Annotated in this window: 53 protein-coding genes and 1 pseudogene (1 of these 54 cut by a window edge); 25 read left to right on the forward strand and 29 right to left on the reverse strand. The window is 65.4% G+C overall.

The features are described 5' to 3' along the window. The coding region (locus tag ACE04A_RS19730) for a DUF1045 domain-containing protein (protein WP_485820431.1) at positions 1–380 on the forward strand (380 nt) is incomplete at its 5' end. Continuing rightward, complete coding sequence (phnN, locus tag ACE04A_RS19735) at positions 377–967, forward strand: phosphonate metabolism protein/1,5-bisphosphokinase (PRPP-forming) PhnN (RefSeq protein WP_448717713.1); 591 nt, start codon at positions 377–379, stop codon at positions 965–967. The genes ACE04A_RS19730 and phnN, both read left to right, overlap by 4 nt. 43 nt (positions 968–1,010) lie before the next feature. Here the strand turns inward: phnN and ACE04A_RS19740 are convergent, their stop codons facing one another. Next, on the reverse strand, positions 1,011–1,988 hold the full coding sequence (locus ACE04A_RS19740; RefSeq protein ID WP_259249456.1) for a LysR family transcriptional regulator: 978 nt from the start codon (positions 1,986–1,988) through the stop codon (positions 1,011–1,013). A 109-nt stretch (positions 1,989–2,097) separates the two neighbouring features. On the opposite strand from ACE04A_RS19740, the gene ACE04A_RS19745 reads away from it, so the two are divergent. From ACE04A_RS19745 to ACE04A_RS19755, 3 genes are all read left to right on the forward strand, one after another. Next, complete coding sequence (locus tag ACE04A_RS19745) at positions 2,098–3,933, forward strand: gamma-glutamyltransferase family protein (protein ID WP_448717712.1); 1,836 nt, start codon at positions 2,098–2,100, stop codon at positions 3,931–3,933. Positions 3,934–4,009: 76 nt separating this feature from the next. Then, entirely contained in the window at positions 4,010–4,984 is a 975-nt protein-coding gene (locus ACE04A_RS19750) for a Bug family tripartite tricarboxylate transporter substrate binding protein (protein WP_259249459.1), read from the forward strand. Continuing rightward, positions 4,981–5,493, forward strand: coding sequence for a GAF domain-containing protein (locus ACE04A_RS19755; RefSeq protein WP_448717711.1), 513 nt, complete (start codon positions 4,981–4,983; stop codon positions 5,491–5,493). The genes ACE04A_RS19750 and ACE04A_RS19755 overlap by 4 nt, the downstream gene beginning before the upstream one ends. Here the strand turns inward: ACE04A_RS19755 and phnE are convergent. The 3 genes from phnE to phnC all read right to left on the reverse strand — a co-directional run bounded on the left by phnE (position 5,490) and on the right by phnC (position 8,258). After that, complete coding sequence (phnE, locus tag ACE04A_RS19760) at positions 5,490–6,284, reverse strand: phosphonate ABC transporter, permease protein PhnE (protein ID WP_100854856.1); 795 nt, start codon at positions 6,282–6,284, stop codon at positions 5,490–5,492. The two genes, ACE04A_RS19755 and phnE, sit on opposite strands and share 4 nt — an antisense overlap. A gap of 81 nt (positions 6,285–6,365) precedes the next feature. Further along, entirely contained in the window at positions 6,366–7,349 is a 984-nt protein-coding gene (gene phnD, locus ACE04A_RS19765; protein WP_259249465.1) for a phosphonate ABC transporter substrate-binding protein, read from the reverse strand. Between the two features lie 57 nt (positions 7,350–7,406). Next, positions 7,407–8,258, reverse strand: coding sequence for a phosphonate ABC transporter ATP-binding protein (gene phnC / locus ACE04A_RS19770; protein ID WP_100857644.1), 852 nt, complete (start codon positions 8,256–8,258; stop codon positions 7,407–7,409). 269 nt (positions 8,259–8,527) lie between these two features. On the opposite strand from phnC, the gene ACE04A_RS19775 reads away from it, so the two are divergent. From ACE04A_RS19775 to ACE04A_RS19785, 3 genes are all read left to right on the forward strand, one after another. After that, on the forward strand, positions 8,528–8,959 hold the full coding sequence (locus tag ACE04A_RS19775) for a GFA family protein (RefSeq protein WP_259249469.1): 432 nt from the start codon (positions 8,528–8,530) through the stop codon (positions 8,957–8,959). Between the two features lie 644 nt (positions 8,960–9,603). Beyond that, positions 9,604–9,867, forward strand: a complete 264-nt coding sequence (gene infA, locus ACE04A_RS19780; RefSeq protein WP_006221179.1) for a translation initiation factor IF-1 — start codon at positions 9,604–9,606, stop codon at positions 9,865–9,867. A gap of 175 nt (positions 9,868–10,042) precedes the next feature. Then, on the forward strand, positions 10,043–10,330 hold the full coding sequence (locus ACE04A_RS19785) for a hypothetical protein (protein WP_100854852.1): 288 nt from the start codon (positions 10,043–10,045) through the stop codon (positions 10,328–10,330). Between the two features lie 42 nt (positions 10,331–10,372). On the opposite strand, the gene ACE04A_RS19790 is transcribed toward ACE04A_RS19785, so the two are convergent. From ACE04A_RS19790 to mog, 3 genes are all read right to left on the reverse strand, one after another. Beyond that, complete coding sequence (locus ACE04A_RS19790; RefSeq protein WP_485820590.1) at positions 10,373–11,242, reverse strand: M23 family metallopeptidase; 870 nt, start codon at positions 11,240–11,242, stop codon at positions 10,373–10,375. Between the two features lie 5 nt (positions 11,243–11,247). Then, a complete protein-coding gene (locus ACE04A_RS19795; protein WP_259249483.1) occupies positions 11,248–11,586 on the reverse strand; it encodes a hypothetical protein in 339 nt (112 codons plus the stop codon). A gap of 94 nt (positions 11,587–11,680) precedes the next feature. Further along, on the reverse strand, positions 11,681–12,313 hold the full coding sequence (gene mog, locus ACE04A_RS19800) for a molybdopterin adenylyltransferase (protein WP_259251473.1): 633 nt from the start codon (positions 12,311–12,313) through the stop codon (positions 11,681–11,683). 286 nt (positions 12,314–12,599) lie between these two features. Here mog and ACE04A_RS19805 point away from each other — a divergent pair, with 286 nt between their 5' ends. The 4 genes from ACE04A_RS19805 (at position 12,600) to ACE04A_RS19820 (ending at position 16,264) form a co-directional block, all read left to right on the forward strand. After that, positions 12,600–13,724, forward strand: a complete 1,125-nt coding sequence (locus ACE04A_RS19805) for a D-alanyl-lipoteichoic acid biosynthesis protein DltD (protein WP_485820432.1) — start codon at positions 12,600–12,602, stop codon at positions 13,722–13,724. 57 nt (positions 13,725–13,781) lie between these two features. Continuing rightward, positions 13,782–13,907: a hypothetical protein gene (locus tag ACE04A_RS19810; RefSeq protein WP_255696068.1), complete on the forward strand. Its 126-nt coding sequence runs from the start codon at positions 13,782–13,784 to the stop codon at positions 13,905–13,907. A 108-nt stretch (positions 13,908–14,015) separates the two neighbouring features. Further along, positions 14,016–15,491 (forward strand): inorganic phosphate transporter, encoded by a 1,476-nt coding sequence (locus ACE04A_RS19815; RefSeq protein WP_279995275.1) that lies wholly within the window; start codon positions 14,016–14,018, stop codon positions 15,489–15,491. A 98-nt stretch (positions 15,492–15,589) separates the two neighbouring features. Then, a complete protein-coding gene (locus ACE04A_RS19820; protein ID WP_279995274.1) occupies positions 15,590–16,264 on the forward strand; it encodes a DsbA family protein in 675 nt (224 codons plus the stop codon). A 4-nt stretch (positions 16,265–16,268) separates the two neighbouring features. Here ACE04A_RS19820 and ACE04A_RS19825 read toward each other — a convergent pair whose 3' ends face one another. From ACE04A_RS19825 to ACE04A_RS19835, 3 genes are all read right to left on the reverse strand, one after another. Beyond that, positions 16,269–16,883: a glutathione S-transferase family protein gene (locus tag ACE04A_RS19825; RefSeq protein WP_100854848.1), complete on the reverse strand. Its 615-nt coding sequence runs from the start codon at positions 16,881–16,883 to the stop codon at positions 16,269–16,271. A gap of 72 nt (positions 16,884–16,955) precedes the next feature. Continuing rightward, complete coding sequence (locus ACE04A_RS19830; RefSeq protein ID WP_259249494.1) at positions 16,956–17,273, reverse strand: chaperone modulator CbpM; 318 nt, start codon at positions 17,271–17,273, stop codon at positions 16,956–16,958. Between the two features lie 2 nt (positions 17,274–17,275). Next, entirely contained in the window at positions 17,276–18,235 is a 960-nt protein-coding gene (locus tag ACE04A_RS19835; protein WP_438858208.1) for a DnaJ C-terminal domain-containing protein, read from the reverse strand. Between the two features lie 218 nt (positions 18,236–18,453). Between ACE04A_RS19835 and ACE04A_RS19840 the strand changes: the two genes are divergently transcribed. The 6 genes from ACE04A_RS19840 (at position 18,454) to fabI (ending at position 25,232) form a co-directional block, all read left to right on the forward strand. After that, positions 18,454–18,783 carry a DHCW motif cupin fold protein gene (locus ACE04A_RS19840; protein ID WP_050448791.1) on the forward strand — a complete coding sequence of 110 codons (330 nt, stop codon included), beginning with the start codon at positions 18,454–18,456 and terminating at the stop codon, positions 18,781–18,783. A gap of 116 nt (positions 18,784–18,899) precedes the next feature. Then, on the forward strand, positions 18,900–19,535 hold the full coding sequence (gene yfcF, locus ACE04A_RS19845; protein WP_259249498.1) for a glutathione transferase: 636 nt from the start codon (positions 18,900–18,902) through the stop codon (positions 19,533–19,535). A gap of 194 nt (positions 19,536–19,729) precedes the next feature. After that, complete coding sequence (locus ACE04A_RS19850; protein WP_448717709.1) at positions 19,730–22,219, forward strand: DUF3141 domain-containing protein; 2,490 nt, start codon at positions 19,730–19,732, stop codon at positions 22,217–22,219. Beyond that, the gene (locus tag ACE04A_RS19855) at positions 22,216–23,160 is read left to right on the forward strand and encodes a phosphate acetyltransferase (RefSeq protein ID WP_259249502.1); all 945 of its coding nucleotides are present in this window, start codon (positions 22,216–22,218) and stop codon (positions 23,158–23,160) included. Before ACE04A_RS19850 ends, ACE04A_RS19855 begins: the two co-directional genes overlap by 4 nt. A 34-nt stretch (positions 23,161–23,194) precedes the next feature. Further along, positions 23,195–24,406, forward strand: coding sequence for an acetate/propionate family kinase (locus ACE04A_RS19860; RefSeq protein WP_259249504.1), 1,212 nt, complete (start codon positions 23,195–23,197; stop codon positions 24,404–24,406). A 37-nt stretch (positions 24,407–24,443) separates the two neighbouring features. After that, the gene (fabI, locus tag ACE04A_RS19865; protein WP_448717707.1) at positions 24,444–25,232 is read left to right on the forward strand and encodes an enoyl-ACP reductase FabI; all 789 of its coding nucleotides are present in this window, start codon (positions 24,444–24,446) and stop codon (positions 25,230–25,232) included. Positions 25,233–25,234: 2 nt separating this feature from the next. On the opposite strand, the gene ACE04A_RS19870 is transcribed toward fabI, so the two are convergent. After that, positions 25,235–26,923 (reverse strand): SulP family inorganic anion transporter, encoded by a 1,689-nt coding sequence (locus ACE04A_RS19870; RefSeq protein WP_447991005.1) that lies wholly within the window; start codon positions 26,921–26,923, stop codon positions 25,235–25,237. Positions 26,924–27,210: 287 nt separating this feature from the next. Here ACE04A_RS19870 and ACE04A_RS19875 point away from each other — a divergent pair, with 287 nt between their 5' ends. Next, entirely contained in the window at positions 27,211–28,194 is a 984-nt protein-coding gene (locus ACE04A_RS19875) for a Bug family tripartite tricarboxylate transporter substrate binding protein (RefSeq protein WP_259249508.1), read from the forward strand. Positions 28,195–28,437: 243 nt separating this feature from the next. On the opposite strand, the gene ACE04A_RS19880 is transcribed toward ACE04A_RS19875, so the two are convergent. The 3 genes from ACE04A_RS19880 to tkt form a co-directional block, all read right to left on the reverse strand. Further along, the gene (locus ACE04A_RS19880) at positions 28,438–29,631 is read right to left on the reverse strand and encodes a phosphoglycerate kinase (RefSeq protein WP_259249511.1); all 1,194 of its coding nucleotides are present in this window, start codon (positions 29,629–29,631) and stop codon (positions 28,438–28,440) included. Between the two features lie 93 nt (positions 29,632–29,724). Further along, positions 29,725–30,735 (reverse strand): type I glyceraldehyde-3-phosphate dehydrogenase, encoded by a 1,011-nt coding sequence (gene gap, locus ACE04A_RS19885; RefSeq protein ID WP_485820433.1) that lies wholly within the window; start codon positions 30,733–30,735, stop codon positions 29,725–29,727. 14 nt (positions 30,736–30,749) lie between these two features. Next, positions 30,750–32,786, reverse strand: a complete 2,037-nt coding sequence (tkt, locus tag ACE04A_RS19890; protein WP_485820434.1) for a transketolase — start codon at positions 32,784–32,786, stop codon at positions 30,750–30,752. 231 nt (positions 32,787–33,017) lie between these two features. Between tkt and ACE04A_RS19895 the strand changes: the two genes are divergently transcribed. Together ACE04A_RS19895 and ACE04A_RS19900 are read left to right on the forward strand one after the other, a co-directional pair. Continuing rightward, positions 33,018–33,479, forward strand: a complete 462-nt coding sequence (locus tag ACE04A_RS19895) for a hypothetical protein (protein ID WP_448717704.1) — start codon at positions 33,018–33,020, stop codon at positions 33,477–33,479. Between the two features lie 31 nt (positions 33,480–33,510). Beyond that, a complete protein-coding gene (locus ACE04A_RS19900; RefSeq protein ID WP_279995266.1) occupies positions 33,511–34,242 on the forward strand; it encodes a 16S rRNA (uracil(1498)-N(3))-methyltransferase in 732 nt (243 codons plus the stop codon). A gap of 130 nt (positions 34,243–34,372) precedes the next feature. Here ACE04A_RS19900 and ACE04A_RS19905 read toward each other — a convergent pair whose 3' ends face one another. The 4 genes from ACE04A_RS19905 to ACE04A_RS19920 all read right to left on the reverse strand — a co-directional run bounded on the left by ACE04A_RS19905 (position 34,373) and on the right by ACE04A_RS19920 (position 39,459). Beyond that, a complete protein-coding gene (locus tag ACE04A_RS19905) occupies positions 34,373–34,840 on the reverse strand; it encodes a barstar family protein (protein WP_259249523.1) in 468 nt (155 codons plus the stop codon). Continuing rightward, entirely contained in the window at positions 34,837–36,066 is a 1,230-nt protein-coding gene (locus tag ACE04A_RS19910) for a patatin-like phospholipase family protein (RefSeq protein ID WP_485820435.1), read from the reverse strand. The genes ACE04A_RS19905 and ACE04A_RS19910 overlap by 4 nt, the downstream gene beginning before the upstream one ends. Next, positions 36,047–38,335 (reverse strand): NADP-dependent malic enzyme, encoded by a 2,289-nt coding sequence (locus ACE04A_RS19915; protein ID WP_259249531.1) that lies wholly within the window; start codon positions 38,333–38,335, stop codon positions 36,047–36,049. Before ACE04A_RS19915 ends, ACE04A_RS19910 begins: the two co-directional genes overlap by 20 nt. A 134-nt stretch (positions 38,336–38,469) precedes the next feature. Next, complete coding sequence (locus tag ACE04A_RS19920) at positions 38,470–39,459, reverse strand: FAD-binding protein (RefSeq protein ID WP_485820436.1); 990 nt, start codon at positions 39,457–39,459, stop codon at positions 38,470–38,472. A gap of 44 nt (positions 39,460–39,503) precedes the next feature. On the opposite strand from ACE04A_RS19920, the gene ACE04A_RS19925 reads away from it, so the two are divergent. Continuing rightward, positions 39,504–40,664: a pyridoxal phosphate-dependent aminotransferase gene (locus ACE04A_RS19925; protein WP_259249534.1), complete on the forward strand. Its 1,161-nt coding sequence runs from the start codon at positions 39,504–39,506 to the stop codon at positions 40,662–40,664. A gap of 58 nt (positions 40,665–40,722) precedes the next feature. Here the strand turns inward: ACE04A_RS19925 and ACE04A_RS19930 are convergent, their stop codons facing one another. Further along, positions 40,723–41,541 carry a lytic transglycosylase domain-containing protein gene (locus ACE04A_RS19930; protein WP_259249535.1) on the reverse strand — a complete coding sequence of 273 codons (819 nt, stop codon included), beginning with the start codon at positions 41,539–41,541 and terminating at the stop codon, positions 40,723–40,725. Between the two features lie 83 nt (positions 41,542–41,624). On the opposite strand from ACE04A_RS19930, the gene ubiD reads away from it, so the two are divergent. Then, positions 41,625–43,169: a 4-hydroxy-3-polyprenylbenzoate decarboxylase gene (gene ubiD, locus ACE04A_RS19935; protein ID WP_259249537.1), complete on the forward strand. Its 1,545-nt coding sequence runs from the start codon at positions 41,625–41,627 to the stop codon at positions 43,167–43,169. An 83-nt stretch (positions 43,170–43,252) separates the two neighbouring features. Here the strand turns inward: ubiD and ACE04A_RS19940 are convergent, their stop codons facing one another. From ACE04A_RS19940 to ACE04A_RS19980, 9 genes and pseudogenes are all read right to left on the reverse strand, one after another. Further along, positions 43,253–43,603, reverse strand: coding sequence for a hypothetical protein (locus tag ACE04A_RS19940; RefSeq protein ID WP_100854828.1), 351 nt, complete (start codon positions 43,601–43,603; stop codon positions 43,253–43,255). A 2-nt stretch (positions 43,604–43,605) separates the two neighbouring features. After that, positions 43,606–44,019 (reverse strand): phage holin family protein, encoded by a 414-nt coding sequence (locus ACE04A_RS19945; RefSeq protein WP_259249541.1) that lies wholly within the window; start codon positions 44,017–44,019, stop codon positions 43,606–43,608. A 51-nt stretch (positions 44,020–44,070) separates the two neighbouring features. Next, positions 44,071–44,388, reverse strand: coding sequence for an ElaB/YgaM/YqjD family protein (locus ACE04A_RS19950; RefSeq protein WP_259249542.1), 318 nt, complete (start codon positions 44,386–44,388; stop codon positions 44,071–44,073). 84 nt (positions 44,389–44,472) lie between these two features. Further along, positions 44,473–45,198 (reverse strand): hypothetical protein, encoded by a 726-nt coding sequence (locus ACE04A_RS19955; RefSeq protein ID WP_172616197.1) that lies wholly within the window; start codon positions 45,196–45,198, stop codon positions 44,473–44,475. 62 nt (positions 45,199–45,260) lie between these two features. Next, on the reverse strand, positions 45,261–48,008 hold the full coding sequence (locus ACE04A_RS19960) for a nitrate reductase (protein WP_485820591.1): 2,748 nt from the start codon (positions 48,006–48,008) through the stop codon (positions 45,261–45,263). Beyond that, positions 47,942–49,283, reverse strand: a pseudogene (locus ACE04A_RS19965) (NAD(P)/FAD-dependent oxidoreductase); the annotation flags it as partial. The gene ACE04A_RS19960 and the pseudogene ACE04A_RS19965, both read right to left, overlap by 67 nt. 20 nt (positions 49,284–49,303) lie before the next feature. Next, positions 49,304–50,182: an ABC transporter ATP-binding protein gene (locus ACE04A_RS19970; RefSeq protein WP_259249545.1), complete on the reverse strand. Its 879-nt coding sequence runs from the start codon at positions 50,180–50,182 to the stop codon at positions 49,304–49,306. Positions 50,183–50,186: 4 nt separating this feature from the next. Then, on the reverse strand, positions 50,187–51,020 hold the full coding sequence (gene ntrB / locus ACE04A_RS19975) for a nitrate ABC transporter permease (RefSeq protein WP_259249547.1): 834 nt from the start codon (positions 51,018–51,020) through the stop codon (positions 50,187–50,189). Positions 51,021–51,045: 25 nt separating this feature from the next. Beyond that, positions 51,046–52,347: a CmpA/NrtA family ABC transporter substrate-binding protein gene (locus tag ACE04A_RS19980; protein WP_447991026.1), complete on the reverse strand. Its 1,302-nt coding sequence runs from the start codon at positions 52,345–52,347 to the stop codon at positions 51,046–51,048. A 393-nt stretch (positions 52,348–52,740) separates the two neighbouring features. Here ACE04A_RS19980 and ACE04A_RS19985 point away from each other — a divergent pair, with 393 nt between their 5' ends. Continuing rightward, positions 52,741–53,322: an ANTAR domain-containing response regulator gene (locus ACE04A_RS19985; RefSeq protein WP_438858822.1), complete on the forward strand. Its 582-nt coding sequence runs from the start codon at positions 52,741–52,743 to the stop codon at positions 53,320–53,322. A 122-nt stretch (positions 53,323–53,444) separates the two neighbouring features. Continuing rightward, positions 53,445–54,851, forward strand: coding sequence for a siroheme synthase CysG (gene cysG / locus ACE04A_RS19990; protein ID WP_100854819.1), 1,407 nt, complete (start codon positions 53,445–53,447; stop codon positions 54,849–54,851). A 9-nt stretch (positions 54,852–54,860) separates the two neighbouring features. Here the strand turns inward: cysG and upp are convergent, their stop codons facing one another. After that, positions 54,861–55,459 carry the 3' portion of a uracil phosphoribosyltransferase gene (gene upp / locus ACE04A_RS19995; RefSeq protein ID WP_100854818.1) on the reverse strand. Its footprint extends 40 nt past the window's final position, so 599 of the gene's 639 nt are visible here — the last part of the coding sequence; its start codon lies beyond the right edge, outside the window — the gene reads right to left on this strand; the stop codon is at positions 54,861–54,863.

A 55,459-nucleotide genomic window follows, 5' to 3' on the forward strand; every position in this document is an offset into this window, starting at 1 on the left:
CGGATGCCGCCGTGCAAACGCTGGACGTCTTTCGTGCCCCGCCCACGCCCGAGGAAATCGCGCGGCGCCAACCCCATGCCCTGACGCCCGAACAACAGGCGATGCTGGCGCGTTGGGGCTACCCGTATGTCTTCGACACCTACACCTTTCACATCACGCTGACCGGCAAGCTGGCGGGCGATGCGCTGGAGCAGGCGCAACGCAGCATCGCCGCCTTTGCCGACCCGCTGCGCGGCCAGGCGATGCCCGTGTCCAGCGTCAGCCTCTTCGTGCAGCCTGAACCCGGGGCCGATTTTGTGGCGGCGCGCCACTACCATTTCGACGGCACGCAGTTCGACGCCGTCGGCGCGCCTGCCCTGCAAGGCCCCGCCGCGCCATGACCACGCCCGCCCCACCCTTGCCGCCCGCCGACGGTGCGCGCCTGATCTACCTGATGGGTGCATCGGGCAGCGGCAAGGACACTTTGCTGCGCTGGCTGCGCGCGCATCTGCATGCAGAAGAACCCGTGTTGGTGGCGCACCGCTACATCACCCGCGATAGCGGCGGCACGGAAGACGCGCTGGCCTTGACGCCGGAAGAGTTTGCGCGGCGCGCGGCGCTGGGTTGCTTTGCCCTGCGTTGGGCCAGCCATGGCTTGCAATACGGCATCGGCATCGAGATCGATACCTGGCTGGCCTGCGGCGCGGCGGTGATCGTGAACGGTTCGCGCGAGCATCTGCAAGCGGCGCACCAGCGCTACCCGGCATTGACCGCCGTGGAAGTCACCGTGGACCCATCCGTGCTTGCGCAACGGCTGGCGGGCCGGGGCCGCGAAAGCGCGGCCCAGATCCAGGAGCGGCTGGCGCGCGCGGCACAGGCCTTTGCGATTCCGCCGCACTGCGCCTACACGCGGATCAGCAACGATGCCGCGCATGACGTCGCGGCGGCGGCCTTGCTGGGCGTTGCGCGCCGGGCGTTGGCGGGATGACGGGGTTGGCGCGGCTAGCCTAGCCAAAACCGCTATCCAGGATTCAAGCCGCCGCAGGCGCCCCGAAGCCCGCACCCTCGGGCAGCCCGGCGTCAACACACAGCGCCAGCAGGATTTCCGAAAAGCGTTCTTCCGCCGCCAGCACCTGTTCGCGCTTGCGGCGGATCAGGTTGATGGGCGGCAGTTCCCAACCGAAATCCCAAGGCAGCATGCCCAGCTTGCCGCGCTGGCAAAGCTCGCGCGCGATGTCTTCCGGCACCACTGAAATCAGCGCCTCGTTCATGGTCAGCATGCCTTCGATGACATCCGTGGAATAGGCCTCCAGCACGGGCGACGGCGGACGCAGACCCGCGCGGATAAAGTGTTCAACAATCAGTTGCCGCGTGGGTGTGTTGGCGGCCGGCAGCACCCAGTCCATGGCGGCCACCGCCGCCCAATCGGGCCGGCGCCGCGCCAGGCGTTGGGCCAGGCGGCTATGCGCAATCAAGCGCGGCCTCTGGCGGTACAGCACGCGGTGGATCAGGTCGTCCAGCGCCACCGTGGACGTGGCGCGGCTGATGATGCAGTCCAGCTCATGGCGGCGCAGCATGGGCACCAGATGGTCCGTGGTGGCGCGGTGCAGCGTCAGCGTGACGCCAAAACGCTGGTGCAAGCGGCTGATGGCCGTGGTCAGCAAGGCGCTGGACACATAGGGCACCACGCCCACGTTCAGATGCGCCGAATGGCCCGCGTGCAGGGCTTCGACTTCGCGCGCCCACAGGTCCAGGTCGCTCTGCATGTGCCGCGCGCGGACCAGGGCTAGGTTGCCCAGCGCCGTGGGCAGCAGCCCGCGCCCGCTGCGCAGGAACAAGGGCCCGCCGAAAATATCCTCAAGCTCGGCCAGCGCCTTGGTCACGGCGGGCTGGCTGATGCCGGTGGCCGCCGCCACGCGCGTCAGCGAACCGTGCTTGGCGATGTTGGTCAGCAAGACCAGGTGGCGGTGTTTCAGGCGGTTGGACAGACGGGCAGCATCCCAGCTCATGGTTTTCTCTATAACCAAACAGTTATTGGATTATGCCAACAAAGATGATTCCAGTTATTTCACAACCCTATACTTCTTCTCGTCCCTTACCCACAGCCGCCCCGCCACCATGAGCGCCTCTTTCACCACCCGTCCTGAAATACGCGGCACCTTCGGTGTCGTGTCGTCCACGCATTGGCTGGCATCGCAGGTGGCCATGGGGGTGCTGGAACGCGGCGGCAACGCCTATGACGCGGCCGTGGCCGGGGGCTTCACGCTACAGATCGTGGAGCCGCATCTGAACGGCCCGGGCGGCGAAGTGCCCATTCTGTTCTGGAGCGAAAACGAACAACGCATGCGCGCGCTGTGCGGCCAAGGCCCGGCGCCCGCGCTGGCCACGCCCGCCGCATTTCGCGCACTGGGCGTGGAAATGGTGCCCGGCATCGGCCTGTTGCCCGCCACGGTTCCCGGCGCGTTCGGCGCCTGGCTGACGCTGCTGCGCGACTACGGCACGTGGGAACTGGCCGACGTGCTGCGCCCCGCCATCGACTACGCCCGCCACGGCTTCCCGCTGGTGCCGCGCGTGTCGCAAGCGGTGCTGGCCGTGCAGTCGCTGTTTCGGGATGAATGGACCACGTCGCGCGACGTCTGGATGCCCGATGACCGCGTGCCGGCGCCCGATTCTCTGTTTCGCACGCCCGCCATCGCCGACACGTATACGCGCATCCTGAATGAAGCGCATGCCGCCAGCAGTGATCGGATCGGCCGCATCGACGCCGCCTTGAACTGCTGGTATCGCGGCTTCGTCGCCGACGCCATCGACACCTATTACACCGAAGCCGAAGTGCGCGACACCACCGGCCAGCGCAATCGCGGACTGCTGCGCAAGGCCGACATGGCCGACTGGCACGCCACCTACGATGAGCCCGTCACCACGCAGTACGGCCGCTATACCGTGGCCAAGTGCGGCGTATGGTCGCAAGGGCCGGTGCATTTGCAGCAATTGGCGATGCTGCGGCATCTGGGCATGGAAGGCCTGGACCCCACGTCGCCCGAATTCGTGCACCGCATTGCCGAAGCGGCCAAGCTGGCGTTCGCGGACCGCGCCGCCTGGTATGGCGACCCCGACTTCACGCCCGTGCCCTTGGCCGCGCTGCTCAGCGACGCCTATGCGCGCGAACGCGCTGCCCTCATCCAAGCCACCGCGTCCACCGTGCTCCGGCCTGGCAGCCCCGACGGGTTGGCCCCCCGCCTGCCCGACCTGGCCGCCGCCGACCGCACGCTGGCCGCTTCCGACACGCGCTTTGGCGTGGGTGAACCCACGTTCGCCGCCTTGCCGCCCGTGGCCGAGTGGGCCGCGCGCGAAATCTTCGTGGGCGACACCTGCCAGATCGACGTCATCGACCGCGACGGCAACATGGTGGCGGCCACGCCCTCGGGCGGCTGGCTGTCGTCCAGCCCCGTCGTGCCCGGCCTGGGCTTTCCGCTGACGACCCGCCTGCAAATGACCTGGCTGGACGACGGCGTGCCCGGCCAACTGCAAGCCGGCAAGCGCCCCTGCACCACCCTGTCGCCCGGCCTGGTGTTGCGCGACGGGCAACCCTATATGGCGTTCGGCACGCCGGGCGGCGACCAGCAGGACCAATGGACCGTGGCGTTCTTCCTGCGGCACGCCATGGGCATGAATCTGCAAGAAGCCATCGACGCGCCGTCGTGGCATATCGATCATTTCCCGGGCTCGTTCTGGCCACGCACGCAAACGCTGAACCGGCTGACGGTGGAGTCGCGCTTGCCCGAGGCCACCCTGGCCGCGCTGCGCGCCGCCGGCCATGACGTCAAGGTCGGACCGGCCTGGTCCGAAGGCCGCATCAGCGCCTGCACGCGCGAACCCATCGCGGGTGGAGGCCTGCTGCTGCGCGCGGGCGCCAATCCGCGCGGCATGCAGGGCTACGCCGTGGGGCGCTGAACCTCATCGACAGACCCACATCAACCATTTCCATCCAGCCGGCGTCCAGACCGGCACTTTCACAGGGGTAAACACCATGAAGCTGAATTTCCAACGATTGCTGCGCGTGTGCGCGCTGGGCCTGGCCCTGGCCACGCCCGCCTTGTCCCAGGCCGCCTGGCCTGAAAAACCCATCACGCTGATCGTGCCGTGGGCCGCGGGCGGGTCCACCGACATTCTGGCGCGCGTACTGTCCGAAGGGCTGACCCAATCACTCGGCCAGCCGGTCATCGTGGAAAACCGCTCGGGCGCATCCGGCAACATCGGCACCACCTTCGTGGCGCGCGCCAAGCCCGATGGCTACACGCTGCTGGTGGGCTCGATGAGCACGCACACGATGAACCAGGCGCTGTATTCCAATATGCCCTTCGATGGCGTCAAGGACTTCACGCCCATCGCCGAACTGGCCTTGGTGACGAACACGATGGTGGTACACCCCTCGGTGCCCGCCAAGAACGTGAAGGAATTCATCGCCTATGTGAAAGAGCGCCCCGACACCGTGGCCTATGCCTCGGCGGGACAAGGTTCGACCAACCACCTGAGCGCCGCGCTGTTTGAAAAAGCCGCGGGCGTGAAGATGATGCACATCCCCTACCGTGGTGGCGCGCCCGCCGTGCTGGACACGGTGGCCGGCCGCACGCAGGTGCTGTTCAGCGCCGGCACGCAGACCCTGCCGCACGTGCGCACCGGCAAGCTGACGCTGCTGGGCGTCACCGAAGAGAAGCGTTCGCCGCTCTTGCCCGAGGTGCCCACGGTGGGCGAAACGCTGCCGGGCTATGAATTGTCGGTCTGGTACGGCGCCTTCGGCCCCGCCGGCATGCCGCCCGAACTTACCGCCCGCCTGAACCGCGAGATCAACCTGATCTTGAAGCGTCCCGAAGTCATCAAGAAGATGGGCGACATGGGCGTGCTGCTGACGGAAACCACGCCGGAACAGTTCGGCCAAATCCTGGCGCGCGATGCCGACAAGTACGGCAAACTGATCAAGGAACTGGGAATTACCGCTGAATGAACGGCAAGCCGACTTCCGTAACGCCGGCGCTGGCCGGCGTGCAAGCCATCGCCCTGGCCTATGCCGCCGCCGACTCGGCGGCGGCCTTGCAGGCCATCGACGCCTACGCCCACGCCTCGCTGGAACACACGCTGTGCACCGTCAACCGTTTTGACGCCGACGCCATGCGCGTGGTGCGCCTGTACAGCTCCAACCCGCAAGCCTATCCACCGGGCGGCAGCAAGGACAAGCGCGATACGCCCTGGGGCCGCCACGTGTTGCTGGAACAGCGCGTGTTCGTGGGCGAAGGGGAAGCCGCCATCCGCGAATTCTTCAACGACCACGACGCCATTCGCAAGCTGGGCCTGCAATCGGTGATCAACGTGCCGGTCGTGTACAACGACGTGTGCCTGGGCACGGTGAATTTCCTGATGCCGCGCCCCAAGGTGTCGGACGCCGACGTCGACAACGCCCGCCTGGCGGGCTTGCTGGCGCTGCCGGCGCTGTTGGCGGGGCGACAAGCCAACTAGATCAACGCCCGCCGGATCCGCGAGGACAGCATGTCGATGGCCACCACGAAGGCCACGATGATGATCATCACCGCGCAGGTTTCGGCGTAGCGGAAGCTGCGGATGATTTCCCACAGCACGGTGCCGATACCGCCGGCACCCACGATGCCCACCACCGACGCCGACCGCACGTTGGATTCAAAGCGGTACAGCGAATACGAAATCCACAGCGGCAGCACTTGCGGAATGACGCCGTAGACGATTTCTTCCAGCGCATTGGCGCCGGTGGCGCGCACGCCTTCGACGGGGCGCGGGTCGATGGCTTCAACGGCTTCCGAAAACAGCTTGGCCAGCACCCCGGTCGTGTGCACCCACAGCGCCAGCACGCCGGCGAACGGGCCCAGTCCCACGGCCACGATGAACAGCATCGCGAACACCATTTCGTTGATGGCGCGGCACGCATCCATCAGGCGCCGCATCGGCTGGTAGACCCAGGCCGGCACCATGTTCGACGAGCACAGCAGCCCCAGCGGCACGGCCACCACGATGGCCAGGAACGTGCCCCACACCGCGATCTGCACGGTGACGATCATCTCGTCCAGGTACATGCGCCAGTCACGGAAGTTCGGCGGAAAGAAGTCGGCGGCAAACTGGGCCATGTTGCCCGAGTCGCGCAACAGATCCATGGGCCGCATGTCCGCGCCCTGCCATGACATGACCAGCAGCGCGAGAACGACGGCCCACACAAGCAGCACGGGCAACGACGAGCGCGGCGCGGTGGGCAGGCGGGGGGAATGAGTGGCAAGGTTCATGGAAGGGGCGGTCCGCTTGAAGGCGTTCAAAAAAGGCAGGGCCGACGCATCATCGGGCGATGCGTCGGCCATTCGCCGTGCTTATTGCTTGGCGGTGGCAGGCTGGCCCAGGCCGGCCAGCTTCTTGTCCAGGTCAGCCAGTTGCTGCTGCTTTTCAGCCTGGCCCAGCGTGGTGTCGGATTCGACCTTGGCCTTTTCGCGGGCAAGCTCGATCTGGCGGATGGGCACCAGCTGCTGGTTGTCGGACGCGCGGAAGCCCTGATAGGTCAGCGCCTTCAGGTTGGCCATTTCACGCTGCGCATCCTTGCCCTTGCCGTAGTTGACGAAGAAGTCGCGGATGCGGCCCTTCAGGTCGGCGGGCAGGTCGGAACGCATGACCAGCGGGTCGGCCGGAATCAACGGCGACTTCCACAGCACGCGCACGCTGTCGTTGGCGTCCTTGCCCGTGTTCAGGCGGTAGCGCTCCAGCGCTTCGGTGTTGTTGACGGCCACATCCACCTGCTTGTTGATGACCGACAGCAAGTTGGTTTCATGGTTGCTGGAACGCATGGTCTTGAAGAAGGTCTTGGGTTCGATCTTGTTGGCGGCCCACAGGTAGTAGCCGGGTACGGCGGTGCCGGACGTCGAGTTGGGATCGCCCGCGCCGTAGCTCAGCTTGCCAGGGCTCTTCAACACGTCATCCAGCGTCTTCAGGTTGCTGTCCTTGTTGACGATCAAGAGCGACCAATAGCCGGGGTTGCCGTCCTTGTCGATGACCGACGCGAACACTTCGCCCTTGGCGCGGTCCACGGCTTCAATGGCCGACTTGTTGCCGAACCAGCCCAACTGCACCTTGTTGAAGCGCATGCCTTCGATGATGCCGGCGTAGTCCGAGGCGAAGAAGGGCTTGACCGGCACGCCGATGGCGCGGCTCAGGTCGTCAATGACGGGCTGCCAGACGGACTTCAGGTTGGTCGACGACTCGGTCGAGATGATGCCGAAGTTCAAGGGCTTGGCCTCTTCCGCGTGGGCTTGGGTGGACAAGGCCGCGGCGGCGATCAGGGTAACGAAGGTTCTGCGTAGCATGGGTGGCTCCGGGTAGGAAGGGGCAGAGAGGTCGCGAAGAGCGGAATAAAAAAGGGATCAGGCGGCTTGCGCCAAAGTGGACAACGGCGCCAGGGCCGGCATGGCCGGCGCCTGCTGCGTGTACTCGGGCAGCAGTTCGCTCAGTTCCGAGCCATACAGGTCGCGCAGCATTTCGGGGGTCAGGTCGGTGGCGCGGCCGTCATACACGACCTTGCCGTGGCGCAGCGCCACCACGCGCGGGCAGTAGCGCAAGGCCACGTCCACCTGGTGCAGCGACACCACCACCGCCACCTTGCGGCTGCGGTTGATCTGGGCCAGCGTGTCCATCACGCGGCGCGACGACTCGGGGTCCAAGGACGCGATGGGTTCGTCGGCCAGGATCACACGCGCGTTCTGCACCAGCGTGCGGGCGATGGCGGCGCGCTGCTGCTGGCCGCCGGACAGCGTCGAGGCGCGCTGAAATGCATAGTCGTCTATACCAACTTGGGCAAGCGCTTCCAGGCCCTGGCGCACTTCGTCGCGCAGGAACCAGCGCGTGAGGCTGCGCCACAGCGGCACGCGCGGCAACATGCCGGTCAAGACGTTGGTGATGACCGGCAGGCGGCCCACCAGGTTGAATTGCTGGAACACGAAGCCGATGCCGGCACGCGCCGCGCGCACGTCACGGCTAAGGCGGCCGTTGCGCTGGATAAGCTGGCCATTGACCGTGACGCTGCCCGCACCCGAATTGCCTGCATCACCGGCGACAAAACCCGCCAGATGGCGCAGCAGTGTGGACTTGCCCGAACCCGACGCGCCCAGCAACGCCACCATTTCGCCGTCGGCCACTTGCAGGCTGACGTTGTCCAGTGCCTTGGACCCGGCCTGGAACGTTTTGCTCAAGGCATGTACTTCGATGGCGGTTGTCATCGCTTGATCCCCCTTGGATGTGGTCATTGCGGCATTCTGTTTTCGCGGCATGACAGCGCGATGACCCGCCAACCTAATCGCCAGGGATAAAAAACGGGGCCAGCAAGCAACTGAAAGATCACCGTCATAAACGCCCAGGCAGACGGCTTGCGGCCGCTGGCGACGTGCAACCGGCGACCGGCGGCGGGCGACGGGCGACCGGCGACGGGCGACGGGCGACGGGCGGCGCGGGTATATTCGAGGTGTTATCCCAATGCCTGGCGCTCATCATGATCAAAGGTTCCTGCCTGTGCGGCCGCGTGGCTTACGAGATCGACGGCCCCCTCACCGACGCCCTGAATTGCCACTGCGTCATGTGCCGCAAGTCGCACGGCGCGGCTTTTCGAAGCCGCGCCTCGGTGCAAGCGGTGGATTTCAAATGGACCAAGGGCGAAAACCACGTCACGTGGTATGCCTCGTCGCCGGGCAACTACCGGGGCTTCTGCGAAGCTTGCGGCACGCCCTTGCTAAGCCGCTTCGACCAGGCGCCCGACGCCTACGGCCTGCCGCTGGGCGCACTGGATGACGACCCCGGCGTCAAGCCCGCCGCCCACTGCCATGTGGCCAGCAAGGCGCCGTGGTTCGACATCACGGATGATTTGCCCCAGTACCCCGACGACTTTCCCGCCGAAATCGAATCCCGCCAGCAAACCGTTACATAAGCCCGCACCCTGAAGCCCCCTCGCCCGAGCCCGCGCAATGCGGGGGTCTCGGGGCCGCGCCCCCGAATGCGGAGTCGTTCAGCAGCAACTATCACGCCGCTTGCGCGGATAAATACTGGCTAAGCGGCGCGCTTTGCAGTAACATCAGTCCGTGATTTTTCCGCAAAAACCGGGCTTCGGTCACTCTGCGTGCCAACCTGTACTCCTTCGGGCAACCCCCCAAGATACCCAGGCTGCTCCCGGTTTGGTTGAGATAAGCCACTGGATTACCCCCACGGGATGGCCCGGGTGGACATCACCGGGGAACCTCACGGATCAACCCACCGAGCGACCTCACCCCTGCCCCACGCGCCGCAACACATTGCGCCGCAAGGCATTGCAGCAAACGCTCCAACCCGCTTCTTCCGGAACCATGCATTTGCATGGCGTCGCGACCAAGCCGCGCCCCGCGCGCACATTGCCCACGCTGCGCGAGTATCCGTCATTTCAGACATCCGCTTCGGATGCCGTGGCCTTTACCCGCGCTTGCCCGAACGTTTTACGTTCAACCGCTGGACCTGGTTATCTGTGTCCAACGCGCATGCCGCTTCGTGCGGCGCGTCATGCCGCCGGCCTGGCTGCGCGTATTGATCAAGGAGTAGAGAATGGCTAAAGAAGAACTCATCGAATTGGATGGCATTGTTGACGAAGTGCTGCCCGATAGCCGCTACCGCGTCAAACTGGACAACGGCATCGAAGTCGGCGCTTACGCCTCCGGCCGTATCCGCAAGCACCGCATCCGCATCCTGGCGGGTGACCGTGTCACCCTGGAAATGTCGCCCTATGACCTGACCAAGGGCCGCATCAATTTCCGCCATAAGGACGAGCGCGCTCCCGCGCCCCATCGTCCCCAGCAATACCGCCGTTAAGCCAGGGCCTCAGGGCCGGCCTGTTGGCCGGCTCCCCCTGGCTTTTCGTCGCCTGCCCCAGGGCCCACTGCCCTTAAGGCCCCGGCGCGACATGCCGTAATGCGTGGAACGTCCGTTCGTGAAAAAATGGCAACCCGATCAGGCGCAATGTCTGACGGGAAACGCATGAAGCAAGATGGATTTCAAAGAAGAGTTGCAAGCCGCTGCTGACCAGCTTTCCCTGGCGCGAAGAAAATTCGCGAAAGGGGAGGAAGGGCTGCGCCTGCTGCACCAGTCGCGCGAGGCGTTCATCAACAGCCTGCGCAATACCGGCCTGACCTACGCCGAAGCCAAGATCAAGTACGACAACTGCCTGGACGAGCAAGAGGCCGCGCAGCACCATGTGCGCCAGCAGATGGATTATGCCGAGCGCATGCACCAGTACGTGTTGAACAAGATCGCGCAGCAGACGGCCACGGCCTGATGCGTGCGCCGGGCGCGCCGGCCCGGCATTGAATCAGCGGAATCAGGGCTTGAAGGCCCCGATGAAAATGGCGGGATCCACCCGCGCATCATTCAGGCTGATATTCCAGTGCAGATGTGGACCGGTCGCGCGCCCCGTGGCGCCCACCTTGCCCACCACCCCACCTCGCGGCACCTCGTCGCCCACCTTCACGTCAACCGCTGACATGTGGCAGAACATGCTGATGAAGCCTTGGCCATGGTCGATGAACACGGTCTTGCCGTTGAAGAAATAATCCCCCACCAGCACCACCACGCCCGCCGCCGGCGCCTTGATCGGCGTGCCCGAGGGCACGGCGAAGTCCAGCCCCGAATGCGGATTGCGTTCCTGGCCGTTGAAGAACCGGCGCAGTCCGAACGGGCTGGACAGGCGTCCGCCGTTGACCGGGCGGTCCAGCAGCACATTGCTGGGCGTGACCCCGGCGCGATACGTCCGATAGGCAGCGACCTGCTCGGCCAGCTCGCGCTCGATGCGCTTCATGTCGTCCGGGTTGGGATCCACCTGACGCCGATTCTTCAGGGTGATGTGCTGCGCCACGTAGTCCTTGGCGCCCACCTTGAACGGCAGCTTGCGTTCGCCATTGGCGTCGCGCACCACGGCGTACTGCTCGCCCGGCTTCACGCTCAGCGGAATCCCCACCATGGCGATCCATTGCTTGCCTTCTTCACGCAGGACCATCACGCGCCGGTCCTGGTACGTGACTTCGGGCGCAACGTCGGCGGCGCCCAGCGACAAGACGGCTACGCCACCCGGCACGGGAGCATTCAGCTTGCGTGAAATGAAGCCTTGCTGAGCGGCCGCGCGGCGCGGCAGGCCCAAGGCCAGGGCGGCGGCCGCCAGGCCCAGCCCCAGAACGGCGCGACGCGGGTACAGGTTGCTTACAGGCACAGGTTCGCCGGCTCGATGATGCTTTGGTCGCGGCGGGCGATGCGCGTGGACAGGCGCGCTTCGGTCTTGCCCTGCCAGGTGGTGGTGGTCAGCACGGCTTCGACGCCCAAGCTGTCTTCCTGGATCAATTCAAACCCATTGCGCACCGCCTTCTGCTGAAAGTTGACGCCCATGTTCTTCCAGGCGCTGGCCACGCAGGTCGTGTAGGCCTCGGCCGTGCGCTGGGTGGAACCGTAGAACACGGGATCGCGATCACGCACGTCTTTGACGTTGGCGCAGGCCGACAAGGCAGCCAGGACGGTAAGGGACAGGGCAATGCGAACCTTCATGACGGGCAGACTCTCAAGCAGAAAAGTGGATGGGCGGCCAAAACTATAACGCAGCGTTATCACCTATCACGCAGCGCTATCACACGGCAGGGACTCAGGACTGGGGCGCGCGGCGGGCCGATTTGGGGCGGAACGCATCGATGATCTCGGGGCGCGTCTCTGCGTATGGCCCGCCAATAAGATCAATGCAATAGGGGATGGCGGCGAAGATTCCCGGCGCGATGACGGCCCCGTCGTCTCCCTTCAGCCCTTCCAGCGTCTCGCGAATGGACTTCGGCTGGCCGGGCAGGTTCACGATCAGGGCCGCATGCGAAGGGGTTTCACGGATAACCGCCACCTGGCGCGACAGAATCGCCGTGGGCACAAAGCGCAGGCTGATCTGGCGCATCTGTTCGCCGAAACCCGGCATCTCTTTCGTGCCCACGGCAAGCGTGGCCTCGGGCGTGACGTCGCGACGGGCGGGACCCGTGCCGCCGGTGGTCAGCACCAGATCGCAGCCACAGATGTCGACAAGCTCAATCAAGGTTTCGGAAATGCGTGCCGGCTCGTCGGGAATCAGCCGGTCGACCGCCTGCCAGGGCGACACCAGCGCCGAACCCAGCCATTCGCGCAAGGCAGGCAGGCCCAGGTCCTGGTAGGCGCCGCTGGAAGCGCGGTCAGAGACGGACACCAGGCCGATGATCAGGTCGTCGGGATGGCGGCGGGCGATTCGGGTCGTGGTGTTCATGGCGGAGGCGTCAGAGAGGAAAGGGGGTAGTACCGACGGCCAAGCATGGCGCGCGGCGCGGTCAATCATGGAAATCCAGAAGATGGCCGCGATGTCGATGCTATCGCATTCTTTCCCCGGAGAATGGCGGCCGGCCGGTCCGCCTGGCCCGTTCGGCCCTGTGGCAAAAAAGCGAATCGGCTCAGTGGCCCCGTTTACCGCGCTTGTTGGGGTCACGGACGCTGGATAACATCCGCTAACAAAAATATTCCTGGCTGGCGCGTCACCCCTCCCCCTCTTGGCTTCCATGTTCAAACGACCGTTACGCCAGCATGCCCTGGCCGCCGCGCTGGCCTTGTCGACCGCCGCCGCCGTGGGCGGGCTTGCCTGGCATGCGCTGGCCTTGAAGACGGAGCCCGTGCCCGCCGCGGCGCCCGGCATCTACCTACCCAACCTGGGCAACACGCTGCATGAGCAGACGCGCAACCTGTCGCGGCTGAGCCAGGCGCTGCGCACGGGGGACCGGCTGGTGATCCTGGGCTCGTCCGAACTGACCAGCAACGATTTGCGCTTCGTCCCCTATCGCTATCTGGCCGACGAACTCCAGATGCCCGTGCTGGCCTATGGCCATTCGGGCTTTCAGTCCCTGGGCATGCAATTGGTGCTGGCCGCGCTGGCCGATGACTTGTCGCCGGCCTCGCGCGTGGTGGTGATGCTGTCGCCGGGCTGGTTCGACGGCGACGGCGGGCTGGGCGCCGATGAATTCAAGGAACACGCCAACCCGCTACTGCCGCGCCTGGTGAAGCAGCCGGAAGGCCGCGCCGAGCTGGCCCGCTGGCTGCGCGACAAGGGCGACGCGGGCGTGGCCTGGTCCATGATGACCGAGCAGGCCTATGTGTTCCGGCAGCGGGTGGCCGACCTGTGGACGCCCGCGCATGCCGCGCCGGCCCCGGAGCGCGAACGCGAAGGCCCCGCCGCCGCCGCCCGCGTGGTGGACTGGGACGCGCTGGCGGAAGAGGCCCAACGCGCGGAACAGGATCAGATGACCGGCAACCGCTACGCGGTGCGCGACGACTTCTTCAATAAATACCTGCGCGGTATCCCGGAAGGCGGCAAGACCGCTTATCAGCCGGAGCCCTTGACGGGCCGCGTCGAACTGCGCGAACTCACCGCCTTGATGGCGCTGCTGCACCAGCGCGGCGTGAATGCGCTGTTCGTGATGCAGCCGCTGCACCCGATGGTGTTCAAGGACCTGGATCGCTTTGATCCCGTGCAAAAGGAAGTCGCCACGCTGTGCCAGCGCTACGCGATGACCTGCCTGGACCTGTATGACGCGCCATACGAAGTGGGCATGCTGCGTGACGTGCAGCACCTGGGTGAACTGGGCTGGTTGCGCGTGAACCGGAAGATTGCCGAGGTATTCCGCCCATGACGCCTGCCCCGGCGCGCGAAGACGGGTTTTGCCGCCCCCCACTGGATTAACGCCCTCATGAAAAGAACGCTTTGGCTGTGCCTGCTGTATCTGGGCGTGCTGGCCGTGTTGCTGATCCAGGCGGACACCGCCGCCAACCTGGGTAAACCCATGGAGATCGAGTTCCAATACTCGAAATTCTGACGGTCGCGCCCGTCGGCGGGGCGGGATTTGGTTTTTCGACGCAACCAGGGCCCGGTCACAAATCTGCAATAATCGGCTCCTCACGCCGGAACCTCGCCACCCGCCTCCATGTTCGACCTCTTCCATGGCCTAGACCTCTGGGTCGGCCTCAGCCTTGTGCTGGCCCTGACATTCGTCCTGGCCTTCGAATTCATCAATGGTTTCCACGACACGGCCAACGCCGTGGCCACGGTGATCTATACCAAGGCCATGCCGCCGCATCTTGCGGTGGTGTTGTCCGGCATCTTCAACTTCCTGGGCGTGCTGCTGGGCGGCGTGGGCGTGGCCTATGCCATCGTCCACCTGCTGCCGGTGGAGCTGCTGATCAACGTGGACACCGGCCGCGGCCTGGCCATGGTGTTCGCCATGCTGGCCGCCGCCATCGCCTGGAACCTGGGCACCTGGTACTTCGGCATCCCCGCCTCCAGCTCGCACACGCTGATCGGCTCGATCCTGGGCGTGGGCCTGGCCAATGCCCTGATCACCGACCTGCCGCTGGCGGACGGCGTGAACTGGGGCAAGGCGATCGACATCGGCATGTCGCTGGTGGCCTCGCCCATCGCCGGCTTCCTGGTGGCGGGCGGGCTGCTGCTGCTGCTCAAGCGCTGGCTGCCGCTGTCGAAAATGCACAAGACGCCCGAGCAGCGCCGCGCCATCGACAACAAGAAGCACCCGCCGTTCTGGAACCGCCTGGTGCTGGTGTTGTCGGCCATGGGCGTGAGCTTCGTGCACGGGTCCAACGACGGCCAGAAGGGCATTGGCCTGATCATGCTGGTGCTGATCGGTATCGTGCCCGCCAACTTCGTGCTGGATACCACCAGCACCACCTATCAGATTGAACGCACGCGCGACGCGGCCAACCACCTGAACGTGTTCTACCACCGCAACGAAGCGATGCTGGGCGACTTCCTGGCGCTAAATCGCCCGGACGTCACCACGGAATTGCCGCCCACCTTCCGCTGCGATCCCAAACTGACCGTGCCGACCATTGCCGCGCTGCAAACCGACCTGGCCGGGGTCAGCAACTACGCCGACCTGTCGCCCGAAAAGCGTATCGACGTGCGCCGCTACCTGCTCTGCCTGGATGACACGGCCAAGAAGGTATCGAGCATCGAAGGGCTGCCCGCCCGCGAACGCGCCGACCTGCAACGCCTGCGGTCCGACCTGACGGCCACCACGGAATACGCGCCCTTCTGGGTCATCGTGGCGGTGGCCCTGGCGCTGGGCGCCGGCACCATGGTCGGCTGGCGCCGCGTGGTGCTGACGGTGGGCGAAAAGATCGGCAAGCAAGGCATGACGTACGCGCAGGGCATGTCGGCGCAGGTGACGGCGGTGGCCGCCATCGGGCTGGCCAACGTGTTCAGCCTGCCGGTGTCCACCACCCACGTGCTGTCCTCGGGCGTGGCGGGCACGATGATCGCCAACAAGACCGGCCTGCAAGGCAACACAGTGCGCAACATCCTGCTGGCCTGGGTGCTGACCCTGCCCGCCTCGATGGCGTTGGCGGCCGCGCTGTTCTGGATCGGCGTACAAATCTCCGGCTAAGTCCAAACGGCCGCGCGGGCAATCTGCGCGGCCGGTGCAACACAGTGGCGACCGCGTCAGGCTTTTCTCGGCACGCGGTCCGCGTCTACCATGGCGCCATGGCTACCCAGACTCCCACCCCCGCTCCCACCCCCACCCTGCATTACATCTTTGACCCGCTATGCGGCTGGTGCTATGGCGCCGCCCCGCTGGTGGACGCCGCGCGCGGCGTTGCCGGCCTGCATGTGGCGCCCCATGGCGGCGGCATGATGACAGGCAGCAACCGCCAGCCTGTCACCGACGCGCTGCGCCGCTACGTCATGGCGCATGACGAACGCATCGCCAGCATGACCGGCCAGGTCTTCGGCAAGGGCTACTTCGACGGTTTGCTGCGCGATACCGGCGCCGTCTTCGATTCCGAGCCTCCCACCACTGCCATCCTGGCCGCCGAACAACTTGCCGGCCGTGGGCTGGACCTGCTCAAGCGCCTGCAACGCGCGCACTATGAGGAAGGCCGCCGCATCGCCGACCCCGCCGTCCTGAAGGAACTGGCCCGCGAGATCGGCCTGGACGGCGTCGCGTTTGACGCCGCCTACGATGCCGCCCAGGGCGCGGACACCGCCGCGCATATCGCGGCCAGCCGTCGCCTGCTTGCGCAAGTGGGCGGCAGCGGTTTCCCCACGCTGGTGCTCGAACAAGACGGTGCCTACACCTTGCTGGAACCGGGCCGCTACCTGGGTCGCCCGGAGCAATGGCAGGCTGATCTGCGCAGCCGCATCCAGGCCGGCGGCTGACCCATCAGGATTCTTCGATGTCGCCGTCGCGCTGCAAGGCCCGGTGCATGGCCGGGCGCGCGCCCAACCGTTCGAAGTAGGCGTTGAACACGGGCGATTCGGGTATCACCTTCACCTGCACCATGTATTGCAGTGACCCGCCCAACACGATGTCGACGGCCGAAAACGTGTCGCCCAGAAAATACGGCCGGGCCTGCAACACCCGGGTCAGCACCTGTTCAACCTCGTCGGCCGACCCCCAACCCGGCGCGCCGTCCTGGTGCGGGCGCTTGAAGGCGCGTTCCACCATGGCCGGCTCGAACACGCCGGTGGAATACGCCAGCCAGGTCAGATAGGGCCCGCGCTGTGCGTCGCCCACCAAGGGCCCCAGCCCTTTTTCGGGGAAAAGGTCCGTCAGGTACAGCGCAATGGCGGGGGTTTCGAAGATGGGCACGCCGTCGTGCACCAGGGCGGGCACCTTGCGGTGGGGATGGATGTCGATGTAGTCGGCGGGCATATGCCCCGCGCTGTCGGTGCCGCGAATGGACACCATTTCGGTGTCGTAGGGCACGCCCAATTCCTCAAGCAGCCACAACACCCTGAACGACCGCGAGCGCGGCGCATGGTAAAGCGTAAGCATGGTCGGCCTCCTCTGCCTTGGACACCGACCATTTTGCCTTGCGCCGCGCGCGGACGAAAGCCGACGAAGTGACTACTGATCCCCCTCGCCCAGGGCGCGCAATTGCGCTTTCAGGCGACGCACCTCTTGGCTCAGGTCCAGGATCAGCGCCACCGCGTCCAGGCTCGCGCCAAAGTCGTGTTCCAACCTGCGCGCGTGCAGGGCACGCTGCAAGTCCATGCTGTAGAAGCACCATTCCGCGGGTTGACGGCCCCGGGCATTGACGATGCCGACCTCAACCAGTTGGGCCACCCATTCCACTTCCGCGTGGCAGGCGCGGGCCAGGTCATCCGCGCTAAGCGGCTGCGATTTGCCCACGACGGTGGCGCTGGTGATGACAAGTTTGCTCATGATCAGACCCCCATGTGGCGTCGCGGGTTGAACGGCGCGTCTTGTTGCAGCTTCCGGTAGGCCGCCTTGGCCGCATCGCTATCAGCGGGCGGCAGCACCAGGTCCAGCACCAGGTACAGATCACCCGGCGGATCGCCCGGTATGCCGCGCCCGCGCAGCCGCAGCTTGCGGCCGTTGCCCGACCCCGGTGGAATCGATACTTCGACCGTGCCGCCCGGCGTGGGTGCATTCACCTTTGAGCCCAGCGCGGCTTCCCAGGGCGCCACCGGCAGCGTCATATACAGGTCGCGCCCTTCGGCGCGGTAGCGGGGATGCGGCTTGAAGCGCACCTCAAGATAAAGGTCGCCGTTTTCACCGCCGCCATAGCCGGGCATGCCCTGCCCGGACAGCCGGATGAATTGTCCTTCGCGCACGCCCGCCGGGATGCGCACGCTGAGCGTGCGTGTTTGCAGGTGCGGGCGGCCTTGCGCGTCCGTCTCCATGGCGCGCAGGCTGATGTCGCGCGTGGCGCCATGGATGGCGTCTTCCAGGTCAACCTCGATGGCGGCGTGATGGTCGTCGCCGCGCACGCGGAAATCCTGCTGGCTGGCGCCGCCTGGGCCGGCGCGATGGCCACGTTGGCCACGGCCCCCGAACAGCGACGAGAAGAATTCGCTGAACTGCGCTTCGTCGCCGGACGCCGCGCCCCGGTGAAATTCGAAGCCCTCGTCCCAGCCGGGAGGCGGCTGGAAGCCGCCCTCGGGTGACACGCCCGCCGCCAGGTTGTCGTAGGCCACGCGCTTTTCCTGATCGCGCAGCACGTCATAGGCTTCATTGACGTCGCGCATGCGAACTTCGGCGTCGCTTTCCTTGCTGACGTCGGGGTGGTATTTGCGAGCGAGCTTGCGGTAGGCGCGCCGGATTTCGTCTTCCGACGCGCTGCGCTCCACCCCGAGAATGCTGTAGTAGTCCTTGAACTCCATATGCCAGCCCACCTTAAAGGTTTCGGCCGCCTGGGGCAGTGCCGCATCCGGCCTTGAATATCAACAAGATAGGGGTTGCGGACCGATTTTTCAATGCGCAATATCAGACCAAGCCGTGGATGCGGCATGTCATGCGAGTGGCGTAGTATCTGTTTCGCCGTATCTATTCTTTACCGGCGGCCAAACTTGCCGCCACCTACCTAAACGCAGGATCCACGATGAAGATGAGCAACATCCCCTTCGGCACCACGGATTGGTCCGAAGTCGAACGCACCGAACACGCCGGCGACACGGGCATGGCCTATTGGCGCACGCGCCAATTCGGCGACCTGCGCGTACGCATGGTGGAATACACGGCGGGCTACCTGGCCGACCACTGGTGCACCAAAGGACACATCCTCTTCTGTCTGGAAGGCGAGCTCCACACCGAGCTTGAAGACGGCCGCCAATTTGTCTTGACCCCCGGCATGAGCTACCAGGTGGCCGACCAAGCCGAACCGCACCGTTCGTCCACCGCCACGGGCGCCAAGCTCTTCATTGTTGACTGATGCGCCTGCGCCACACGGAAAATTGCCGTTGCGTTACGCTTTGCAAATCATGCGGCCCGGTGCCGCATGTCGATGCATTGCCGCATTGCCAGACCCCCGCCTGACCGGAGACTACATTGGGCGCCCCGATTACCCTATACGTCGATTCCCAGTTCCTTAGCCCCTACGCCATGTCGGTGTATGTGGCGCTGACCGAAAAGCAATTGCCTTTCGAAGTGCGCCCCATCGACCTGAGCGCGGGCGAGCAGCGGATGCAGCCCTACCAGTGCCGCGCGCTGACCGCGCGTGTGCCGGCGCTGACGCACGAGGACTTCAACCTGACGGAATCCAGCGTCATCACGGAATACCTGGAAGAGGTTTTTCCCGCCCCGCAACACACCGCCCTGTATCCGCAAGCGATCCGCCCCCGTGCCCGCGCGCGCCAATTGCAGGCCTGGTTGCGCAGTGACCTGGCGGCGCTGCGCCAGGAACGTCCCACCGAAACCGTGTTCTACGGCGTAGCGGGCGAGCCCCTGTCCGATGCGGGGCACGCGGCCTCGGCCAAGCTGATTCGGGTGGCCAGCTACCTGATTCCCGTGGGCCAGGCCACGCTGTTCGACACCTGGAGCATTGCCGACCTGGATTTGGCGGTCATGCTCAAGCGCCTGGCCCTGGACGACCTGCCCGACCCGTTGCGCGCTTATGCCGACGCCCAATGGCAACGCCCGTCCGTTCAGAAATGGTTGGAACACAACGCCGCCGCGCGCGACTGACACCACGCCATGACCAGCCTGTCGACAACAATAAAAAGGGACGGCTGAATTCACTGCGGATTACCGAGTTTTAATCGCTGAAATGTTGCGGCGCAGCATTCGTTGCGGTGTAATGGTGAGGTCAACTTAGCCGGCTCCACTTGGGGCCGGTCCGACGGTCTTTCGCCGTCGGGCGCCACTCACAGGAGATCGCCATGGCCGATTCCGGCAACGATCGCGTCCCCACCCCGTCCTTCAATCCCTGGACGGCCGCCTACGAATATGCCGTGGATGCCTGGCAACGTGGCGTGCTCTACGCCGACGTGCTGCGCCAACGCGGCAACCAGTATCACGAACACATGGCCAAGCGCGCACCCAACGTGCTCAGCATGGAGTTCGAACTGGTGATGGATGGCCGCGAGCTGCCCCGCCCCGTCAACTACGGGCTGTTGCGCATCCAGCCGCCCGAAGGCGTGGAAACCGACCCGATCAAGCGCCCCTTCCTGGTGGTGGACCCGCGCGCCGGGCACGGTCCGGGCATCGGCGGCTTCAAGCCGGAAAGCGAAATCGGCGTGGCGGTCCGTGCGGGGCACCCCTGCTACTTCGCCACCTTCCTGCCGCAGCCCATGCCGGAACAGACCGTCGAAGACGTGATGATGGCCGAGGCGCGCTTCCTGGAAGAGATCATCGCGCTGCATCCCGACGCGGAAGGCAAGCCCGTGGTAGTGGCCAACTGCCAGGCCGGGTGGCAGATCATGATGACCGCAGCCATCCGCCCCGAATTGTTCGGCCCCATCATCGTGGCCGGCGCCCCGCTGTCGTACTGGGCGGGCTGGCGCGGCATGAACCCCATGCGTTATTCCGGCGGCCTGTTGGGCGGTAGCTGGTTGACGGCGATGACCAGCGACCTGGGCAATGGCAAATTCGACGGCGCCTGGCTGGTGCAGAACTTCGAAAACCTGAATCCCGCCAACACCTTGTGGTCCAAGCAGTACAACCTGTATTCCAAGGTGGACACCGAGGCCGACCGCTACCTGAGCTTTGAAAAATGGTGGGGCGGCCACGTTTTCCTGAACGGCCCCGAAATCCAGTACATCGTCGACAACCTGTTCGTGGGCAACCGCCTGGCCACCGCCGGCCTGGTCACGTCTGACGGCATCCGTATCGACTTGCGCAATATCCGCTCGCCCATCGTGGTGTTCTGCTCCAAGGGCGACAACATCACGCCCCCGCCGCAGGCGCTGGGCTGGATCCCGGATCTGTACCAGAACGAGGCCGAAGTGCTGGCGCACGGCCAGACCATTGTCTATGCCGTGCACGAAAGCATCGGCCACCTGGGCATCTTCGTGTCGGGCAGCGTGGCCCGCAAGGAGCATCAGGAATTCACGTCGAACATCGACATGATCGACGTGTTGCCGCCCGGCATCTACGAGGCTGAAATCGCCGACAAGACGCCCGACACGCCCAATGCCGACCTGGCGTTTGGCAACTACGTGCTGTCGTTCGAGCAGCGCACGCTGGACGATGTGCGCACCATTGTCGACCGCAAGGAAGAAGACGATAAGCGCTTTGCCGCCGTGGCCCGTATTTCGGACATCAACCTGGGCATGTACCGCAGCTTCATGCAGCCATGGCTGCGCGCGCTGGTCACGCCGCAATCGGCGGAATGGTCGCAGCGCCTGCATCCGCTGCGCTTGCCTTACGAGCTGATCTCGGACCGCAACCCCGCCATCGCCCCCATCGCCGCGGTTGCCGAACAGGTGCGCGAGCACCGCCAGCCGGTGTCCGAGTCCAACCCGTTCCTGATCGCCCAGGAAATGTTCTCGAACTGGGTCGAGAGCAGCCTGAACATCTGGCAGGAAATGCGCGATTCAGCAGACGAACGCACGTTCATGGGTGTCTACGGATCGCCGCTGGTGCAGGACCTGGCCGGCCTGGGCGCGCGTTCCGGCCCGCCGCGCAAGCACCCCGGCGTGTCGCCCGAACACCGCCGCTTCATGGAAGAACGCACCGCCGATCTGCGTTCGCTGTTGCAGGAAGGCGGCTTGCGCGTGGCCGCCATCCGCATGCTGCTGTATGTGTCCGGCGCCGAAGGTGGTCTGGACGAACGCAGCTTTGCGCTGATCCGCAAGGTACGCGCCGAGTCCGACAACGCCATGACGTTGCAGGAATTCAAGGACACCATCCGCGACCAGGCCTTGATCCTGACGCTGGATTCCGACGCCGCCATCCAGGCCATGCCGCGCCTGTTGGAAAAGTCGTCCCCCGACGCCATCCGCAGCGCGCTGAAAACGATGAAGCACGTGTTGGAAGCCGCCGAACCGCTTAGCCCGGCCGCTCGCGAAAGCCTGACCGAAATGGAGCGCATCTTCGAGGCCGCCGAACGCCGTGCCCAGAAGCGCGCCCAGGCGCATGCGCCCGCCAGGCTGGAAGCCACGCCCGCTTCCACGGCCCCCGCGCTGAACCTGATCGACGCGGCCGCGCAAGTGCCGTCCAAGGTTGCCCGTCCGCACCCGGCCGCGGCAAAATCAGCGGCGAAGGTGGCGACGAAGGCAGCAACGGACGCAGCACCGAAAACCGCAACGAAGACCGCAACGAAGACCGCACCGAAGGCGGCTAAGAAAGCAGCCAAGCCCGCCACGAAGCGCAGCACGAAAGCCGCTGCGCAACCCGCTGCACAACCCGCCAAGGCCAAGCGCGCATGACACTGCCCACGTCCACGCATTACGACACGCTGATCGCCCGCGCGCAGACGCTAGAGCCGGCCTTCTGCGCCATCGCCCACCCCTGCGACGAACCGTCCTTGTCCGCCGCGCTGGAAGCCCGCGACCTGGGCCTCTTGCATCCCATCCTGGTGGGCCCGGAAAAGAAGATCCGCGACACGGCGACCCAGTTCAATCTGAACCTGGGCGATGCGCGCATTGTTGACGTGCCGCATAGCCACGCCGCCGCCGAAACCGCCGTGGCGCTGGTGCGCAACGGCGAGGCCACGCTGCTGATGAAGGGCAGCCTGCATACCGATGAACTGATGCACGAAGTCGTCGCGCGCACCACCGGTTTGCGCAGCGGCCGGCGCATCAGCCATGTGTTCATCATGGAAGTGCCCACCTATGCCGGCCCGCTGTTCATCACGGACGCGGCCATCAATATCTTTCCAGACCTGGAAACCAAGGCCGACATCATCCGCAACGTGATCGACCTGCATCACGGGCTGGGCTTGGGCGAGCCGCGCGTGGCCATCCTGTCGGCGGTGGAGCAAGTCACGCCCAGCATACCCAGCACCATCGAAGCGGCGGCCTTGTGCAAGATGGCCGACCGGGGCCAGATCACGGGCGGCCTGCTGGACGGCCCGCTGGCGCTGGACAACGCCATCAGCCCGGACGCGGCGCGCATCAAGGGCATCCGCTCGCCCGTCGCGGGCGTGGCGCAGGTGCTGGTGGTGCCCGACCTGGAAGCGGGCAACATGCTGGCCAAGAACCTGACGTTCCTGGCCAACGCCGAAGCAGCCGGCATCGTGCTGGGCGCGCGCGTGCCCATCATCCTGACCAGCCGCGCCGACAGCCCGCGTTCGCGCCTGGCGTCGTGCGCGGTGGCGGCCATCTACGCGCACCATCTCAGCCAGTTGGCGGCCCGCCCCCTGGTCTGACGCGCGCCTCTCACCGCTACCGGATCCCAGAGCCATGAGCGAACCCCGCGACACCCGAGATACCAGCGACACCATCCTCGTCATCAACGCCGGCAGTTCCAGCATCAAGTTCTACCTGTACGACATCGACGGCAAGCAGGAACTGGCGCCGCGCCTGGGCGGCCAGTTGGAAGGCATCGGCACCTCGCATCCCAAGCTGCGGGTACGCGACGCAGCGGGAAAGACCTTGCTGGAACGCGATGTGGCGCCCAGCCACGCACCGGACGTGCGCGACGCCCAGGAAGTGGTCGGCACCTGGTTAAGCGGCCACCTGGGCGGCGCGCCGCTGGCGGTGGGGCACCGGGTGGTGCATGGCGGGCCGGACCTGTCCGAACCGGTGCTGGTGGACGATGCCGTGCTGGCCAAGCTGGATACGTTCACGCCGTTGGCGCCGCTGCATCAACCCAACAACCTGGCGCCCATCCGCGTGATTCGTGAACGCCGCCCCTGGATACCGCAGGTGGCGTGCTTCGACACCGCGTTTCACCGCAGCCATTCCGACGTGGCCGACCGCTACGCGCTGCCGGAATCGCTGTACCAGGAAGGCGTGCGCCGCTACGGCTTTCATGGGCTGTCCTATGAGTACATCGCGCAGCGCTTGAAGCAGGCGTTGCCCGAACTGGCAATGGGCAAGATCATCGCCGCGCATCTGGGCTCGGGCGTGTCCGCCTGCGCCATGCACGAAGGCAAGAGCGTGGACAGCACGATGGGCTTCACCGCGCTGGAAGGCTTGCCCATGGGCACGCGCCCCGGTCGGCTGGATGCGGGCGTGGTGCTGTGGATGATGGAACGCGGCATGGACCACGACCAGATCGAGCATCTGCTCTATCACGACTGCGGCATGAAGGGCCTGTCGGGCATCAGCAACGACATGCGCGAACTGCTGGCCAGCGATGCGCCATCGGCCAAGCTGGCGCTGAAGTATTTCGCGTGGCGCGTGGCCGAAGGCATGCTTGGCCTGGGCTGCGCCATGAACGGCATCGACGGCATTGTGTTCACCGCCGGCGTGGGCGAGAACTCGCCCCAGATCCGCCAGATGATCGCTGACCATTGGGGCTGGCTGGGCATCAAGCTGGACCCGGAACGCAACGCCCATCAAGGGCCGCGCATCTCCAGCGACGACAGCCGCATCGGCGTGTATGTGGTCCGCACCAACGAAGAGCTGATCATTGCCCAGCACACGCTGGCCCTGGTTCGCCAACAATGAATGCGCCAAGAATGCCCCAACCGCGAGTGAGCCCACGATGAACGCCCCTACCTCGAACGCGGCGCTGCCGCTGGCCGGCAAGCGCGGCCTGGTGACCGGCATCGCCAACGCCGATTCCATTGCATGGGGCTGCGCCAAGGCGTTTCGCGCCATGGGCGCCGAACTGGCGGTGACCTATCTGAACGACAAGGCGCTGCCCCACGTCGAGCCGCTTGCGCGCCAAGTGGATGCGCCGTTGCTGATGCCGCTGAACCTGCTGAACGAGGGCGAACTGGAAGCCGTGTTCGAGCGCATCACGGCCGAATGGGGTCGCCTGGACTTCGTGCTGCACTCCATCGCCTTCGCCCCGCGCGACGACCTGCATGGCCGCGTGACGGACTGCTCGCGCGAGGGCTTCCTGCAAGCCATGGACGTGTCGTGCTGGTCGTTCATCCGCATGGCGAAGCTGGCCGAACCGCTGATGGCCAAGGGCGGCGCCCTGTTCTGCATGAGCTATTACGGCTCACAGATGGTGGTAGAGCACTACAACATGATGGGGCCGGTGAAGGCGGCGCTGGAATCGGCCACGCGCTATCTGGCCGCCGAACTCGGCCCGCAAGGCATCCGCGTGCACGCAATTTCGCCGGGCCCCTTGAAAACGCGCGCCGCCTCCGGCATTGCGGAATTCGACGCGCTGCTGGACCGCGCGCAATCCAAGGCGCCCGCGCGCAGCCTGGTGTCCATCGACGATGTGGGCGAAGCCACCGCGTGGCTGGCCACCGACGCCGCACGGCTCATGACCGGGCAGACGCTGTACATCGACGGCGGCTATCACATCATCGATTAGGCTCACGCCAGTGTGTCCGGCGGCCCCTGGCGCCATCGCTCTATCGCTTCGACCGCTTGTTCGGCGCTGCCGAAAATCTTGTCGCGGCCAATTTTCTTGACCAGCCCCGAACGTTCAAGCGCCATGCGGAACTGGCCGTGGCCGCCCGCCACCAGCAAGCTGATGTGGCGCGCATCCAGTTCGCGCTTCAACTCATACAGCGCTTCGACCGCATCGGCATCGGCCTGCGTCATGGCTTCGGCGTCCAGCACGAACCAGGTGGCGTCACCCGCCTGATCCATGACTTCGCGCGCGCGGCGCCGGAAGGCATCGGCGTTGAAGAACCAGACCGACGATTCAAACAGCCAGATCACCACGCCCGGCACGGGCTGCGCGTCGGGGTTCAAATGCAGCTTGCCCAGCACGTATTCGCCGGGCAGCCGGCCAAGCAGCGCGTCGCGCGGGTTGCCCGATACATACATGGCGTACAGCAAAGTCGCGCCCACCGACACCGCCACGCCTTGCAACACGCCGAAGCCCACCACACCTACCGCCGCCAAAATGCCGAAAGCCAGTTCGATGCGTGAAATGCGTGCCAGGCGCATGAAGGCCTTGGCATCGAAAAGGCTGGCCGCCGCCAGCAGCAAGATGGCCGACAGCACGGCTTGCGGCAGCCAATACAGCGGCGCACTCAACAAGCCCACGACGATCGCCAAGGCAACGGCCGCGCTGACGCTGACCAGCGGCGACGAGCCCCCGGCCACCAGCCCCACCGCCGTGCGCGAATCGGCCCCCGTCACGACAAAGCCCTGAAACAGGCCCGCCGCCACGTTGGCCGCGCCAAAGCCCACCAGTTCGCGATTGGGGTCCACGTGTTCGCCGGTGCGGGCGGCAAAACTGCGCGCCGTGACAATGCCGCTGGAAAAACTGACCACCAGCACCCCCGCCGCGCCCAGCAGCATGCTGTCCACGCCTTCCAGCCGTACGGGCAGGCTGATGCCCGGCAAGCCGGCGGGCACTTCGCCCACAACCGCGATGCCCAGGCTGGGAAAATCAAACAGCCACGACAACAGGCAGCCGCCCACCACCAGCAGGATCGGGCCGGGCCAGCTTGGCCGCCAGCGCTTGACGCCAATCAGCAACGCACACGAGGCCAGCCCTAGAAGCAGGGTCGGAATCTGAATTTCCTGAATACGCCGGGACAACTCCAGAAACGGATGCACCAAGCCGCTGTTGCGCAGCCCCACGCCCGTCAGCCCGCTCATCTGCGACACCGCCAAGGTAATCGCCACGCCGGCCATGTAGCCAATCAGGACGGGACGCGACAGCAGGTTGGCCAGCACACCCAGCCGCAGCACGCGGGCGATCAGGCAGCCCACGCCCACGGTCAGCGCAATGCCGGTGGCGGCCACCAGCCTGTCTTCGGGCGACGTCAGCGCCATGCCCGTCAAGGTGGCGGCGATGAGCGTGCAGGTGGCGGTGTCCGGCCCCACGATCAGGGTGCGCGACGAGCCGAACAGCGCATAGCCCAGCATGCCCGCAATGGCGGCCCACAGGCCGGCGACGGGGGGCACGCCCATCATCGCGGCATAGGCCAGGCCCACCGGCAAGGCCACGGCCGCCACGCTTAGCCCGGCCATGACATCGCGCCGCGCCGAGTCTCGGGTGATGCCACGGAAATTGTTCAGGCCAGGGAAGAAGCGTAGGTTCATGATGCTGCGAGATGACCTGATGGATGATGTTGCGCGAGGGGGCACACAGACCGCAAAGGCTACACCAGACGATGCTCGTTGAACCCGATTCAAATCAACAAGCGCCCGTTATTCATTCCTTTTTAGAATGAAGATCGTTGCGTATTTGTCTCTTTTATCGAAAAGCCGGATTGCGTAGAGTCCCCCGCATAAGAACAGCGGCACTTCGCCGCGCCTTGCACACCGACATGGCCCGCCCGCATCGACCACCCGACGCGAAGGACGGGGCCGGCACTTCTGGAGACTTGATGTCCTACGCCTTCCTGCGTCGCGCCAGCCGCGCGCTTATCCTGGCCGCTTTTGCCGCGGGTGTTGCCCCGGCCGTGCATGCGCAAACCTATCCCGACCGCCCGATCAAGCTGGTGGTGCCTTGGCCTCCGGGCGGCGCCACGGACTCGTTGGGCCGCCTGTTGGCGCAGCGCTTGTCCGAACGGCTGGGTCAGACGGTGATCGTGGACAACAAGGCCGGCGCGGGCGGCAATATCGGCACGGCGTCTTTCGTGCGTGAAAAGGCCGACGGCTACACGCTCTTGATGGCCACCAGTTCCACCAACGCGGCCAATCCGCACCTGTATTCGCGCCTGGGCTTCGATGCGGCAAAGGACTTCGCTCCGGTCGCCTTCGTGGCCGAGATTCCCAACATTCTTGAAGTGCCGAAGCAGTCGCCCTTTCATTCGGTCGCGGACGTGATCGCGGCCGCCAAGGCGGAACCCGGCAAATTGAATTACGGCTCGGGCGGCGTGGGCTCATCACAGCATCTGGCGGGTTCGATGTTCAAGCACCTGACGGGCGCGGATGTGATGCACATTCCGTACAAGGGCAGCGGCCCTGCGGTGTCGGACCTGCTGGCGGGACAAGTGGACATGATGCTGGACACCGGCTCGCTGGCCCAGGTTCAGGCCGGCGCCCTGCGCGCACTGGCCGTGGCCTCGCACCAGCGCCTGCCTGCCCTGCCGAACGTGCCCACCTTCGAGGAAGCAGGCGTGCCGAAGATGTTTGCGTCGGCCTGGTACGGCATCGTGGCGCCCGCCGGCACGCCGTCGGACGTAGTGCAGCGCCTGAACAAGGAAGTCAACGCCGTCGTGGCCAGCCCGGACGTGAAGCAGCGCATGGAAAACATGGGCGCGCTGGTCCCGGCCGGCCAATCGCCGGAAGAATTCGGCGCGTTCATCCAATCGGAAATCAAGCGCTACGCAGAAATCGTGAAGATCTCCGGCGCAAAAATGGAATAAGGCGGGTCGGTTAAAAACCCGATGTCCAATGGCACGTAGGATGGGTGCAGCGCGAGCCCAAAGCAAAGAAGAACACCAATCCAAAACGCGCGAAACCCATCAAGCAGCACAGGCGTAATGGCTGAATCAGCCACATGCGAATGCCGCTTGATGGGTTTCACGCGATACCTTGCAGCGCCCTTGCAGAGACCGTCGCGCGCTACACCCATCCTACGATGGGATATTGCGCGATTGATCCATCATTTACGCCGCGCGCGCTTCCAGCACCGCTACCGCCGGCAGGGTTTTGCCTTCCAGGAATTCCAGGAATGCGCCGCCGCCCGTCGAGATGTAGCCGACTTGTTCGCCGATGCCGTACTTGGCGATGGCGGCCAGCGTGTCGCCGCCGCCGGCGATCGAAAAGCCGTCCGAGTCGGCGATGGCGCGCGCCACCACTTCGGTGCCGTTGGCGAACTGGTCGAATTCGAACACGCCCACCGGGCCGTTCCAGACGATGGTGCCGGCCTTCTTCAGGATCTCGGCCAACTGCGCCGCGGTTTGCGGGCCGATGTCCAGGATCATGTCGTCGTCGGCCACGTCCGTGGCGGCCTTGACCGTGGCTTCGGCGTCCGCGCCGAATGCCTTGGCGCACACCACGTCCACCGGAATCGGCACGGCCGCGCCGCGCTGCTTCATGATGTCGATCACGGCGCGCGCCTGGTCCACCTGGTCAGGTTCCGCCAGCGATTTGCCGATGGACAAACCAGCAGCCAGCATGAAGGTATTGGCGATGCCACCACCCACCACCAACTGGTCGACCTTGTCAGCCAGCGATTGCAGGATCGACAGCTTGGTCGACACCTTGGAACCGCCCACGATGGCGACCAGCGGGCGCTTGGGTTCGTGCAGCGCACGGCCCAGGGCGTCAAGCTCGGCTTCCAGCAAGGGGCCGGCGCAGGCCACGGGCGCAAAGCGCGCGATGCCATGCGTGGTGGCTTCGGCGCGGTGGGCGGTGCCGAACGCGTCGTTGACATACACGTCGCACAGCGCGGCCATCTTCTTGGCCAGTGCTTCGTCGTCCTTCTTTTCGCCGACGTTCACGCGGCAGTTTTCCAGCAGCACGACCTGGCCGTGGTCCACTTGCACGCCATCGACCCAGTCGCGCACCAACTGCACGGGCATGCCCAGCAATTCGGACAGGCGCTGGCCGACCTTGGCGAGCGAATCGGCGTCGGTCAGCACGCCTTCTTTCGGGCGACCCAGGTGGGACGTAACCATCACGGCGGCACCGGCGTCCAGCGCCAGGCGAATGCCCGGCACCGAGGCGCGGATGCGCGTGTCTTCGGAAATGCGGCCGGCGTCGTCGAACGGCACGTTCAAGTCGGCACGAATGAACACGCGCTTGCCGGACAGGGCGCCGGACTTGGCCAGCGCGGACAGGGTATTGACCTTGGACATATTTGCTTTCCTACGATAGGCGAACAAAGGGGACGAACCCATTTTCCGCATTGGCGGAAAACAAATCCGTCCCCTATGGACTGACCGTGTTGCTTACTTGGCCGACATCAGCGCGACGGTGGTGTCGAGCATGCGGTTCGAGAAGCCCCACTCGTTGTCGTACCAGGACGAGACCTTGACCAGACGGCCCGAGACCTTGGTCAGCGACGCGTCAACGGTGCTGGAGGCCGGGTTGTGGTTGTAGTCCACCGAGACCAGGGGTTCGGTGTTGTAGTCCAGGATGCCCTTCAACTCGCCTTCCGACGCAGCCTTCAGGATGCTGTTCACTTCTTCGGCGGTCGTGGCGCGGCTGGCCACGAACGACAGGTCAACCAGCGACACGTTGATGGTCGGAACGCGGATGGCGTAGCCGTCCAGCTTGCCGTTCAGTTCCGGCAGCACCAGGCCCACGGCGGCGGCAGCGCCGGTCTTCGTGGGGATCATGCTCATCGTGGCCGAACGCGCGCGGCGCAGGTCTTCGTGGTAGACGTCGGTCAGGACCTGGTCGTTGGTGTAGGCGTGAACGGTCGTCATCAGGCCGTTTTCCAGGCCCAGCTTGTCGTTCAGCGGCTTGACCAGCGGGGCCAGGCAGTTGGTGGTGCACGAAGCGTTCGAGATGACCGTGTCGGTCGACTTCAGCACGCCGTGGTTCACGCCGAACACGATGGTGGCGTCCACATCCTTGCCGCCCGGGGCCGAGATGATGACTTTCTTGGCGCCGCCCTTGATGTGCGCACCGGCCTTTTCCTTGGTCGTGAAGAAGCCCGTGCATTCCAGGACCACGTCAACCTTGAGCTCGCCCCAGGGCAGTTCAGCCGGGTTGCGGTTGGCCAGCACGCGGATCTTGTCGCCGTTGACGACCATGAAGTCGCCGTCGACTTCGACGGTGCCCGGGAACTTGCCGTGGGCGGTGTCGTAGCGCGTCAGGTGCGCGTTCGTCTTGGGATCGCCCAGGTCGTTGATGGCGACGATTTCGATATCGTGCTTCTTGCCACCTTCGTAGTGGGCACGCAGGATGTTGCGGCCGATGCGACCGTAACCGTTGATGGCGACGCGAATAGTCATACTAAGCTCCTTTTTTACAAAACCTGTTTGACGGTCTCGGCCACCTTGTCGGCGGTCAGCCCGAAGAACTTGAACAAAGCGCCGGCAGGGGCGGACTCACCGTAGCGGTCGATGCCGACCACGGCGCCTTCCAGGCCCACGTACTTGTGCCAGAAGGCGGTCACGCCGGCTTCGACAGCCACGCGCGGCAGGCCCTTGGGCAGCACGGATTGTTTCCAGGCGGCGTCCTGCTTGTCGAACACGTCGGTGCTGGGCATGGAGACCACGCGCACGGCGACGCCTTCCTTGGCCAGTTGGGCTTGCGCGTCCAGTGCAATGGCCACTTCCGAGCCGGTGGCGATGATGACGGCGCGGGCGCCTTCGGCATCGCGCAGCACATAGCCGCCACGAGCGATGGCGTCGACGGTAGCCGCGTCACGCGGCACGAACGGCAGGTTCTGGCGCGACAGCAACAGGGCCGTGGGGCCGCCGTCATGCACATCCATGCCGATGCTGGTCGGGCGCGTCACGGCGGCATTCCAGGCCACGGCGGTTTCAGCTGTATCGCAAGGACGCCACAAGGACAGGTTGGGGATCAAGCGCAGGCTGGCCGCGTGTTCGATGGACTGGTGGGTCGGGCCGTCTTCGCCCAGGCCGATCGAGTCGTGCGTGAACACGTGCACGACGCGCTGCTTCATCAGCGCGGCCATGCGGATGGCGTTGCGCGAGTAGTCCGAGAACGTCAGGAACGTGCCGCCGAAAGGCAGGTAACCGCCATGCAAGGCCACGCCGTTCATGATGGCGGCCATGCCGAATTCGCGCACGCCGTAGTTGATGTGGCGGCCGAACTGGATGCCCTTTTCGCCGGCGCGAACGGCGACAACGCCCTTCCAGTCGGTGAAGTTGGAACCGGTCAGGTCGGCCGAGCCGCCCAGCATTTCGGGCAGCAGCGGCGCCAGCGCGGCGATCGCGAATTGCGAAGCCTTGCGGGTGGCCACGGTTTCGGCCTTTTCCAGGGTCGAGGCCAGGAAGGCCTTGAACTGGTCGGCGTAGCCCTCGGGCATTTCGCCCTTCATGCGACGCGTGAACTCAGCGGCTTCGGCGGGGAATGCGGCGGCGTAGGCGTCAAACGCGGTTTGCCATTCGGCTTGCGCGGCGGCGCCCGACTTGCGGCCATCCCAGCCGTCGTAGACGTCTTGCGGGATCTGGAAGGGTTCCGACGACCAGCCCAGCGCGGCGCGCGTGGCGGCGATTTCGTCCTTGCCCAGCGGCGCGCCGTGCACGTTGTGCGTGCCGGCCATGTTGGGCGAACCCTTGCCGATGACGGTGCGGCAGACCACCAGCGTGGGCTTTTCCGATTGCGAACGCGCGGCCTTGATGGCGGCGTCCACGGCGGCGACGTCATGGCCGTCAACGCCACGGATCACGTTCCAGCCGTAGCCTTCGAAGCGCTTGGCGGTGTCGTCGGCGAACCAGTGTTCGACGTGGCCGTCGATGGAGATGCCGTTGTCGTCATACAGCACGACCAGCTTGGAAAGCTTCAGCGTGCCAGCCAGCGAGCACACTTCGTGCGAAATGCCTTCCATCAGGCAGCCGTCGCCCGTGAAGGCGTAGGTGTGGTGGTCGACGATGGTGTGGCCGGGCTTGTTGAATTCAGCCGCCAGCAGCGCTTCGGCCAGCGCCATGCCCACGGCGTTGCCCAGGCCCGGGCCCAGCGGGCCGGTGGTGGTTTCCACGCCCGGGGTGATGCCCACTTCGGGGTGGCCCGGCGTCTTGGAATGCAACTGGCGGAAATTCTTGAGCTCGTCGATCGACAGGTCGTAACCCGTCAGATGCAAGAGCGCGTAGATCAGCATCGAGCCGTGGCCGTTGGACAGCACGAAGCGGTCGCGGTTGGCCCAGGCGGGATCCTTCGGGTTGTGGCGCAGGTTGCCCGTCCACAAGGCTTGGGCGATTTCCGCCATGCCCATGGGAGCACCCGGGTGCCCGGAGTTCGCTTGTTGCACAGCATCCATCGCGAGGGCGCGGATGGCATCCGCCAAGGCAAGTTTAGGGGCGGTCGGATTGCTCATTCGGAAGGCTCTTTGAAGCTGGCGCGCCTACGGGAAATATAGGGGCCAGTTGAGTGGGTTGCGAAGCAGACGATTTTAGCATCAGGGGATTTCCCTCACGCCATCGCTCTTAAGCCCGATGTAATGAAGCGTATCGCCCCCGGGGAAATATCAGCGTAGCTCCCGCAATTGCGGGAAAGTAGTCCGACATTCAGCATGGTGCCCTGTACCTCTCTGATGGAGTCCCCTACCATGGGCCTCATGCTGAATCTGACCATCCCCATCGAAGGCTTCATGGCCCTGCGAAATGCCGTGGGCGAAGAACGTGCCGTTGCCTTGGCGCGCGCGCTGGAGCGCGCCCAGATCAAGGGCGAAGCCGACCTGGCCGCCAAGCTTCAGCAAGACTGGCGCAACGAAATGGCCGCCATGATCGCCCCCTTCGCTCGCCGCGAAGAAATGGCCGCCATGATTGCCCCTTTCGCGCGCCGCGAAGAACTGGCCGAAATCCGCAATCAGATCGCGCAGTTGCCCACCCGCGAAGAACTCAAACGTTTCGCCACGCACGAAGACCTGGCGGCGCTGCGTACCCAGTTCATGCGCCTGGACAAGAAAATGACGGTGGGGTTTCTGACGCTGCTGGGCCTGAACCTGGCGTCCAGCGCCCCGACCTTCCTGGAATGGGGGGTCAAGGTGGTAGGCTACGCGCTCAAATAACCTGATCGCCCGCCCCCGCGCCCGAACACCCATGTCCGCCCCCCGATTTTTCTGCGACATTCCCCTTGTTGCCGGCTCCCGTGTCGCCTTGCCCGACGCCCTGGCACACCATGCGTTGCGCGTGCTGCGGCTGAAAGCCGGCGAAACCGTTGTGCTGTTCAATGGCCAGGGTGGCGAGTACGACGCCGTGCTTGAGGTCGATGGCAAGGCAGGCTTTGCCACGCTCGGCGACTTCAACCCCCGCGAAGCCGAGCTTGCCGGGCGCATCACCCTGGTTCAGGGCTTGCCGTCGGGCGACAAGATGGATTGGGTGGTGGAAAAAGCGGTGGAACTGGGCGCAGTCCGCGTCAGCCCGATTGCCGCGCAACGCAGCGTGTTGCAGTTGTCCGGACCTCGGCTGGACAAGCGCGTGGCGCATTGGCACCGCATTGCACAATCCGCCAGTGAACAGTGCGGCCGTAACCGCCTGATGACGGTGGATGCGCCGCAAACGCTGGCTGACTGGCTGGCCCAGCCGGCCGACGGCCTGCGTCTCTTGTGTCATCCGGAAGCCACTGACGATCTGGCCGGCAAGCTGCGCGCCACGCCCGACTTACCGGCGCTGACCTTGCTGGTCGGGCCCGAAGGCGGATGGTCGGACAAGGAACTGGATCTGGCCCGCCAGGCGGGCGTACAGGCCGTGCGATTTGGCCCGCGCGTGCTGCGCACCGAAACGGCCGGGCTGGCCTTGCTGGCGGCCGTCAGCGCGTTGATGGGCTGGTAGCAGTTAGAACGCCGGGCAGCCACCAAGTGGTGACCAACCCTGTGGTGACAAACCCGCGACAAAGCAGCAACCAAGCGGCAACCAAGCAGCAACCCCCGCCGAACCGTAAAAGGCTCAGGCGGGTATGCCTTCAGTCGTTTTCGCCATAGGGCGCAGCCGCGACGCCGGGTTCCGGATCGGGGTGCTTGCCCGCGTGCTCAATGACGAACGCAAAAATACGACCGTTCTCGCGGGCAAAATCCGCCGCATCAGAACATACGGTTTCAATACGAGCGGCGTCTTCTTCCAGCACCGGGTCGCCGGAGTGCAACCGGTACAGCCACAACACGACGCCCGTCTTGTGATCCAGGACCGTATCGCACAGGCAGTCGTACAGGGCATCCAGGTTGCCGCCGAAGTATTCGGGAAAGTCCACCGCCTTGACGATGGCGCGCAGTACCGCGGAACGGCTGCGGGCGGGGTCGCAGTTGGCAACGAACAAGGACAGGCCCAGCTCGTGGGAGGCATCCACGACGGCCTTCTTGTCCAGCCCCTCATGAGGCAGCGCTCCCCCGCGCAGAAGCTGCTTCTGCAACGTAGATTGGCCATTGCGCGTCATGCCTGAGCCTCCTTGAAAAAGGCGATCACTTCTTCGTTACGCTGCATCGTATCGGCATAACCCAGTTCAATCAATCGCTTGGTGTAGCTGGATTCGAACAGCAGATACGACATCAGCGCACCGCCCCCAGGACGGCCTGGATCGGACGATACACCGAGTACGCGGAAAAGAGCACGCGCTTGTGCGGGCATGTCTTGCAGGTGCTCAAGCGCCATTGTGTCCAGCGACTGGCTGGGGGTGATGGTCAGCACCTGGATGCGGCGCACATTGACCTGGACACCATCCGGCGTGGTGTGCTCCATCAGGGCATTGATGCGCTCAAGCCGTTCCACATCCACCGACAGACCATCCAGGAAGATGCTGGACAGCGCATGGCCGCCCACCTGCGCCAAGGACGGATACGGCGGGGAATCTTCGCGGTTCTCGGGATGGGTATCGTCACGAAAGCCCGTGCCTATCACCATGACGCGGTGCGCGCCCAGATGAATGGCCGGGCTGATCGGCGCCAACTGCCGCATGGAACCGTCGCCGCACCATTCGCCCTTGCCATGCACCTGCACCTGCCGCGCGGGGAACACAAACGGAATCGATGAAGACGCCATCAGATGATCGATGCTGATGGGCGTGGGGATGGCCAGCCGCAGATAGCGGTGCCAGGGTTCGATGGGTGCGTGCGCCTGGTAGAAGGTCAGGTGTTCGCCGCTGGTGTAGCCCGACGCCGTGATGGCCAGTGCCGACAGCGCGCCGCCTTCCAGGTTGGCGCGCAAATGATCAAAGTTCAGCACCCGGCCCAGCAGCGCCTCCATGGGGCTGTTGTCCAACAGCGACTGCGGCCGTTTGCGCGTCAGCCCCGAATACATCCACCCCAGCGACAGCAAGCCCAGCCAGCGCACACCCGTGCGTATCAGCCCGGGCGCGTCGGCGCGGTAGATCATGTCGGTATTCAGCGACGACCACAGCCGGCGAATGCGGCGCACGCCCAGGTGCGGGCGGTCGGCGCGGCAGGCCAGTGCGGCGGCGTTGATCGCGCCGGCCGATGTGCCGCAGATGATGTCAAAAGGGTTACGGAAGCGGGACTGCCAGTCCGGGTCCAGCAGCTCCATGATGGCGCTGAGCACACCGACCTGGTAGGCGGCGCCCCCCCCCCCCCCCGTCAGGACCAGGCCGATCGGCGCGCGGGGGCACGCCGGACCCGCTGGACTCACTTCAACGTGGCGTGTTGACATCGACCACAGTCATCGCGGTCATGTTGACGATGCGGCGCACGGTCGAGCTGGAGGTCAGGATATGCACCGGCGCATTACAGCCCAGCAGGAACGGGCCCACCGCCACGTTGCCGCCGGCCGCCGTCTTGAGCAGGTTGTAGGCAATGTTGCCCGAGTCCACGTTCGGGCACACCAGCAGATTGGCTTCGCCCTTCAGCGTGGACGAAGGCAGGATGCGCATGCGCAACGCTTCATCCAGCGCGCAGTCGCCGTGCATTTCGCCGTCGATTTCCAGTTCGGGTTCTTTCTCGCGCACAATTTCCAACGCGCGGCGCATCTTGGCGCCGGACGCCGAGCTGCCGGAACCGAAGTTCGAACGCGACAGCAGCGCCACCTTCGGCGCCAGATACATCCGGCGCATTTCGTTGGCCGCCGAAATGGTGAATTCCGCGATCTGTTCCGCCGTGGGTTCGTCATTGACGTGCGTGTCCACCAACACCACCGTGCGCTCGTTGAGCAGCAGGATGTTCATGGCGGCATACACGTTGTGGCCCGGGCGGCGGCCGATCACTTCATCCACGAAACGCAGATGATCGTGATACGCCCCCACCGACCCGCACACCATGCCGTCGGCATCACCCAGGTGCACCATCATCGCGCCGATCAAGGTCATGCGGCGGCGCATTTCCACGCGCGCCATTTCCTTGGTGATGCCGCGACGGCACATGCGTTCCCAGTACGTCGTCCAGTACTGATGGAAACGTTCATCGTATTCCGGGTTGGTGACTTCAACGTCTTCACCCAGACGCAAGCGCAGGCCCAGCTTTTCGATGCGGGTCAGCAGCACCGACGGGCGGCCCACCAGGATGGGGCGAGCCAGGCCTTCGTCAACCACCACCTGCACCGCGCGCAGCACGCGCTCGTCTTCGCCTTCCGCAAACACGATGCGGGCGGGGCCTCCTTCACGCACGATACGCTTGGCGGCCGAGAACAGCGGCTTCATGAACGCGCCCGAGTGATACACGAATTGCTGCAACTGCGCTTCGTAGGCTTCCAGATCGGCCAGCGGGCGCGTGGCCACGCCGCCGTCCATGGCGGCCTTGGCCACGGCCGGCGCAATACGCACGATCAGGCGCGGGTCAAACGGCTTGGGAATCAGGTACTCGGGGCCGAACGAGATGTCGAACGTGCCGTAGGCGGCGGCCACGACTTCGTTCTGCTCCTCCTGCGCCAACTGGGCAATGGCATACACCGCCGCCATTTCCATTTCGCGCGTGATGGTGGTGGCGCCCACGTCCAGCGCGCCACGGAAGATGTACGGAAAGCACAGAACGTTGTTGACCTGGTTCGGGTAGTCGGACCGCCCCGTGGCCATGACGACATCGTCACGTACCGAATGCGCCAGTTCCGGCAGGATTTCCGGCGTGGGGTTGGCCAGCGCCAGGATCAGCGGGCGCGGTCCCATCGTGGCAACCATTTCCGGCTTGAGCACGCCGCCCGCCGACAGGCCCAGGAACACGTCCGCGTCCTGGATCACCTCGGCCAGCTTGCGGGCTTCCGTCTTTTGCGCAAAACGCGCCTTGTCCGGGTCCATGAGCTCGACACGGCCTTCGTAGACCACGCCTTCGATGTCGGTGACCCAGATGTTTTCCAGCGGCAGGCCCAGGTCCACCATCAGGTCCAGGCACGCCAGGGCGGCTGCACCGGCGCCGGACGTCACTACCTTGACCGTCTTGATGTCCTTGCCCACGACCTTCAGGCCGTTGATGAACGCGGCCGACACGGTGATGGCGGTGCCGTGCTGGTCGTCGTGGAAAACCGGGATCTTCATCCGTTCACGCAGCTTGCGTTCCACGGTGAAGCATTCCGGCGCCTTGATGTCTTCCAGGTTGATGCCGCCGAAGGTGGCTTCAAGACCCGCGATGATCTCGACCAGCTTGTCCGGGTCGGTCTCGTTGATTTCGATATCGAACACATCCAGGCCGGCAAACTTCTTGAACAGCACTGCCTTGCCTTCCATGACCGGCTTGGAAGCCAGCGCGCCGATATTGCCCAGACCCAGCACCGCCGTGCCGTTGGTGATCACGCCCACCAGGTTGCCGCGCGCGGTGTAGCGAAACACATTGGCCGGGTCGGCCACGATTTCCTCACAGGCTGCCGCCACGCCCGGCGAATAGGCCAGCGCCAGGTCGCGCTGATTCGTCAGTTGCTTGGTCGGCGTGACCGAGATTTTGCCGGGACGGCCGGCCTCGTGATATTCAAGGGCGGCTTTGCGAAGGTTGTCATCCATATGGGCGGCTACAGGCTGGTAAGTGAAACAGAGGGAGGAATTCTATTCCCATGACGGCTGTCGCGGTATCTCTGCGCGGCCTCTCCCCTTTGCGCAGGACAAGCGGCCGAATCTTACATTAAGCTGAATAGCTGTCAGGTTTCGTTAGGCAGAAATAAGGGAAAACGACCATGCGGGTCGAACAGCGTCTTGACCCGCGCGTCGAGCCGGAACGTGGCGAGCCCGGGCGTGTGTGGTTCGGATGGGGGTAAGGAAGGCGCTTCAGGCTCCCGGCCCGCATCCAGACCCGAATCCCGGCCCGAGCCCACAACCGGCACGAAACCCGGCTCCATGGCTGCCGGCGCATCGGTCAACGTCACGCTTTGCACCCACGCCAGGGTCCCGCCGTGGCCCAACAGCAGATGGGCCAGATTGACGGTGGCCGGCGCCACGGGTTTAAGCGCGTCCAACCGGTAACGCCCCAGCCAGTGATCGCCGTCCCGCGTGGCAAAGGCGTCGCCGCCCGAAGCCAACTGGAACAGCGAGGGCACCAGGCTTTGCACGGTGGCTGAGCGCAGCGGCTGGACATCGGCCTCGCCAAAAGGTCCCAGGGTTTCCTCGACGCCGTCGGCCAACATGACATCCACCGTCAGCACGCCCGAGGCGGCACAGCGGCCGGCGGGCCAGGGCGCCGGCGCGGCCAGCCATTCGGCCAGGGTCATGGCATCCGGAAAACCCACGAACTGCCGCAAGCCGGCCTGGACCAGCGCCGCCATGGGCACGCCGGGCTGTGCGCGCCAACGGGCGGGGTTGCCGGCCGGGTCACTGGCCGCGTCACCACCCAAGCGGGCCAGGCCCGCCAGGCGCGACGGATCGATCCGCAGACGCGGGCTGGCGGACGGTGCATAAGGCCCCGTCGCCCCCTCCAGCGCCATCACCACGCGGTACTCGGCGCACAGCGTGCGCGCATGGGCCACGTCGGCATCGCGCGTGGGCGTCAGGATGGCCTGCGCACCGCCCGGACCGTTCTCGCCCAAATCATTGACTTGCCCCTGGCACAGCAGCTTCAAGCGCTGCATAAATGCGGCCCACGGCGTTTGCGCGGGACGCCTACCTAGCAGGAAAGCGCGCCGGGATGGCTGCATGACTACAATTCCTTTTTGCTTCAAAGACGCTTTTCGAGAATCCAATGCCCCGCCTTGCTGCTCGCACTCATGACTTTCTGACCTTCCAGGTAGTGGAACTTTTCAAGCAGGCGCAAGCGCTACAGGCGGCGGGCAAGGACATTATCAGCCTGGGCATCGGCGAACCGGACTTTACCGCGCCGCCCCAGGTGGTGGAAGCGCTGGAGCGCGCCGCGCGCGCCGGCCTGAGCGGCTACGGCCCGCCCGCCGGCCTGATGCCGCTGCGCGAGGCCATTGCGCAGTTCTACCACGACAAGTTCGGCGCCAAGATCAATCCGGCGCGCGTGATTGTCACGGCGGGCGCATCGGGCGCGCTCACGCTGGCCTGCGCGGCGCTGGTCAACCACGGCGGCGAAGTGCTGATGCCTGACCCGTCCTACCCCGCCAACAGCAACTTCGTGCTGGCAGCAGGCGGCGTGCCGCGCTTGATTCCGAGTTCGGCCGAAAAACGGTTCCAGCTTTCGGCGGCGGACGTGGCCCAGCACTGGACGCCCGCCACCCAGGGCGTGCTGGTGGCCTCCCCCAGCAATCCCACGGGCACCTCCATCGCCCCTGCCGAACTGGCGGAACTGTTGGCGCAGGTTCGCGCGCGCGACGGTTTTGCCATCGTCGACGAAATCTACCTGGGTCTGTCTTATGAAGGCCAGCCGAAATCGGCGTTGACCCTGGACGATGACATCATCGTCATCAACAGCTTTTCGAAGTACTTCCATATGACGGGCTGGCGGCTGGGCTGGATGATCGTGCCCGAAGACATGGTGGCTCCCGTTGAAAAGATTGCCGCCAGCCTGGCGATCTGCGCGCCCACCCTGGCCCAGCACGCCGCGCTGGCCTGCTTCACCGAGCAGGCGATGAAAACCTTTGAGCACCGCCGCGAAGCGTTCAAGCAGCGCCGCGACTACCTCTTGCCGGAATTCGACCGCCTGGGCATCCATGTACCGGTCAAGCCGGACGGCGCGTTCTATATCTACGCCGACATCAGCAACCTGGGCATGGACAGCGCCGCGTTCTCGCAGCGCCTGCTGCTGGAAGCGGGCGTTGCCGCCGTGCCGGGCCTGGACTTCGGACCCACCCATGGCAGCCACACCATGCGTTTTTCCTACGCCACCGGGCTGGACCGGCTGGAAGAAGCCGTGGCCCGCATCGGCAAACTGCTGCAACGCTGAACAAAAAAAAGCGCGCTTCGGAAAGAAGCCCGCTTGGGTGTTCAACCGGCCGGCGGCGTCAGTCGCGCGCCAGCGCAATGCCCGAGGCCAGGGCCAGGCGTCGGCGTTCCGCCTGCACTTTGGCGCCGTAGCCGTTGTCGTTCGGCCCGGTGGCGCCCACGTAACAGGCCAAACCGGCGTCGACCGACCCGCGACGGCTGATGCAATCGCGCAAGATCGTGGCGCCCACGCCGATGTTGGCGGCGGGGTCCAACGGGTTCTTGCCCACGGCGTCGAACTTCTCCTGGTGCACGCTGGTCATGACCTGCATCAGGCCTTGCGCGCCCACGTGGCTTTCGGCCAAGGGGTTGTAGCGGGACTCGATGGCGATGACGGCCAGCACCAGCAGCGGGTCAAGCTGCTTTTCGCGGCTGACCTTGTACACGGTGTTCAACAGCGGACCGGTGGCGTCATAGGCCACCTTGTATTTGCGCGATATATAGTTGCGCAAGGCCTCCGCCTGGGGGCCCGTTGCCGACAAGGCAGGCTTTTTCGGCGCCGGCGGTGCGACGCGGGCCGGCCCCAGCATGCCGGTGGCATTGCTGGCGGGAGCGGTTGGTACGGCCATGGCAATTGCCGACGCAGTGTCGGAACCCAATTCGGAACCGGCATCGGAATCGGTGCCGGATTGCATGGATGAAGGCGCTAGGGCGGTCAACAAGGCTTTGTGCACTTGCAATGCCTGGTCGCGCAAACCGGGCAGGGCAAATCCCATGCTTACCGTCACAATCACTGCGATGCCCAGATAGACTGAGCAAATTCGCAAGCATTCGGCAAGATACTGGTGCACTCCTTGGGCCATATTCCTGAACAGGCTGGCCACTGACGCATCGGGCATGAAAACCTCCTGCGTGGAAAAAGAGGGAGTCAATGTTAACCTCTCTTTCGACCTCAAATGTAACCAAATCGCTGGGATCTGTAGTGAAATACCGCGACCTTAGAGACTTCCTCGCCCAACTCGAACGCATGGGCGATCTCAAACGCATTGCCGCGCCCGTGTCCACGCGCCTGGAAATGACCGAAATTTCCGACCGCGTGCTGCGCGCCGAAGGCCCCGCCCTGCTGTTTGAAAAGGCCCTGCACGACGGCCAACCGGCGCAGATGCCGGTGCTGACCAACCTGTTCGGCACCCCGTCCCGCGTGGCGCGCGGCATGGGCGCCGACAGCGTCAGCGCCCTGCGCGATATCGGCGAACTGCTGGCGTCGCTGCGCGAACCCGAAGCACCCAAGGGGCTGCGCGATGCGCTGGCCAAGGTGTCGATGCTGAAGGCCGCGCTGTGGGACATGAGCCCCAAGAACGTGAAGAGCCCGGCTTGCCAGGAAGTGGTCTGGGAAGGCAAGGATGTGGACCTGACCCGCCTGCCGATCCAGACCTGCTGGCCCGGCGACGTGGCGCCTTTGCTGACCTGGGGCCTGGTGATCACTCGCGGCCCGAATGCCAAGCGACAAAACCTGGGCATCTACCGCCAGCAGCTGCTGGGGCCGAACAAACTGATCATGCGCTGGCTGTCGCATCGCGGCGGCGCGCTGGATTTTCGCGACCACGCCCTGGCCAACCCTGGCACGCCCTTCCCCATTGCCGTGGCGCTGGGCGCCGACCCGGCCACCACGTTGGGCGCCGTCACCCCCGTGCCCGACAGCCTGTCCGAATACCAGTTTGCCGGCCTGCTGCGCGGTTCGCGCACCGAAGTCGCGCAGGCACTCGGCAGCAACCTGTCGGTGCCGGCCTGGGCCGAGATCGTGCTGGAAGGGCATTTGCTGCCGTCCTCCGACCCGCGCGCCGTCAAGCCCGTGGTGCCCGAAGGCGTCAACCCGCCGCCCAACAGCGACTATGAAATGGCGCTGGAAGGCCCCTACGGCGACCACACCGGTTACTACAACGAGCAGGACTGGTTTCCCGTCTTCACGGTCGAACGGATCACGATGCGGCGCAACCCCATCTATCACTCGACCTACACCGGCAAACCGCCCGACGAGCCCGCCGTGCTGGGCGTTGCGCTGAACGAAGTCTTCGTGCCGCTCTTGCGCCGCCAATTGCCGGAAATCGTCGACTTCTATCTTCCCCCGGAAGGCTGCAGCTACCGGCTGGCCGTGGTGTCGATCCGCAAGCAATACGCGGGCCACGCCAAGCGCGTCATGTTCGGGCTGTGGAGCATTCTGCGCCAGTTCATGTACACCAAGTTCATCGTGGTGGTGGACGAAGACATCAACCCGCGCGACTGGAAAGAAGTGGTGTGGGCCATGACGACCCGCATGGACCCCGTGCGCGACACGCTGCTGGTGGAAAACACGCCTATCGACTACCTGGACTTCGCCTCGCCCGTGTCCGGGCTGGGCGGCAAGATGGGGCTGGACGCCACCAACAAATGGCCTGGCGAAACCCAGCGCGAATGGGGCACACCCATCACCATGGACGCCGACGTCAAAAAGCGCGTGGACGATATCTGGGGCCAGTTGGGCCTGTAGCCGCTGCCGACCATATCCACACCCGTAAAAAAACCCCGCCGTTGTACCCAACGCGGGGTTTTTGCTTGGTGCAACGCAGAACCCTACTGATCGTCCTCGCGGGAACTGCGCCATAGCTTGAACAACTGCCAGCCGACAAGCGCACCACCCGCAATCTTCAGCAGCTTGGAACGTTTGCCGCCCCGCATCAGCAGCGTCGACACGGACGAACTGACCAGCGGATAGCGCCGTGCCAAGGTAATGGCCTGCATGGCCCAGCGCGATGCTCCGCCCGAGGCCAGCCGGGGCAAGAGCCCCCGGATGATCGAGGCGGGCTCCAGCTTGTGGCCGGTCGTCACGATGTCATGCACCAAGGATTCGCGTTCGATCGCGGCGCGGGCGCGCAGCAGCTCGATACGCACGGCGCGATCCACGACGGGAGACCTTTTCGACATGTTCAGTCCTCCTCGCGCCGACGCGCCGGGGGATCGTCGTCTTGCGCATCACGCACCCGTTCGAGCAGTTCCGCATCGCGGCTCAGCTCATCCAGGGTGGCCGCGAAAGGCGGCGCGCCATAAACCAGCCCATGGCGCACAACCAGCAGCAACGCAATGCCGACAATGCCGTAGAACGCCGCCAACAGGCCCAAGGCCATGTAGCGGTCTTCGGTGGGCCAGAACAGCACCGCCACCGTCACCGTGAACACCAGCACCGCAAGCGTCAAGAAGAGCAACGCCGCAAATGCCATGCCCAGCAGTTTGAGCAGGCGCGCCTTTTCATCGGCGGCTTCCAGTGCCAGAAGCTCCAAGCGCGTTCGCAACAGCCCGACCAGGCTGGACGCAACGCCGAAAACAGATTTTCGTAGACCCATGGCGTCTGGAACGTCAAAGGCGGGCAGTGCCCGCCTTCGACGCTCAAGCCCTTAGCGGCGGCTGATCAGCAAGCCGAGCAGCAGGCCGGTCACGCCTGCGATACCGATGGCTTGCCAGGGATTGTCGTGCACGTAGTCGTCGGTGGCACGTGCGGCTTTGCGGCCACGCTCCAACACGGCGTCTTGTGCTTCGTAGAGGGCTTCGCGCGTGCGCTTGAGCGAGGTCATGGCGCGTTCACGCAGTTCGTTGGCCTTGTCGCCGGTGGTGCCGGCTGCTTCGCGCAGCAGGTTTTCGGCGTCGTTAAGGCTGGTCTTGACACTGTCGATGAGTTTTTCTTTTGCGACTTCTTCGGATTTTCTCGTGGCCATTTTATTGAGCTCCTGTTGTGTGTCTATGACGAAAACATCATACCAGCCGCCTTGCCCGCGGCAAGGCGTGCTTGATACCGTGTGCTACTTGATCTGCGTAATTTCAACGGCCGATTTAACGCCGCCTTGATCGATGTCTTGCTTCATCACCAGATTCACCGCCGGGCAATACCAATCGGTGACTGTCGTGTTCATGCCGGGGATGGGAATGGTCAGGCCTTGGAACGTGGCCATGGTGGGGTCAGAGTTGCGCGTGTACTTGACGGGGTGGCACGACTGGTTGCCCAAGGCCGTGCTCAACGATGTCTTTTGGCCCACGCTTTTTTCGCCGATGCGAACCGTGGTGCTGGGCTGGCCACCCACCGGCGCTTCCTTGCCGATCTTCAAACGAAACGACGAACCCGGCAGCTTCTGGCCGGCGTTCAGATTGCCGTCGTAAGCGAACAGGCCCAGCATGCGCAGGTCGAACTGGCCTTCGGACGGCTTCGGCGCTTCGCCGGCGGTGGCATAGCGCACGAAGGTGGCTTGGCCGCCCTTCACCGTCATCAGGTAATCAAGCTTGGACTTGCCCGGTGGCAGGCCGGCGTAGCCGAAGGTGGCCACGCCTTGCACGCGCGCCCGGCAGTTGTCGCCATTGCTTTTTGTAACTTCGGTGAAGCTCAGGTCCGCGCCCAGGGCCAGGTTGCCCGAGCCGGTCAACTGCACCGCACCGCCGTCATGCATGAACTGGGCGTCGCACACGCCCGCCTGCACCGACGCGGCCGCGCCCAACGCGCCCACGCACAACATCAAGGATGCGATTTTTTGCATCGTCACTAGCCACTCCAGTATTCAGGACAGGCCGCCCACGGCTGGCGGCGGCTGGCTTGATACTACACCGGTTGCCGTGCCTGACATATGTCCACTCGTGTCGGGGCGCGGGCGATCAACGCGCGCACTTCCGGTACGCAAGATCCGCAGCCGGTGCCGCACCCCAAGGTGGATTTCAGCCCATCCAGATCGCATCCGCGCGCGATGCCCGCAAGGATCGCGGCCTCGCTCACGCCGATGCATGCGCACACCGTGAGCGAACGCGCCGGCCCGCTGATGCGTCCTGCCAGCAAGGCGGACACGCTGGCGGGAGCCTGGCCGCCGGCGGCCCAGGACAGCAAGGCGTCTTGCGCCCGCAGGTCCCCCGCCAGCAGGAAGGCGCGCACAGCGCCCTGCGCCACCGCCACCCGGCGCAGCTTGCCTTGCGCGAGGTCATCGAACACCACATCGGCCTGACTAAGCGCCAACGATTGCGCCAGTTCAGCAAGCACGCCGTTGTCCGGCGCCTGGGCCGCAGCCACGCGTATCCGCACGCCGCCCGCGCTGGATGGCAACACCACCGCGTAATCAAAGCGGCGCAGCCAGGGCGCCAGGCGCGCGCGCAAGGCCACCGAGTCGCCTTGCAGCCAGCCTGCCGCCTGCCAGGGCAGCGCGGCGGGTTCAACGGCAACGGCGCTGAACTTCAATTCGGGCTGCCGCGAAAAGGGATCCGTGGCCGGACTGGCCAGCGCGTTCACGCCCAGGCCGGCCATGTAGGCGCTGCCCCAATGCATGGGCAGGAAGGCATGCCCGCGTTGCAGCCCCTCGTCCGCCTGCACGGGTAGCACCACACTGCCCCGCCGCGAACGCAGCCGCGCCAGGGCGCCCGACGCCAGACCCAGCCGCTGCAAGGTTTCCGGATGCAGGGACAGCCACGGCTCTTCAACATGCTGTGTCAACACGCGCGCTAACGACGTACGCGCCATCGTGTGCCAGTGGTCGCGCAAGCGGCCGGTCGTCAGCGACATGGGGAAGTCGGGCGTCAACGCATCGGCGGGTGGCTGATAGCGCACATCGCAAAATCGCGCGCGGCCGTTGGCAGTGGGAAACCCGCCATCCGCGTACAGCCGCGCCGTGCCCTGCCCCGCCCGGTAGGGCCACTGCTGCGGTCCATCCCGATCCAGAATGCCGTAATCCAGCGCGCTGTAATCCAGGTCGCGCCCCGCCGTCATGCTGACGTGTTCCGCGAACACCTCGCTTTCGTCGCGGTACGCAAACCCGGCTGCCTTGTCCGGCGCGATGCGGGCCGCCAGGCGCAGCGCCACCGCCTGCGCCAGCCGCCAATCCGGCTGGGCATCACCGGGCGGCGCCACGGCGGCATGCACGCGGCTGATGCGGCGTTCGGAATTGGTGACCGTGCCCGATTTCTCGGGCCAGGTGGCGGCGGGCAGCACCAGGTCGGCGTAGGCCAGCGTCTCGGTGCCGGTAAAGGCCTCTTGCACGATGACAAACTCGGCTTGCTCCAGGGCCGCGCGCACGCGGGCCTGGTCGGGCAGCGACTGCGCGGGGTTCGTCGCTGCAATCCACAGCACCTTCACCCGCCCCTCCAGCACGGCATCGAAAAGCTCCAGCGCGGTGGCACCCGGCGTGTCGGGCAGGCGGTCCACTCCCCACAGCGCCGCGACCTCGGCGCGGTCTTGGGCGACGGCCGGGTCGCGATGGCCCGGCAGCAAGGTCGCCATGCCGCCCGCTTCGCGCCCGCCCATGGCGTTGGGCTGGCCGGTCAGCGAGAACGGCCCCGCGCCCGGCTTGCCGATCTGCCCGGTGGCCAGATGCAGATGGATCAGCGCGGCGTTCTTGTCGGTGCCCTGAGTGGATTGGTTCAGGCCCATTGTGTAGAGCGACAGCGCCGCGCCGCCGCTTCCGAACCAGCGGGCGGCCTGGATGATGTTGGCGGCCGGCACGCCGCAGATTTCCTGCGCCACGGCCGGGGAGTACGCATCCACCGTATTCATCAGCGCGTCAAAGCCGTCGGTGTGACGATCGATGTAAGCCCGGTCGATCCGCCCTTCGCGCGCCATGACGTGCAACATGGCATGAAAGAGCGCCACGTCCGTGCCCGGCGCGATGGGCAGGTGCAAGTCGGCGAACGCGGCGGTATCCGTGCGGCGGGGGTCCACCACGATCACCTTCATGCCGGGCCGGCGCGCGCGGGCCGCTTCCAGGCGGCGAAACAGCACGGGGTGGGCGTACGCCATGTTGGAACCGGCGATCAGCACGGTGTCGGCCAGGTCCAGGTCGTCGTAACAGGCGGGTGGCGCATCCGCGCCCAGCGTGCGCTTGTAGCCCGACACCGCGCTGGACATGCACAGCCTGGAATTGGTGTCGATATTGTTGGTGCCGGCCAGCGCGCGCGCCAGCTTGTTGAAGACGGCGTAGTCTTCGGTCAGCAACTGGCCCGACAAGTAAAACCCCACGGCGTCCGGCCCGTGCGCCAGTATCGTGTCGGCGAGTTTTTGCGCCGCAATGTCCAGTGCCTGATCCAGGGCAATGTTCTGGTGCGCCGCGCCGCGTGACTCGCGCCATTGCGCCGATAGCACGCGCGCGCCGTCTCGCCGCACCGTGTCGGCCAGGGCCAGGCCCTTGCTGCACAGCTTGCCGTGGTTGGCGGGATGATCTTCATCGCCACGCACCCGCAGCACCGCGCCGTCGCGCACCTGCACGCGCACGCCGCATCCCGTGCCGCAATAGCAGCAGACCGAACGCAGCTCGCGCTCGCCTTCGTTCGCGCCGCCATCATTCGCCAGCGGCGCGATCCTACGCAACGGCATGTCCATGGTTTATCCGCCCGTCACCGCGTGATCAAGCCCATCGCCAGCGAACTCGCCCGCCATCAGTTGGTCGCGCAGCGCGCCGATGCCCTGCCCGTCTCGGATCAGCCGCAGATACCAACTGCTGTCGGCCGTGTCGCCATACAGGCACGCGCCCACCAGCTTGTCGTCGCGGATCACCAGCTTCTTGTAGACGCCGTCCAACGCGTCGGCCAACACAATCGTCTCGGTCTGCGCGCCGCCCGTGAAGTCCCCGGCGGAGAACAGGTCGATGCCCGTCACCTTCAATTTCGTGGACGTGATGCTGCCTTCGTATCGGCCGATGCCATGCATGGCCAGATGATTGGCCGCCACCTTCGCTTGCTCGAACAAGGGCGCGACCAGGCCATACGCCGTGCCACGGTGGCTGACGCATTCACCCACCGCGTAGATGCGCGGGTCATAGGTCTGCAGGGTGTCGGTCACCACGATGCCGCGATCCACCCGCAAGCCGCAGCTTTCCGCCAGCGCCGTATTCGGCCGCACGCCCACCGCCATCACCACCAGGTCCGCCGGCACCTCTGCGCCATCCGTAAACCGCAGCGCGCGCACGCGCCCGTCCTCGCCCGCAACGATCTCTTGCGTCTGGCGTTGCAGCAGAAAAGTCAGGCCGCGCGCTTCCAGGCTGCGCCGCAACAGCGCGGCCGCTTCAAGATCCAATTGGCGGTCCAGCAACGCGGCGCCCAAATGCACGACCGATACGTTCATGCCTCGGGCGGCCAGGCCATTGGCCGCTTCCAGCCCCAACAGGCCGCCGCCGATCACCACCGCGTTGCGGTAGCGCGACGACGCCTCGATCATCCGGTTCACGTCGTCGATATCCCGGAAGGCGACCACGCCGTCCAGGTCGTGGCCCGGCACCGGCAGGATGGTCGGGTTCGACCCCGTGGCCAGCAGCAGCCGGTCATACGCGGCTTCGGTGCCATCGTCGCAATGCACGCGGCGGCGCGCCCGGTCGACCCGCGTGACCTTGCGGTTGCACAGCAGCCGGATGCCGTGCCGCGCATACCAGGCTTCATCGTTCAGCACGATGTCCTGCAAGGTCTGTTCCCCGGTCAGCACCGGAGACAGCAGGATGCGGTTGTAGTTGGTGTAGGGCTCGGCGCCGATCACCGTGATGTCGTAGAGCTCGGGCGCCTGCGCCAGCAGTTCTTCCACCGTGCGGATACCGGCCATGCCGTTGCCCACCACCACCAGCTTGGGCTTGGCGCCCGTGTTGCGTGTCGTCGCGCCCATGTGCTCTCCTGTGCCGCCGTTCAGGCGGCGGCCCGGACGGCGTGGTCGGGGGATTCCAAGGCCTCGGCTTCGCGGTCCAGCTCGGCGTTGATGTCAGCGGCGGCTTGCGACCGTTCCGGGTTGCCATGGCGACGATGCAGAAAGTCCACCACCGACGCGCGGCAGGCCAGATACGTGGCGTCGTTGGCCAGCCGCACGCGGTCACGCGGGCGCGGCAAAGGCACGGACAGGATGTCGCCTATGGTTGCGGCCGGACCATTGGTCAGCATGACGATGCGGTCGGACAGCAGCACGGCCTCGTCCACGTCGTGCGTGACCATGATGGTGGTGGTGCGCGTCTTGGCCACGATCTTCAGCAGCTCGTCTTGCAGATGCGCGCGCGTCAACGCATCCAGCGCGCCGAAGGGTTCGTCCATGAGCAGCACGCCCGGCTCGATGGCCAAGGCGCGCGCGATGCCCACGCGCTGCTTCATGCCGCCCGAAATTTCACGCGGCAGTTTGTTTTGCGCCGGCAGCAGCCCCACCAATTCAAGCGCCGCCCGCGTGCGCTGCTCCAGTTGCGGGCGCTTTTCCTTGGCGCCGAACACGCGCTCCACCGCCAGGTAAACGTTCTGGAAGCACGTAAGCCAAGGCAGTAAAGAATGGTTCTGGAACACCACCGCGCGGTCCGGGCCGGGCCCGGTGATCTCGCGCTCGGCGCACAGCAGCACGCCACGGCTAGGCCGGGTCAAGCCAGCGATCAAATTCAACAAGGTCGATTTGCCGCAACCGGAATGGCCGATCAAGGTAATGAATTCCCCCTGCTCAACCGTCAGGTCGATATCGCGCAGCGCCACGAAGTCGCCCTTGCGGGTGTGGAAGGTCTGGCCCACGTTTTCGATGCGAACGAATTTCTTCATGGCGCTATTCCTCGGTGTAGGTGAAGCGGCGGGCCAGGGCCACCAGCAGGGTTTCCAACAGCAAGCCCACAATGCCGATCACAAAAATGGCGATGACGATGTGCTCGACCTTCAGGTTGTTCCATTCATCCCACAGCCAGAAGCCGATACCCGTGCCCCCGGTCAGCATTTCGGCTGCCACGATCACCAGCCAGGCGGTGCCGATGGACAGGCGCACGCCGGTCAACACATAGGGCAGCACGGCGGGCAGCAGCACTTTCGTGGTCAGCTTCCATTCGGACAGGTTCAGCACCCGCGCCACGTTCAGGTAGTCCTGCGGCACGCGCGATACGCCCACGGCGGTGTTGATGATCATCGGCCAGATCGAACAGATGAAAATCGCCCAGATGGCGGCGGGGTTCGCGGCCTTGAACAGCAGCAGCCCCAACGGCAACCACGCCAGCGGCGACACCGGCCGCAACAGGCTGACGATGGGTGAAAACATGGCGTTGATGGCGGCGTAGCGCCCGATGGCGAAGCCGGCAGGAATGCCGATCACCGCCGCCAGGCCAAAGCCGATGGCCACGCGCTCCAGCGAGGCCACCAGGTTCCAGCCGATGCCCTTGTCGTTGGGCCCGTTGTCATAGAACGGATCTGAAAACAGCGTCACGGCGGCATGCCAGGTCACCCCCGGCGTGGGGATTTCCGGGATCTGCATCGCGATCACCTGCCACATCAGCACAAACAACGCGAAGCCGGCCACCGGTCCCGCCACGGTTTTCAGCGCCGATTCCAGTTTCTCGCGGCCAGCGGCGACAAACGCTTCGCCCCGACCCACAGTCGTTACGGTAGAAGTCATAGCAAGCCCTCTTGTGGTTTTCCGGTCAGACCTTGACCTTGAATCCGTCGGCATAGGCCGCCGGGTTGCTGCCGTCCCACTTCACCCCGTCGATCAACGTCGAGGTGCGCGTTTCGCTGGTGGGCAAGGCCACGCCCGCGGCTTGCGCCGCCTGCTTGTAGAGATCGATGCGGTTGATCTGCTTGGCCACCGCGAGGTAGTCGGGGTGCTCTTTCAAGAGGCCCCACCGCTTGTGCTGCGTCAGGAACCACATGCCGTCGCTCAGGTACGGAAAGTTGGCCGACCCGTCGGCGTAGAAGCGCATGGCGTGCTCGTCCGTCCAGGTCTTGCCCAAGCCGTCCTGGTACTTCCCCAGCATGCGGTCCACGATGCCGCTGGCGTCCGTGTTCACATAGGATTTGGCGGCGATGGTTTCGGCCGTCTTCTGGCGGTTGGCAGGCGAGGCGTCGATCCACTTGCCGGCTTCAAGGATGGCGGCGGTAACGGCCCGCGCCGTGTTCGGATTGCGCGACACGAAATCCGCGCTGGTGCCCAGCACCTTCTCGGGATGGTCCTGCCAGATGCCTTGCGAGGTCACGGCGGTGAAACCGATCTTGTCCATGATGGTGCGCGCCCCCCAGGGCTCGCCCACGCAGAAGCCGTCCATATTGCCCACGCGCATGTTCGCCACCATCTGGGGCGGCGGCACGGTGATGACCTTGGCGTCTTTCATCGGGTTGATGCCATAGGCGGCCAGCCAGTAATACAGCCACATGGCGTGCGTGCCAGTCGGAAAGGTCTGCGCGAAGGTGTATTCGCGCTTGTCCGACGCCATCAGCTTGGCCAGCGATTCGCCGTCGCGCGCGCCCTTCTCCAGCACCTTGTTCGATAGCGAGATTGCCTGCCCGTTCTGATTCAGGCTCATCAAGACCGCCATGTCCTTCTTGGGGCCACCGATGCCCAGGTGCACGCCGTACACCAGCCCATACAGCACGTGCGCCATATCGAGCTCGCCGTTCAGCAGCTTGTCGCGCACGGCGGCCCACGACGCTTCCTTGGACGGCGTGATGGTCACGCCGTATTTCTTGTCGATGCCCAGCACCGACGCCATCACCACCGATGCGCAATCGGTCAGCGGAATAAAGCCGATCTTCACCTCGGTCTTTTCCGGTGCGTCCGTGCCGGCCGCCCAGGCGCCGGCGCGCACCAGCGGGTCGACCAAGGACAGCAGGCCGGCGCCCGCCACCGCGCGCGCCGTGCCGCTCAACCACTTGCGGCGGCTGGCATTCGCGCCCGCATCGGCAAGAGGGGCAAGGTCGGATGAGGGGCTACGTGTTACTGGCGTCATGCATGGCTCCTGGCAAAAAAAAACGTCCCGCGCGCCATGGAACCCAGTCCATTGGCGCAGCGGAACGTCGTTGTCCCTTGCCGCGTAGTGCGGCGCGTTGCGTCGGCGACCGCCGTTGGCCGCCCGATATCACTCAAGCAAACGCTGTGCCAGACGCGCAAGAAAATGCCTTGACCGGGCGGTATGCCGCGCCAGCATTGGCGTTGCGATGAATCATGCGTAGGCGCGCGATGACCGTTGTATTTGCCACGGAACCAAGTTGGTGCGCAATGCGATGCGGCGGCGCACCATCCCTGTGCCGTCCACGCCCTACCCGTGTGCGCGGAAATCCGGCCGCGCGCGCAATCCGGGATGGCATGGAACTTGCATGCACCACGGCATCGGGGGAAACACATGCTGAAGGTCATGCTGCTGAATGATGGCGAGGGACGCGCGGCGTCGCTGCGGCAAACGCTTGCCGCGGCGGGCGTACACGTGGTCTCGGAAGTAGCCCCCGGCACCGACCTGGCCACCGCCATTGCCCAGGCGGCCCCCGATGTGGTGCTGATCGACAGCGATGCCCCCGGACGCGACACGCTGGAGAACGTCTGTGTGGCCAGTGCGCACAGCGACCGGCCGGTGGTCATGTTCACGGACGACGGCAACCGCGACACCATCCGCACCGCGTTGCGCGCGGGCGTGGCGGCTTATGTGGTGGGCGACGTGCCGGCAACCCGCATCGAACCACTGTTGACGGTGGCGATTGAACGCTTCGCCATGGAAAAGTCGCGGCGCGAGGAACTGCGCGACGCGCAACTGCGGTTGGCCGAGCGCCAGTGGGTGGAAAAGGCCAAGGGCATCCTGATGAAGACGCGCGGGATTCAGGAAGAGGAAGCACACCGGCTGTTGCGTGATCGCGCCATGCAAAGCCAGAAGCGGCTGGGCGAGGTGGCGCGCGAGGTCGTCGAGATGAGCCAATGGCTGGGCAGCGCCTGACCAAATAAATTCTGGATATAAGTTCTAGATATAAGGATTCAAGAAATCAAAAGTTGTGGGGATGTAAGCCCGTCCCTATCATCGGCTGATATTTTGCCGGGTACGCCCGAGGCGGGCACAAGATGAAGCTTTTCCCGATTTTTGCTGACCTGAAGGGTCGGCGAGTGCTGGTGGTGGGCGGTGGCGCGGTGGCCGAGCGCAAGACGCTCGCGCTATTGGAAGCCATGGCCGATGTGGTCGTGGGCGCGCCGGAACTGACCCCGGCATTGACCGAGCTGGCGGCCCAGGGCCGCGTCCGCCATCTGGCCGGCCGGTTCAACCCCGACTGGCTGAACGATGTGTGGCTGGTGGTGGCCGCCACGGACGACCGCGGCGCCAATGCCGAGGTATCCGACGCCGCCAGCGCGCGACGCATTTTTGCCAATGTGGTGGACGACCCGGAACTGTCGTCGTTCCAGGTGCCCTCCATTGTCGACCGCTCGCCCGTCATCGTGGCGATCTCGTCGTCGGGCGTGGCGCCCGTGCTGGCGCGCCGCGTGCGCGAGCGCATCGAATCCCTGTTCGACCATACGCTGGGCCAACTGGCCGCGCTGGCCGCGACCTACCGCAAGCGCATCCGCGCCAGCCATCCCGACCTGGGTGCGCGCCGCCGCTTCTACGACTGGCTGCTGGACGGCCCGGTGGCGGGCCTGCTGCGCCAGCAGCAACCCGCGCAGGCCGAAGCCGCGCTGACCCAGGCACTGGACGCGCCGCTGGCCCCGGCTGACGGCAGCGTGGTGCTGGTGGGCGCGGGGCCGGGCGACCCCGGCCTGCTGACCCTGAAGGCGCTGCGCGCCTTGAACGAAGCCGACGTCATCCTGTACGACCGCCTGGTCAGCGACGACGTGATGTCGCTGGCGCGCCGCGACGCCGAACGCATTGCCGTGGGCAAGCTGCCCGGTGAAAACCACCACGCTACCCAGGCCCGCATCCATGCCCTGTTGGTGGAACATGCACAAGCCGGCCGCAGGGTGGTGCGCTTGAAAGGTGGCGACGCCTTTATCTTTGGCAGGGGCGGCGAAGAACTGGAGTATCTGCGTGCGCACAAGGTGCGCTTCGAGGTGGTGCCGGGCATCACGGCCGCGCTTGCCTGTGCCGCCTATGCCGGCATTCCGCTGACGCACCGCGAGCATGCGCAGTCGGTGCGGCTGATCACGGCGCACTGCCGTGAAGACGAAGACAACCTGGATTGGCCGGCGCTGGCGCGTGAAAAGCAGACGCTGGCGTTCTATATGGGCGTGGGTCAGCTAGACCTGTTGACCCGCCGCCTGCTGGCACATGGCCGTGCGGCCGACACGCCGTTCGCGCTGATCGAAAACGGCAGCCGGCCGGAACAGCGCGTGCTGTCGGGCACGCTGGAAGCCCTGCCCCGCCTGGCGGCAGAGCACGCCATCCGCTCCCCCGCCCTGTTGATCGTGGGCGAAGTGGCCGGGCTGGCGCCGCGCTTGCAATGGTTCGGCCAGCATATCGAGGGTGATGGCGGCGCGTAGCCGCTTGCCTTAAACCGCCTTCTGCGTCGTGCCGAAAATGCGGTCGCCCGCATCGCCCAGGCCCGGCATGATGTAGCCGTGCTCGTTCAGGCCGTCATCGATGGACGCCGTGTAGATATGCACGTCGGGGTGCTTGGCCAGCACGGTGTCGATGCCGACGGGCGCGGCCACCAGCACCAGCGCGCGGATTTCCTTGCAGCCGGCGCGCTTGAGCAAATCAATCGCGGCCACCATCGAGCCGCCGGTTGCCAGCATGGGGTCGACGATCAGCGCCAGGCGCTGGTCCAGTTCACCGACCAGGCGTTCCAGGTACGTATGGGCTTCCAGCGTTTCTTCGTTGCGGGCCACGCCCACCACGCTGACCTTGGCGCCGGGAATCAAGCTGAGCACGCCATCCAGCATGCCGATGCCGGCGCGCAAGATGGGCACTACCGTGACTTTCTTGCCGGCGATTTTCTCAACCTGGACTTCGCCACACCAGCCCTGGACGGTGGCGGGCGCCAGCGGCAGGTCCTTGGACGCTTCGTACGTGAGCAACGCGCCCACTTCCTGCGACAACTCCCGGAAGCTCTTGGTGCTGAGGTCGGCGCGACGCATGATCCCGAGCT

It is taken from the genome of Achromobacter colocynthidis (genome assembly GCF_057334535.1).

What these genes read in the sequence shown, in the direction of transcription:
- ACE04A_RS19900 (WP_279995266.1), top strand. Translation starts at nt 33,511, where the DNA reads ATGTCCGCCCCCCGATTTTTCTGCGACATTCCCCTTGTTGCCGGCTCC.
- ACE04A_RS19830 (WP_259249494.1), bottom strand. Translation starts at nt 17,273, where the DNA reads ATGAGCAAACTTGTCATCACCAGCGCCACCGTCGTGGGCAAATCGCAG.
- ACE04A_RS19875 (WP_259249508.1), top strand. Translation starts at nt 27,211, where the DNA reads ATGTCCTACGCCTTCCTGCGTCGCGCCAGCCGCGCGCTTATCCTGGCC.
- ACE04A_RS19980 (WP_447991026.1), bottom strand. Translation starts at nt 52,347, where the DNA reads ATGACGCCAGTAACACGTAGCCCCTCATCCGACCTTGCCCCTCTTGCC.
- ACE04A_RS19905 (WP_259249523.1), bottom strand. Translation starts at nt 34,840, where the DNA reads ATGACGCGCAATGGCCAATCTACGTTGCAGAAGCAGCTTCTGCGCGGG.
- gap (WP_485820433.1), bottom strand. Translation starts at nt 30,735, where the DNA reads ATGACTATTCGCGTCGCCATCAACGGTTACGGTCGCATCGGCCGCAAC.
- ACE04A_RS19945 (WP_259249541.1), bottom strand. Translation starts at nt 44,019, where the DNA reads ATGGGTCTACGAAAATCTGTTTTCGGCGTTGCGTCCAGCCTGGTCGGG.
- ACE04A_RS19955 (WP_172616197.1), bottom strand. Translation starts at nt 45,198, where the DNA reads ATGCAAAAAATCGCATCCTTGATGTTGTGCGTGGGCGCGTTGGGCGCG.
- ACE04A_RS19930 (WP_259249535.1), bottom strand. Translation starts at nt 41,541, where the DNA reads ATGCCCGATGCGTCAGTGGCCAGCCTGTTCAGGAATATGGCCCAAGGA.
- phnN (WP_448717713.1), top strand. Translation starts at nt 377, where the DNA reads ATGACCACGCCCGCCCCACCCTTGCCGCCCGCCGACGGTGCGCGCCTG.
- ACE04A_RS19820 (WP_279995274.1), top strand. Translation starts at nt 15,590, where the DNA reads ATGGCTACCCAGACTCCCACCCCCGCTCCCACCCCCACCCTGCATTAC.
- ACE04A_RS19970 (WP_259249545.1), bottom strand. Translation starts at nt 50,182, where the DNA reads ATGAAGAAATTCGTTCGCATCGAAAACGTGGGCCAGACCTTCCACACC.
- ACE04A_RS19960 (WP_485820591.1), bottom strand. Translation starts at nt 48,008, where the DNA reads ATGCCGTTGCGTAGGATCGCGCCGCTGGCGAATGATGGCGGCGCGAAC.
- ACE04A_RS19835 (WP_438858208.1), bottom strand. Translation starts at nt 18,235, where the DNA reads ATGGAGTTCAAGGACTACTACAGCATTCTCGGGGTGGAGCGCAGCGCG.
- fabI (WP_448717707.1), top strand. Translation starts at nt 24,444, where the DNA reads ATGAACGCCCCTACCTCGAACGCGGCGCTGCCGCTGGCCGGCAAGCGC.
- ACE04A_RS19855 (WP_259249502.1), top strand. Translation starts at nt 22,216, where the DNA reads ATGACACTGCCCACGTCCACGCATTACGACACGCTGATCGCCCGCGCG.
- ACE04A_RS19895 (WP_448717704.1), top strand. Translation starts at nt 33,018, where the DNA reads ATGGGCCTCATGCTGAATCTGACCATCCCCATCGAAGGCTTCATGGCC.
- ACE04A_RS19860 (WP_259249504.1), top strand. Translation starts at nt 23,195, where the DNA reads ATGAGCGAACCCCGCGACACCCGAGATACCAGCGACACCATCCTCGTC.
- ACE04A_RS19840 (WP_050448791.1), top strand. Translation starts at nt 18,454, where the DNA reads ATGAAGATGAGCAACATCCCCTTCGGCACCACGGATTGGTCCGAAGTC.
- ntrB (WP_259249547.1), bottom strand. Translation starts at nt 51,020, where the DNA reads ATGACTTCTACCGTAACGACTGTGGGTCGGGGCGAAGCGTTTGTCGCC.
- ACE04A_RS19950 (WP_259249542.1), bottom strand. Translation starts at nt 44,388, where the DNA reads ATGGCCACGAGAAAATCCGAAGAAGTCGCAAAAGAAAAACTCATCGAC.
- cysG (WP_100854819.1), top strand. Translation starts at nt 53,445, where the DNA reads ATGAAGCTTTTCCCGATTTTTGCTGACCTGAAGGGTCGGCGAGTGCTG.
- ACE04A_RS19880 (WP_259249511.1), bottom strand. Translation starts at nt 29,631, where the DNA reads ATGTCCAAGGTCAATACCCTGTCCGCGCTGGCCAAGTCCGGCGCCCTG.
- ACE04A_RS19755 (WP_448717711.1), top strand. Translation starts at nt 4,981, where the DNA reads ATGAACGGCAAGCCGACTTCCGTAACGCCGGCGCTGGCCGGCGTGCAA.
- ACE04A_RS19795 (WP_259249483.1), bottom strand. Translation starts at nt 11,586, where the DNA reads ATGAAGGTTCGCATTGCCCTGTCCCTTACCGTCCTGGCTGCCTTGTCG.
- phnE (WP_100854856.1), bottom strand. Translation starts at nt 6,284, where the DNA reads ATGAACCTTGCCACTCATTCCCCCCGCCTGCCCACCGCGCCGCGCTCG.
- ACE04A_RS19785 (WP_100854852.1), top strand. Translation starts at nt 10,043, where the DNA reads ATGGATTTCAAAGAAGAGTTGCAAGCCGCTGCTGACCAGCTTTCCCTG.
- ACE04A_RS19915 (WP_259249531.1), bottom strand. Translation starts at nt 38,335, where the DNA reads ATGGATGACAACCTTCGCAAAGCCGCCCTTGAATATCACGAGGCCGGC.
- infA (WP_006221179.1), top strand. Translation starts at nt 9,604, where the DNA reads ATGGCTAAAGAAGAACTCATCGAATTGGATGGCATTGTTGACGAAGTG.
- ACE04A_RS19805 (WP_485820432.1), top strand. Translation starts at nt 12,600, where the DNA reads ATGTTCAAACGACCGTTACGCCAGCATGCCCTGGCCGCCGCGCTGGCC.
- tkt (WP_485820434.1), bottom strand. Translation starts at nt 32,786, where the DNA reads ATGAGCAATCCGACCGCCCCTAAACTTGCCTTGGCGGATGCCATCCGC.
- phnC (WP_100857644.1), bottom strand. Translation starts at nt 8,258, where the DNA reads ATGACAACCGCCATCGAAGTACATGCCTTGAGCAAAACGTTCCAGGCC.
- ACE04A_RS19740 (WP_259249456.1), bottom strand. Translation starts at nt 1,988, where the DNA reads ATGAGCTGGGATGCTGCCCGTCTGTCCAACCGCCTGAAACACCGCCAC.
- ACE04A_RS19750 (WP_259249459.1), top strand. Translation starts at nt 4,010, where the DNA reads ATGAAGCTGAATTTCCAACGATTGCTGCGCGTGTGCGCGCTGGGCCTG.
- ACE04A_RS19940 (WP_100854828.1), bottom strand. Translation starts at nt 43,603, where the DNA reads ATGTCGAAAAGGTCTCCCGTCGTGGATCGCGCCGTGCGTATCGAGCTG.
- ACE04A_RS19775 (WP_259249469.1), top strand. Translation starts at nt 8,528, where the DNA reads ATGATCAAAGGTTCCTGCCTGTGCGGCCGCGTGGCTTACGAGATCGAC.
- mog (WP_259251473.1), bottom strand. Translation starts at nt 12,313, where the DNA reads ATGAACACCACGACCCGAATCGCCCGCCGCCATCCCGACGACCTGATC.
- ACE04A_RS19870 (WP_447991005.1), bottom strand. Translation starts at nt 26,923, where the DNA reads ATGAACCTACGCTTCTTCCCTGGCCTGAACAATTTCCGTGGCATCACC.
- ACE04A_RS19825 (WP_100854848.1), bottom strand. Translation starts at nt 16,883, where the DNA reads ATGCTTACGCTTTACCATGCGCCGCGCTCGCGGTCGTTCAGGGTGTTG.
- phnD (WP_259249465.1), bottom strand. Translation starts at nt 7,349, where the DNA reads ATGCTACGCAGAACCTTCGTTACCCTGATCGCCGCCGCGGCCTTGTCC.
- ACE04A_RS19985 (WP_438858822.1), top strand. Translation starts at nt 52,741, where the DNA reads ATGCTGAAGGTCATGCTGCTGAATGATGGCGAGGGACGCGCGGCGTCG.
- ACE04A_RS19850 (WP_448717709.1), top strand. Translation starts at nt 19,730, where the DNA reads ATGGCCGATTCCGGCAACGATCGCGTCCCCACCCCGTCCTTCAATCCC.
- ACE04A_RS19815 (WP_279995275.1), top strand. Translation starts at nt 14,016, where the DNA reads ATGTTCGACCTCTTCCATGGCCTAGACCTCTGGGTCGGCCTCAGCCTT.
- ACE04A_RS19920 (WP_485820436.1), bottom strand. Translation starts at nt 39,459, where the DNA reads ATGCAGCCATCCCGGCGCGCTTTCCTGCTAGGTAGGCGTCCCGCGCAA.
- ACE04A_RS19810 (WP_255696068.1), top strand. Translation starts at nt 13,782, where the DNA reads ATGAAAAGAACGCTTTGGCTGTGCCTGCTGTATCTGGGCGTGCTGGCC.
- ACE04A_RS19745 (WP_448717712.1), top strand. Translation starts at nt 2,098, where the DNA reads ATGAGCGCCTCTTTCACCACCCGTCCTGAAATACGCGGCACCTTCGGT.
- ACE04A_RS19910 (WP_485820435.1), bottom strand. Translation starts at nt 36,066, where the DNA reads ATGTCAACACGCCACGTTGAAGTGAGTCCAGCGGGTCCGGCGTGCCCC.
- ACE04A_RS19925 (WP_259249534.1), top strand. Translation starts at nt 39,504, where the DNA reads ATGCCCCGCCTTGCTGCTCGCACTCATGACTTTCTGACCTTCCAGGTA.